Source organism: Acetobacterium tundrae, assembly GCF_008086615.1.
GTDB classification, from domain to species: Bacteria; Bacillota; Clostridia; order Eubacteriales; family Eubacteriaceae; genus Acetobacterium; species Acetobacterium tundrae.
On sequence record NZ_RXYB01000010.1, the window covers coordinates 57,672 to 113,301 of the forward strand.

The 55,630-nt window shown below is 37.6% G+C and carries 71 protein-coding genes (2 of these 71 only partly in view); 24 read left to right on the plus strand and 47 right to left on the minus strand.

Annotation, left to right across the window (positions count from 1 at the left end; translation table 11 throughout):
* The 28 genes from FZC40_RS17110 to FZC40_RS09650 form a co-directional block, all read right to left on the minus strand.
* Window positions 1-946, minus strand: partial view of a phage portal protein family protein gene (locus tag FZC40_RS17110; protein ID WP_186843821.1) — the 5' portion only. Its footprint begins 401 nt before the window's first position; 946 of the gene's 1,347 nt are visible here — the first part of the coding sequence; it begins with the start codon at window positions 944-946; the stop codon falls past the left edge of the window.
* A 39-nt stretch (window positions 947-985) separates the two neighbouring features.
* Entirely contained in the window at window positions 986-1,183 is a 198-nt protein-coding gene (locus tag FZC40_RS09525) for a hypothetical protein (RefSeq protein WP_148603694.1), read from the minus strand.
* 4 nt (window positions 1,184-1,187) lie between these two features.
* Window positions 1,188-2,609, minus strand: coding sequence for a phage terminase large subunit (terL, locus tag FZC40_RS09530; protein ID WP_148603697.1), 1,422 nt, complete (start codon window positions 2,607-2,609; stop codon window positions 1,188-1,190).
* A 2-nt stretch (window positions 2,610-2,611) separates the two neighbouring features.
* On the minus strand, window positions 2,612-3,475 hold the full coding sequence (locus FZC40_RS09535; protein ID WP_207706710.1) for a terminase small subunit: 864 nt from the start codon (window positions 3,473-3,475) through the stop codon (window positions 2,612-2,614).
* Between the two features lie 88 nt (window positions 3,476-3,563).
* Window positions 3,564-4,211, minus strand: coding sequence for a hypothetical protein (locus tag FZC40_RS09540; RefSeq protein ID WP_148603699.1), 648 nt, complete (start codon window positions 4,209-4,211; stop codon window positions 3,564-3,566).
* 93 nt (window positions 4,212-4,304) lie between these two features.
* The gene (locus FZC40_RS09545; protein ID WP_148603701.1) at window positions 4,305-4,487 is read right to left on the minus strand and encodes a hypothetical protein; all 183 of its coding nucleotides are present in this window, start codon (window positions 4,485-4,487) and stop codon (window positions 4,305-4,307) included.
* A gap of 126 nt (window positions 4,488-4,613) precedes the next feature.
* On the minus strand, window positions 4,614-4,796 hold the full coding sequence (locus FZC40_RS09550; protein WP_148603703.1) for a hypothetical protein: 183 nt from the start codon (window positions 4,794-4,796) through the stop codon (window positions 4,614-4,616).
* Window positions 4,797-4,842: 46 nt separating this feature from the next.
* On the minus strand, window positions 4,843-5,454 hold the full coding sequence (locus tag FZC40_RS09555; RefSeq protein WP_148603705.1) for a hypothetical protein: 612 nt from the start codon (window positions 5,452-5,454) through the stop codon (window positions 4,843-4,845).
* A gap of 210 nt (window positions 5,455-5,664) precedes the next feature.
* A complete protein-coding gene (locus FZC40_RS09560) occupies window positions 5,665-6,096 on the minus strand; it encodes a sigma factor-like helix-turn-helix DNA-binding protein (protein ID WP_186843870.1) in 432 nt (143 codons plus the stop codon).
* 269 nt (window positions 6,097-6,365) lie between these two features.
* Window positions 6,366-7,220: a radical SAM family protein gene (locus FZC40_RS09565; RefSeq protein ID WP_148603828.1), complete on the minus strand. Its 855-nt coding sequence runs from the start codon at window positions 7,218-7,220 to the stop codon at window positions 6,366-6,368.
* 76 nt (window positions 7,221-7,296) lie between these two features.
* The gene (locus FZC40_RS09570; RefSeq protein ID WP_148603710.1) at window positions 7,297-7,698 is read right to left on the minus strand and encodes a hypothetical protein; all 402 of its coding nucleotides are present in this window, start codon (window positions 7,696-7,698) and stop codon (window positions 7,297-7,299) included.
* A complete protein-coding gene (locus FZC40_RS09575) occupies window positions 7,695-8,087 on the minus strand; it encodes a RusA family crossover junction endodeoxyribonuclease (protein ID WP_148603712.1) in 393 nt (130 codons plus the stop codon). The genes FZC40_RS09570 and FZC40_RS09575 overlap by 4 nt, the downstream gene beginning before the upstream one ends.
* Window positions 8,080-8,307: a helix-turn-helix domain-containing protein gene (locus FZC40_RS09580; protein WP_148603714.1), complete on the minus strand. Its 228-nt coding sequence runs from the start codon at window positions 8,305-8,307 to the stop codon at window positions 8,080-8,082. Before FZC40_RS09580 ends, FZC40_RS09575 begins: the two co-directional genes overlap by 8 nt.
* The gene (locus FZC40_RS09585) at window positions 8,304-8,810 is read right to left on the minus strand and encodes a hypothetical protein (protein WP_148603716.1); all 507 of its coding nucleotides are present in this window, start codon (window positions 8,808-8,810) and stop codon (window positions 8,304-8,306) included. The genes FZC40_RS09580 and FZC40_RS09585 overlap by 4 nt, the downstream gene beginning before the upstream one ends.
* A complete protein-coding gene (locus FZC40_RS09590) occupies window positions 8,807-9,010 on the minus strand; it encodes a helix-turn-helix domain-containing protein (RefSeq protein WP_148603718.1) in 204 nt (67 codons plus the stop codon). Before FZC40_RS09590 ends, FZC40_RS09585 begins: the two co-directional genes overlap by 4 nt.
* Window positions 9,007-9,912, minus strand: coding sequence for a DUF4373 domain-containing protein (locus FZC40_RS09595; protein WP_148603720.1), 906 nt, complete (start codon window positions 9,910-9,912; stop codon window positions 9,007-9,009). The genes FZC40_RS09590 and FZC40_RS09595 overlap by 4 nt, the downstream gene beginning before the upstream one ends.
* A 114-nt stretch (window positions 9,913-10,026) precedes the next feature.
* Window positions 10,027-10,428: a single-stranded DNA-binding protein gene (locus FZC40_RS09600; protein WP_148603722.1), complete on the minus strand. Its 402-nt coding sequence runs from the start codon at window positions 10,426-10,428 to the stop codon at window positions 10,027-10,029.
* On the minus strand, window positions 10,421-10,645 hold the full coding sequence (locus FZC40_RS09605; protein ID WP_148603724.1) for a hypothetical protein: 225 nt from the start codon (window positions 10,643-10,645) through the stop codon (window positions 10,421-10,423). Before FZC40_RS09605 ends, FZC40_RS09600 begins: the two co-directional genes overlap by 8 nt.
* Window positions 10,638-11,384 (minus strand): hypothetical protein, encoded by a 747-nt coding sequence (locus FZC40_RS09610; protein ID WP_148603726.1) that lies wholly within the window; start codon window positions 11,382-11,384, stop codon window positions 10,638-10,640. The genes FZC40_RS09605 and FZC40_RS09610 overlap by 8 nt, the downstream gene beginning before the upstream one ends.
* A gap of 16 nt (window positions 11,385-11,400) precedes the next feature.
* Window positions 11,401-12,105 (minus strand): MBL fold metallo-hydrolase, encoded by a 705-nt coding sequence (locus tag FZC40_RS09615; RefSeq protein ID WP_148603729.1) that lies wholly within the window; start codon window positions 12,103-12,105, stop codon window positions 11,401-11,403.
* Window positions 12,106-12,108: 3 nt separating this feature from the next.
* Complete coding sequence (locus FZC40_RS09620) at window positions 12,109-12,906, minus strand: hypothetical protein (RefSeq protein ID WP_186843869.1); 798 nt, start codon at window positions 12,904-12,906, stop codon at window positions 12,109-12,111.
* Window positions 12,888-14,864, minus strand: a complete 1,977-nt coding sequence (locus tag FZC40_RS09625; RefSeq protein WP_148603731.1) for an AAA family ATPase — start codon at window positions 14,862-14,864, stop codon at window positions 12,888-12,890. The genes FZC40_RS09620 and FZC40_RS09625 overlap by 19 nt, the downstream gene beginning before the upstream one ends.
* Complete coding sequence (locus FZC40_RS09630; RefSeq protein WP_148603733.1) at window positions 14,861-15,115, minus strand: hypothetical protein; 255 nt, start codon at window positions 15,113-15,115, stop codon at window positions 14,861-14,863. Before FZC40_RS09630 ends, FZC40_RS09625 begins: the two co-directional genes overlap by 4 nt.
* A gap of 15 nt (window positions 15,116-15,130) precedes the next feature.
* Window positions 15,131-15,286: a hypothetical protein gene (locus FZC40_RS17115; protein ID WP_186843868.1), complete on the minus strand. Its 156-nt coding sequence runs from the start codon at window positions 15,284-15,286 to the stop codon at window positions 15,131-15,133.
* Window positions 15,287-15,288: 2 nt separating this feature from the next.
* Complete coding sequence (locus FZC40_RS09635) at window positions 15,289-15,519, minus strand: hypothetical protein (protein WP_148603735.1); 231 nt, start codon at window positions 15,517-15,519, stop codon at window positions 15,289-15,291.
* Between the two features lie 108 nt (window positions 15,520-15,627).
* Window positions 15,628-15,813, minus strand: a complete 186-nt coding sequence (locus tag FZC40_RS09640) for a hypothetical protein (RefSeq protein WP_148603737.1) — start codon at window positions 15,811-15,813, stop codon at window positions 15,628-15,630.
* A complete protein-coding gene (locus tag FZC40_RS09645) occupies window positions 15,785-16,384 on the minus strand; it encodes a helix-turn-helix domain-containing protein (RefSeq protein WP_148603740.1) in 600 nt (199 codons plus the stop codon). The genes FZC40_RS09640 and FZC40_RS09645 overlap by 29 nt, the downstream gene beginning before the upstream one ends.
* Before the next feature lie 140 nt (window positions 16,385-16,524).
* A complete protein-coding gene (locus tag FZC40_RS09650) occupies window positions 16,525-16,737 on the minus strand; it encodes a helix-turn-helix transcriptional regulator (protein ID WP_148603742.1) in 213 nt (70 codons plus the stop codon).
* 137 nt (window positions 16,738-16,874) lie between these two features.
* Here FZC40_RS09650 and FZC40_RS09655 point away from each other — a divergent pair, with 137 nt between their 5' ends.
* Entirely contained in the window at window positions 16,875-17,117 is a 243-nt protein-coding gene (locus FZC40_RS09655) for a helix-turn-helix domain-containing protein (protein WP_148603745.1), read from the plus strand.
* An 11-nt stretch (window positions 17,118-17,128) separates the two neighbouring features.
* Window positions 17,129-17,917, plus strand: a complete 789-nt coding sequence (locus FZC40_RS09660) for a DUF4393 domain-containing protein (RefSeq protein ID WP_148603747.1) — start codon at window positions 17,129-17,131, stop codon at window positions 17,915-17,917.
* A 188-nt stretch (window positions 17,918-18,105) separates the two neighbouring features.
* On the opposite strand, the gene FZC40_RS09665 is transcribed toward FZC40_RS09660, so the two are convergent.
* From FZC40_RS09665 to FZC40_RS09670, 3 genes are all read right to left on the minus strand, one after another.
* Entirely contained in the window at window positions 18,106-18,858 is a 753-nt protein-coding gene (locus FZC40_RS09665) for a phage regulatory protein/antirepressor Ant (RefSeq protein WP_148603749.1), read from the minus strand.
* A 16-nt stretch (window positions 18,859-18,874) separates the two neighbouring features.
* Window positions 18,875-19,033: a hypothetical protein gene (locus FZC40_RS17120; protein ID WP_186843867.1), complete on the minus strand. Its 159-nt coding sequence runs from the start codon at window positions 19,031-19,033 to the stop codon at window positions 18,875-18,877.
* A gap of 209 nt (window positions 19,034-19,242) precedes the next feature.
* Entirely contained in the window at window positions 19,243-19,470 is a 228-nt protein-coding gene (locus tag FZC40_RS09670) for a helix-turn-helix domain-containing protein (RefSeq protein ID WP_186843866.1), read from the minus strand.
* A gap of 155 nt (window positions 19,471-19,625) precedes the next feature.
* Here FZC40_RS09670 and FZC40_RS09675 point away from each other — a divergent pair, with 155 nt between their 5' ends.
* The 7 genes from FZC40_RS09675 (at window position 19,626) to FZC40_RS09705 (ending at window position 25,599) form a co-directional block, all read left to right on the plus strand.
* Window positions 19,626-20,171 carry a helix-turn-helix domain-containing protein gene (locus FZC40_RS09675; protein ID WP_148603752.1) on the plus strand — a complete coding sequence of 182 codons (546 nt, stop codon included), beginning with the start codon at window positions 19,626-19,628 and terminating at the stop codon, window positions 20,169-20,171.
* Between the two features lie 86 nt (window positions 20,172-20,257).
* Window positions 20,258-20,767, plus strand: a complete 510-nt coding sequence (locus tag FZC40_RS09680) for a hypothetical protein (protein WP_148603754.1) — start codon at window positions 20,258-20,260, stop codon at window positions 20,765-20,767.
* Window positions 20,768-20,836: 69 nt separating this feature from the next.
* Window positions 20,837-21,280 carry a DUF6978 family protein gene (locus tag FZC40_RS09685; protein WP_148603756.1) on the plus strand — a complete coding sequence of 148 codons (444 nt, stop codon included), beginning with the start codon at window positions 20,837-20,839 and terminating at the stop codon, window positions 21,278-21,280.
* Between the two features lies 1 nt (window position 21,281).
* Window positions 21,282-22,061, plus strand: coding sequence for a DUF1829 domain-containing protein (locus FZC40_RS09690; RefSeq protein WP_148603758.1), 780 nt, complete (start codon window positions 21,282-21,284; stop codon window positions 22,059-22,061).
* A gap of 342 nt (window positions 22,062-22,403) precedes the next feature.
* Window positions 22,404-23,072, plus strand: coding sequence for a hypothetical protein (locus FZC40_RS09695; protein WP_148603760.1), 669 nt, complete (start codon window positions 22,404-22,406; stop codon window positions 23,070-23,072).
* A gap of 148 nt (window positions 23,073-23,220) precedes the next feature.
* The gene (locus FZC40_RS09700) at window positions 23,221-23,667 is read left to right on the plus strand and encodes an ImmA/IrrE family metallo-endopeptidase (protein WP_148603762.1); all 447 of its coding nucleotides are present in this window, start codon (window positions 23,221-23,223) and stop codon (window positions 23,665-23,667) included.
* Between the two features lie 15 nt (window positions 23,668-23,682).
* Window positions 23,683-25,599 (plus strand): recombinase family protein, encoded by a 1,917-nt coding sequence (locus tag FZC40_RS09705; protein ID WP_148603764.1) that lies wholly within the window; start codon window positions 23,683-23,685, stop codon window positions 25,597-25,599.
* Window positions 25,600-25,930: 331 nt separating this feature from the next.
* Here FZC40_RS09705 and FZC40_RS09710 read toward each other — a convergent pair whose 3' ends face one another.
* The 3 genes from FZC40_RS09710 to FZC40_RS09720 all read right to left on the minus strand — a co-directional run bounded on the left by FZC40_RS09710 (window position 25,931) and on the right by FZC40_RS09720 (window position 28,238).
* Complete coding sequence (locus FZC40_RS09710) at window positions 25,931-26,332, minus strand: hypothetical protein (protein WP_148568459.1); 402 nt, start codon at window positions 26,330-26,332, stop codon at window positions 25,931-25,933.
* A gap of 198 nt (window positions 26,333-26,530) precedes the next feature.
* Entirely contained in the window at window positions 26,531-26,893 is a 363-nt protein-coding gene (locus FZC40_RS09715) for a NifB/NifX family molybdenum-iron cluster-binding protein (protein WP_148603766.1), read from the minus strand.
* 178 nt (window positions 26,894-27,071) lie between these two features.
* Window positions 27,072-28,238, minus strand: a complete 1,167-nt coding sequence (locus FZC40_RS09720; protein ID WP_148603769.1) for a DUF6710 family protein — start codon at window positions 28,236-28,238, stop codon at window positions 27,072-27,074.
* 473 nt (window positions 28,239-28,711) lie between these two features.
* Between FZC40_RS09720 and FZC40_RS09725 the strand changes: the two genes are divergently transcribed.
* The 3 genes from FZC40_RS09725 to FZC40_RS09735 are packed head-to-tail and all read left to right on the plus strand — an operon-like array spanning window position 28,712 to window position 31,287.
* Window positions 28,712-29,281: a TetR/AcrR family transcriptional regulator gene (locus FZC40_RS09725; RefSeq protein ID WP_148603771.1), complete on the plus strand. Its 570-nt coding sequence runs from the start codon at window positions 28,712-28,714 to the stop codon at window positions 29,279-29,281.
* Window positions 29,282-29,300: 19 nt separating this feature from the next.
* Window positions 29,301-29,894, plus strand: a complete 594-nt coding sequence (locus FZC40_RS09730; protein WP_148603773.1) for an MBL fold metallo-hydrolase — start codon at window positions 29,301-29,303, stop codon at window positions 29,892-29,894.
* A gap of 55 nt (window positions 29,895-29,949) precedes the next feature.
* Window positions 29,950-31,287: an MATE family efflux transporter gene (locus FZC40_RS09735; RefSeq protein ID WP_148603775.1), complete on the plus strand. Its 1,338-nt coding sequence runs from the start codon at window positions 29,950-29,952 to the stop codon at window positions 31,285-31,287.
* 6 nt (window positions 31,288-31,293) lie between these two features.
* Here FZC40_RS09735 and FZC40_RS09740 read toward each other — a convergent pair whose 3' ends face one another.
* Window positions 31,294-32,103 carry a hypothetical protein gene (locus tag FZC40_RS09740; protein ID WP_148603778.1) on the minus strand — a complete coding sequence of 270 codons (810 nt, stop codon included), beginning with the start codon at window positions 32,101-32,103 and terminating at the stop codon, window positions 31,294-31,296.
* Window positions 32,104-32,322: 219 nt separating this feature from the next.
* Window positions 32,323-32,484: a hypothetical protein gene (locus FZC40_RS17125; RefSeq protein WP_170254030.1), complete on the minus strand. Its 162-nt coding sequence runs from the start codon at window positions 32,482-32,484 to the stop codon at window positions 32,323-32,325.
* Between the two features lie 266 nt (window positions 32,485-32,750).
* Between FZC40_RS17125 and FZC40_RS09745 the strand changes: the two genes are divergently transcribed.
* On the plus strand, window positions 32,751-33,986 hold the full coding sequence (locus FZC40_RS09745) for an LL-diaminopimelate aminotransferase (protein ID WP_148603780.1): 1,236 nt from the start codon (window positions 32,751-32,753) through the stop codon (window positions 33,984-33,986).
* Between the two features lie 125 nt (window positions 33,987-34,111).
* On the opposite strand, the gene FZC40_RS09750 is transcribed toward FZC40_RS09745, so the two are convergent.
* The 5 genes from FZC40_RS09750 to FZC40_RS09770 form a co-directional block, all read right to left on the minus strand.
* The gene (locus tag FZC40_RS09750) at window positions 34,112-35,605 is read right to left on the minus strand and encodes an NAD(P)H-hydrate dehydratase (protein WP_148603783.1); all 1,494 of its coding nucleotides are present in this window, start codon (window positions 35,603-35,605) and stop codon (window positions 34,112-34,114) included.
* 178 nt (window positions 35,606-35,783) lie between these two features.
* Entirely contained in the window at window positions 35,784-36,461 is a 678-nt protein-coding gene (locus FZC40_RS09755) for a peptidoglycan-binding domain-containing protein (RefSeq protein ID WP_186843877.1), read from the minus strand.
* Entirely contained in the window at window positions 36,454-37,191 is a 738-nt protein-coding gene (locus FZC40_RS09760; protein WP_148603787.1) for a YebC/PmpR family DNA-binding transcriptional regulator, read from the minus strand. Before FZC40_RS09760 ends, FZC40_RS09755 begins: the two co-directional genes overlap by 8 nt.
* Window positions 37,192-37,279: 88 nt before the next feature.
* Window positions 37,280-38,083, minus strand: coding sequence for a GTP pyrophosphokinase (locus FZC40_RS09765; protein ID WP_148603789.1), 804 nt, complete (start codon window positions 38,081-38,083; stop codon window positions 37,280-37,282).
* 228 nt (window positions 38,084-38,311) lie between these two features.
* Window positions 38,312-38,722: a hypothetical protein gene (locus tag FZC40_RS09770; protein WP_148603791.1), complete on the minus strand. Its 411-nt coding sequence runs from the start codon at window positions 38,720-38,722 to the stop codon at window positions 38,312-38,314.
* A 140-nt stretch (window positions 38,723-38,862) separates the two neighbouring features.
* Between FZC40_RS09770 and FZC40_RS09775 the strand changes: the two genes are divergently transcribed.
* The 3 genes from FZC40_RS09775 (at window position 38,863) to FZC40_RS09785 (ending at window position 41,845) form a co-directional block, all read left to right on the plus strand.
* Entirely contained in the window at window positions 38,863-39,645 is a 783-nt protein-coding gene (locus FZC40_RS09775) for a PP2C family protein-serine/threonine phosphatase (RefSeq protein WP_148603793.1), read from the plus strand.
* Between the two features lie 99 nt (window positions 39,646-39,744).
* Window positions 39,745-40,881, plus strand: a complete 1,137-nt coding sequence (locus FZC40_RS09780) for an MGDG synthase family glycosyltransferase (RefSeq protein ID WP_148603795.1) — start codon at window positions 39,745-39,747, stop codon at window positions 40,879-40,881.
* Between the two features lie 115 nt (window positions 40,882-40,996).
* Window positions 40,997-41,845, plus strand: coding sequence for a DegV family protein (locus tag FZC40_RS09785; RefSeq protein ID WP_148603797.1), 849 nt, complete (start codon window positions 40,997-40,999; stop codon window positions 41,843-41,845).
* 163 nt (window positions 41,846-42,008) lie between these two features.
* On the opposite strand, the gene FZC40_RS09790 is transcribed toward FZC40_RS09785, so the two are convergent.
* Entirely contained in the window at window positions 42,009-42,206 is a 198-nt protein-coding gene (locus FZC40_RS09790) for a cold-shock protein (protein ID WP_148568443.1), read from the minus strand.
* 358 nt (window positions 42,207-42,564) lie between these two features.
* Here FZC40_RS09790 and FZC40_RS09795 point away from each other — a divergent pair, with 358 nt between their 5' ends.
* Together FZC40_RS09795 and FZC40_RS17770 are read left to right on the plus strand one after the other, a co-directional pair.
* Entirely contained in the window at window positions 42,565-42,792 is a 228-nt protein-coding gene (locus tag FZC40_RS09795; protein WP_148603799.1) for a hypothetical protein, read from the plus strand.
* Window positions 42,793-42,838: 46 nt separating this feature from the next.
* A complete protein-coding gene (locus tag FZC40_RS17770) occupies window positions 42,839-42,958 on the plus strand; it encodes a zinc-ribbon domain-containing protein (RefSeq protein WP_148603801.1) in 120 nt (39 codons plus the stop codon).
* 84 nt (window positions 42,959-43,042) lie between these two features.
* On the opposite strand, the gene lepA is transcribed toward FZC40_RS17770, so the two are convergent.
* Entirely contained in the window at window positions 43,043-44,848 is a 1,806-nt protein-coding gene (gene lepA / locus FZC40_RS09805; RefSeq protein WP_148603803.1) for a translation elongation factor 4, read from the minus strand.
* A 200-nt stretch (window positions 44,849-45,048) separates the two neighbouring features.
* Between lepA and rpsT the strand changes: the two genes are divergently transcribed.
* A complete protein-coding gene (gene rpsT / locus FZC40_RS09810; protein WP_148568439.1) occupies window positions 45,049-45,315 on the plus strand; it encodes a 30S ribosomal protein S20 in 267 nt (88 codons plus the stop codon).
* 104 nt (window positions 45,316-45,419) lie between these two features.
* Here the strand turns inward: rpsT and holA are convergent, their stop codons facing one another.
* The 3 genes from holA to FZC40_RS09825 are packed head-to-tail and all read right to left on the minus strand — an operon-like array spanning window position 45,420 to window position 49,562.
* Window positions 45,420-46,436: a DNA polymerase III subunit delta gene (gene holA, locus FZC40_RS09815; protein WP_148603805.1), complete on the minus strand. Its 1,017-nt coding sequence runs from the start codon at window positions 46,434-46,436 to the stop codon at window positions 45,420-45,422.
* A 12-nt stretch (window positions 46,437-46,448) separates the two neighbouring features.
* Complete coding sequence (locus tag FZC40_RS09820; protein ID WP_148603807.1) at window positions 46,449-48,821, minus strand: DNA internalization-related competence protein ComEC/Rec2; 2,373 nt, start codon at window positions 48,819-48,821, stop codon at window positions 46,449-46,451.
* Between the two features lie 12 nt (window positions 48,822-48,833).
* Complete coding sequence (locus FZC40_RS09825; RefSeq protein ID WP_148603810.1) at window positions 48,834-49,562, minus strand: MBL fold metallo-hydrolase; 729 nt, start codon at window positions 49,560-49,562, stop codon at window positions 48,834-48,836.
* 248 nt (window positions 49,563-49,810) lie between these two features.
* Between FZC40_RS09825 and FZC40_RS09830 the strand changes: the two genes are divergently transcribed.
* The 4 genes from FZC40_RS09830 (at window position 49,811) to FZC40_RS09845 (ending at window position 53,843) form a co-directional block, all read left to right on the plus strand.
* A complete protein-coding gene (locus tag FZC40_RS09830) occupies window positions 49,811-50,734 on the plus strand; it encodes an alpha/beta fold hydrolase (protein WP_148603830.1) in 924 nt (307 codons plus the stop codon).
* Between the two features lie 78 nt (window positions 50,735-50,812).
* Complete coding sequence (locus FZC40_RS09835; RefSeq protein WP_148603812.1) at window positions 50,813-52,435, plus strand: putative manganese-dependent inorganic diphosphatase; 1,623 nt, start codon at window positions 50,813-50,815, stop codon at window positions 52,433-52,435.
* A gap of 62 nt (window positions 52,436-52,497) precedes the next feature.
* Window positions 52,498-53,331 (plus strand): hypothetical protein, encoded by an 834-nt coding sequence (locus FZC40_RS09840; RefSeq protein WP_148603814.1) that lies wholly within the window; start codon window positions 52,498-52,500, stop codon window positions 53,329-53,331.
* A gap of 131 nt (window positions 53,332-53,462) precedes the next feature.
* Entirely contained in the window at window positions 53,463-53,843 is a 381-nt protein-coding gene (locus FZC40_RS09845) for a helix-turn-helix domain-containing protein (protein ID WP_148603816.1), read from the plus strand.
* 388 nt (window positions 53,844-54,231) lie between these two features.
* Here FZC40_RS09845 and FZC40_RS09850 read toward each other — a convergent pair whose 3' ends face one another.
* Window positions 54,232-54,876 carry a redox-sensing transcriptional repressor Rex gene (locus FZC40_RS09850; protein ID WP_148603818.1) on the minus strand — a complete coding sequence of 215 codons (645 nt, stop codon included), beginning with the start codon at window positions 54,874-54,876 and terminating at the stop codon, window positions 54,232-54,234.
* Between the two features lie 148 nt (window positions 54,877-55,024).
* Here FZC40_RS09850 and FZC40_RS09855 point away from each other — a divergent pair, with 148 nt between their 5' ends.
* Window positions 55,025-55,630, plus strand: the beginning of a protein-coding gene (locus tag FZC40_RS09855) for an ABC-F family ATP-binding cassette domain-containing protein (RefSeq protein ID WP_148603820.1). Its footprint extends 1,323 nt past the window's final position; 606 of the gene's 1,929 nt are visible here — the first part of the coding sequence; it begins with the start codon at window positions 55,025-55,027; its stop codon lies beyond the right edge, outside the window.

The following is a 55,630-nucleotide window of genomic DNA, read 5'->3' on the forward strand; positions in this document are numbered from 1 at the left end:
CATTTTGATGACCTAACAAAATAAAATCAGCTAGACACGTCATAGCAATACGTGAATCGTATCGTTCAATGATTTGTGTCGTGTCAAAGTTCCTTCGACCTCCAGTGGAAAGCAATTGCAAATCCCAACCAAATGGCAATACAATCCCTTCCTGGCTATCTCTGCGAATATTGCATACAATGCTTTTAGCTTCTGCAATTCCTGCATTGTAATTCTTTTCTCCCAAAATCATTTTGTCGAAGTTCTCAGGTAATTTCATAACCGGCAAACCGGCAAGATCCCGTTCAATACCAACACCCTCAATTTCTTCAATGCGTTTCTTGTAATACCATGAGCGATAGCAATTTCGAAGAATACTTTTTCCTTCAGGATTATCTTTTCTGGATTCTGTTCTAAATAATAAAAGCCGCTCCTTGGGGATAGTGATAACCCCATAATCTGGCGGCGGCATTTGTGATAGTCCAATAACGTTGTCGGTATGTTCCTCATATTCCCACTGATAAAGCGTTTCCTGGGCTCTTATTGGTATCTTTTCCCAACCAATTAACCCATCATTGTATTTACTTTTCTTCTTGGGGTCTTTACTTCGCCCTAATCGGCGTTTATAAACAAGCTCATGGGCGCTCCATCCGTAAACAAGAAATGATAAGATCTCGCTGATTGTGTCTGTCCATGTGCTTCCATTCATATCATCCATGCATTCCGTAATGAAATCGGCAGCTTCTTTATCTTTTTGCGAATTACCGCTTGGCTTAATAACCCAATCAACTTGGCGAATCAGCATCTTAATTGTGAATATGATTGCTCCGATGACGGCATCATTTTCAGACATTTCTTTATAGACTTTAATGCCTTTTTTCCCCTGAAGCTCTTTTAGAAACTCTTCACTTATAAACCCTTGCCATCGTTCCTGACCAATCCGGCCATACTCATCAAATACACTCATTAAATCCTCCTTTCCTGAAAAAAACATAAGGTTGTCTGCTTAGTATTTTAATGGTTGATGCCTATTTGTTTTTGGCATATACGAATATGGAACAATTGTTTCATTTCCCATATCGTCTCTCTTGACCGCGAATGAATCCACAGTGGTTTCAAACTTTAAGACCCCATCAAATTCGAGTTCTTTTCCATCCGAAGTCGTTACATAAATTTTTCCGGGTTTAACTTCTACATTTTGCATTGTTTTATCCTCTCCAATAACTTTCTTTTGATAGATCACTTAAATCCGGCAGCATTGATACTTGAGATTCTCCGATCTCGTTAAAGCCATTAGCAGAAGCATCAACCATATCTTTTAATTTACCTTCCGGAAAGTTGTCCATCTGTTTAAGGTAGGCTTCTGTCCAATCAGCCATCAATATATCAACATTCCCGGCTTGCCATTGTGCTGCCAATCCTTCGGCTCGTGTTACCTTATCACCCGATTCACGCTTTGCCACAACGTCAAAACCAGACAAAAGCTTAATATACTGCTCTGCCTGGTCCTTTCCAGCTTGCCCTGGATCCTGTGATATTCTTGTTCGCACACGTTTATATTTATCTCTATCAAGTATGGCTGTATTTTTAACCGTATTTCTGACGTCTGATGCACTCATTGCTCGGTCGATCACATCACCAATAATAAAGCGTCCTGATCGTGTTTTACCAATCAAAACGCCTGCTGTATGGGCCGGGCCGGTATTATTCTTTTTGCTTTCGGCTTTGTCTTCAGTCGCTGCCATATCCCATGCTCTTATCCATCGTATAACATCAGAAGGCAGCACATCAATAAGGTTCGCTTTTCCAGAAGGAAAGATAAGCCCTGCTGCTGGTCGGATCTTCCAGTTTCCTTCCAGGAGCCGTTCACGTTCAACTAAAGACAGTGCTTTTAAGTTGGACATGTACCCTGGATCCGCTTTCATGAGAATCTGATTATCTGATAGTTTCGAAGCAATAAAAGTAACGGTTTTAACATCCTCTAAATCTATTTCATCATTAACCAGTTCTTCCGGGGAATCTCCCCAGATAATTTCACCTGCTAAACGCGCCATATATCGGATCTTCCCGCTTCTTTCTAGGATGGCATAACCAGTATCCTGGTCAATCCACCATGAAATAAAATCAGCAACCCACGAATCTACATCAGGATTTGTCGTTGCCCGTACATAAGGCCTCACGCCGCATACACTACGATTACGAGAGAGCATATAAAAAAACTGTGATTGGGAAAAATGTGTTAATTCATCAAAGGCGATCAGCGGAATCTGACTGCCCTGCCACGAGAGCACGTCTTTTTCCAGTTGCATATGTGAAAAAGATACTTTTGCGCCACTTGGAAAATTCCATGTTGCTGTCGGCGTTTGTTTACTGATTCCACCTATTAATGGATATATAGCCATGGATGTGTCCCATAACCCGCCTTCTGCCATGATCTGATTGGCGTTCTTACGGAAGACAACGGCTCCAAAGCCAGGGTTATTGATATGACGAATTGGTTCAAGAAGTAGGGCATATGATTTACCACCACCAGCTGCACCGCCATAGATGCAAATGTCAGCGCTCGTTGATAAAAGCGCCTCTTGTGGCCCCGGTTGTGGACCAATTCTGATTACTTCTTCTCCCTTCATTGCTATTTACCTGCGTCTCTTCCATTACTGGGAATATAAATCTGAATACTCTGCTCAGTTTTAGCTTCTCTATCATCTTTTATCACCGTTTCAGCTTTAAGTTTATCAATCCGGGCTTTCTGCTCAACCGTTGCAAGATCCATATGATCTGCCAGCCATTGGAGTGCCTTCATGCGATCAGCCAGTTTGATGCTTGCTCCATCCTTCCCCTGTTTTACTTCGGTTAGAATGGATCCATCAACTTCATCGGACTCTCTGAATTCCACGGCATTTACTTCTTTAGTGAGTTGTATTTCTTTGCCATCGTCATCTTTGACCTTCACTGGACCGAAAGCGCCCATTACTTGAACCTCCCTTCGGCCAAAAGAAAGAAAGTCTGTAATATCCGAAAATGCGATATCCCAATACTTCTGAAAGATGTCTTCCTCACTAATGAAGGACCGAACATAGCGTTTTTGCTTAAGGTTCATGATTTCATCCTTTACCTTATCATTTCTTAGCATCCTGCAACCATTTGCCATAGCCGATTCGTAGTCACATCCATATGCTTTCTGGTAGCTCCTTGTTGCGTTGAATGACTTGCTATAATACAAACAAAAAAGCCGCTGTTCATCAGTTAAATCAAGGTTTTCAATGACCGATTCGACCTCTGGAATAGAAGCTTTTTTTTTGAAACGTTCATTTGAATTTTTGTTTGCAACGTTGCGTTTTTCTGTTTGCAACGTTGCATCCCATTTATACCGCTTTTTCCAGCTACGAATAGTACCTTCCGGTATTTGGAGAGTAGCAGCAATCTCAACTAATTTCATGCCTTTTTCATATAGTTTTTTAGCTTGTTCTATCTTTTCATTCGGTGCTTTTGGCAACTCTCACCACCTCTCATTCGTCAGTTTTTGCATTAAAAAAGACACCCAGAGGTGCCGCTATTCTACATTTTATATTATGCTAATCACGTCATTTTTTCTTTTTCAATTCTTCAATTCTATTTTTTATTATAACTTTTTTTATTTCCAACAACTTATCATTAAACAACAATACATCTAAATATTCTTCCCTAATTTTGTCATCCTTTTTATCAGCAGCATAAACTGCTTTCATTAAAATTAACAATACAAATACTGTGATATCTGCAAACAAAGCAAAAAAGACTACAAAAGAAACTACTTTATACAAAATAACATTATCACTAATCATAGCTTGTTTAATAGGATCAAAAAAAGCATCGATAATACCATCGGTTAAATAAAACGAAATAAGAATTCCGACTAAAGACATTTTCCAATCTGCAAGTTTTTTATGTTGTTCATTTTCTTTAGTATATTCAGTAGAAATTTCCTTGTCAATAATTACATATTCAATATCTAGAGCATCTATTTCATCAATAGATTGATATTCATTTTCATAAACTCTATATGCATAAGAAAGAATTTCAAAGTCACCATATTCTAATTTTGCTTTTTTGAGTTTATCTATTTCCCATTTTTTCTTATCTAATCCTTTTCTATCTTTTTTACCTATGTATCTAAACACCACAATTATTGCTATAAGAACTAATACGGGTGAGAATACCAATAAACCACTAACTAATAAATCACTTACCATAATCAACCTCCATCTCATAAATTATATACTTATGTAAATATAATTTCAACAAAATGTTGTTCAATTCAGCAACTTCCACATTTTAAATTCAAATCATTCGTTCTGTTTTATTTCCATGTCCTCAACCACGTAATCCCAACCTTTGAAACCACAGATGAAACAGGATTCCATGATCTTTTGATTTGGATCGAATCGTTTGATCATTTGATGCTCGTCCTCCAGAATCACATCCGCGCACCGATTGCACAACGTCAATATCTCTTTATGGATCTTCATGATTACACCCTTGGCAGATCAAACACCCGGTAGCTTTATATGGGTCCTTTAGGGTTCGCTTATCGAGGCACTCGCCGTCCCGGTAGTGTTCACATTCTGTTTTTTCACATTTGTTGTCTATCATCTTTAACACCATTCTTTCTTCATTGTGATAAAATTATCGTATTCCCCATCAAAGTAGACTACACAGCCGCCTTTAAATATCCACTCAAGATCTTCTTTTGATAGTTCTATTTCCTCAAATGCTATACTTCTTGAAACAGACGTGCGACCATCAAAGGTATTTGGTATTCGATTTATATTTTCCATAGTTCCACTCCTTTTTTTGCATGAAAAAAGACACCCTGAGGTGCCACTATTGCTTAACAATTAGCTTTCTTATTTCCTCCAATTTTTCACGTCTACTAATTTCATCAAATAAACAATTAAGGATCAATAAATATTTCTTCTTCCAAAGTAGAACGCTCTTCTTCCTTAACGATAATTGTTCTAATAATCCGTCTATTTCTTTAAGGAAAAAAAGAAAAGCTAAGCCTAAAGAAATGCAAACTGTCACATATTTAGTAACAGCTGGATCCAAATTGGGAAAAGTTTTAAATTTTAATAATTTTTCAGGATATAAACTTACAAAAATTCCCATAATAGTTAAAAAGCAAGCAATCATTGTCCTAGAATTATTGAGAAATTCACTAATTTGAGGTTTATATTCATTATCTTTATCAATTTTTCTTTCAATTAGAAAAATTATCTTTTTTAGATGAAAAATATTATATTTCTCGTCTTTAAAGAATACTGAAAACTTTTCGAAAATCCTGTCATATTCAAAATATTCTGCACTTGCTTCTATTTCGAATTTCTTTTTAAACCAGCCGAACTTTTTAAAGAAAAATCCCTTGATTTTATGATTTTTAAAGAGCTTTTCCAACTCGGTATTATAATAAACCTTCTGATTCTCAATAATTGCCATTTTCCCTCCATACAATATTATTTTACCTTAATTAGTATGAAGTATTTTATACCATTTCTCTTAAGCTTTAATTGTTTTAATCGATATTGTTTCAATCGATATTGTTTCAAATCTTCGACTGATTTATTTTTTCCTATTCTAATAATAGCACACCTAAACCATGCATTGGAACACATCTTACCAGCAAAACACCCGCATTCCACCAGCATTTTACCCGCATGCTCTTTCGTGCGTGGAAATCATATCCAGTTGATCCAGCGTCACTTCTATTTTCTTCTGAACCGTTCTTTCATCAAGCTCCATTTTGTCTGCGATTTCCCGCCAGGTCATTTTTCTGAAATATCGGTCTTCAATAATGCTTTTAAGTTCCGGTGACATCATCGGCATTAATCGATCCACTACCTCAATATCTGCCTCAGCCAGCTTTCTTTTTTTCTCAAGCTGCACGATTTCTTTATCTTCAAGGTGACGTATGGCCGTTCTCTCTGTGCTGCTCCCGCCACCATGAACAACAGGGGTTAGTGACAATTGCTGTGTGTATGACGGGTCAATCTGTTCTCTAAGCAATTTAATCTCACGATCTATGAAAATAATCGCAATTTTATTATCCATATACTTTTCGAAAAAGTTTCTAACTTGCACGTATTCTCCCCCTTATGGTATAATGACTTAACCAGTATTCGAGAGAGAATACACCAGAATGTTTCCTATGGCAGTAGGAGCATTCTTTTTTTAATTCACTCGCTATCTTGCAACTTTTTCCCCTGGAACAAATGGCATCGATTTTCTCTGTGGGCCGTAGCCGAAGCTGAGCAATTATTCTTGAAAAATTTATGGTCATAATACAAACATTTTACACGCTTACAATGATCTTGTTTTTTAGTTTTCATTTTTTTCCTCCATATTCTCAATTATGTTCCAAAATTTCTAAAATCGGTCCCACTCTTCATATGTGCTTCAACCGCCGCTGGTCTTTGCCATGATCTGCAAAATGCGTTCCATTCCTTCGAATAAGTTGTCTTTGTTCCTGTAAAGTCCCGATAAAGCTGAGCAAACGGCATAGCACCAGCTGTCCATATTCTTCTTAACCGTTCTTCATTTTTACTCATATCATCACCTATCAATGCATAACATTTAATATGGTGCCGGGTGAATCCTGCATCAACCAACTTTTTACAAGCCTTTTCGAAAGTGGTTAAAGCTCCATCAGTATCACAAGCCAACCATAATTCTTTGATCCTGAGTCCGCGGACATTCTCGACAAAATGGTCGTCCAATAGATCAGGTTCCAAGCCACCTTTAAAGCATATTTGCTTTTGAGCTTTCAGCATTTCAAAAACCTTATCTTTATGTGATTTGGACGTTTGTAGAAAATTATTATCCTGTATAATATTTCCCGTAACGATTGGTAGTTCCACAAGCTTACCTTCAATTTTGGGAACGATGCACCATGGGCAGTTATTATTGCAACCTCTTGATGAAAAGATGATATTTTTTTTGATGTATAATCCTTGTTCAAATCCGACCGTTGGCGATTTAAAAGCTGGGCCACCTAATCTTACCGGTTTATCTGTGGCTCCTCTAAATTGATATGCCAGGTCCTCACAAAATGCTTTATCCCAAGTAAAAATGCAAGAGATGTGGACTTCATCGAATTCAGGAAATAAACTCAGCATCGGCACTTGCTTAATCCCATTAGCGCAATAAGCCAGCGGATCCGTCGGTGTGTAGCTAGTTTTCTTTGGAAAAACTCTTAAGATCCTCATTGCTTCCCCTTCCCGCAGAAAAACGCACAGATCAGGATATTCCCGCTGTAGTTCGGGCAGCTCTCGCATTTTATTTTCATGCTTTCACCTCAAAATTTTCACATCTGCAGTAATGTGTCATTTCGTCGCAAGTGTTATATTCGCAAGTGCCGGTTACATTTTTTCGAAGACATTTATTTTCACAAACCCCATCAGGTTCGCACAATTGGTATTTATATTTGCAAATATCACATTTATAATCAATCCACCATTCTTGTATCCAATCTTCTGTGTATCCTTCACCTCGCTCATAATATTCAGAATTGCAAAACTCTTCAAGAACCGGTTGACATTTTTCGCATTCCTTTGTGTAACCTATATCCCCTAACTCATTACCGGCCTTATCGTGATATTTCTCACCTTTCTGGATAATCGCTCCACATAATTCGCATTTATGCTCTTTTCGAGCGGTTCGCACTGTATCTCTATAAAAACTCACGTTTCCACCTCCACGATCTCTACCAACACGCCGGGTTTATCCTTGTTAACCTCGAAATGGTCCTCAAAACCGGTGATATTCTTCCATCCGTCATTTTCCAGAACACCGATCTTGACCAGCGCGTCTTGAATGAATTTCTTTGCAAATGCGATATTGTCGAGATCACGCTTTTTATCATGCTCAACCCAAGTGTATTTGATATGGACCGGGTTGCTGATCTGAATGCCTCTGAGCTTATTCATCGCACAATATGCGACATATTGATCTGTTTCATCTTTAAGCTTTGCGCCCTTCTGCCGGTGGGTTCTATTGGCACGGGTGTATTCATTTAAACCCGGCAGTTTCCCCGGAATGAAGAAAGAGTAAATACCGTCGCTGAAGCTACTCATTGTTCTCACCCAGATATTCTCTTAGCTGGCTTTCGGTAACAAAATAATCTCGCCCATGCATTCGGTATGGGTATGATTTTATTTTTCCCGCTCTCAAATACCTTTGAACCGTCGCAACGCTAACTCCTAAAATCTTTGATAAATGCTTTATTGTGAAAGCTTTTTCTCCCATCATTGTGGTGCTGATGCATTCCGCATTTTCTAAATCTTGTTTGGTCATGATTTTACTTCCCGTCGATATGCAAGCCAATATTCGCCATAGTGATAATCTTGTGGATTTGAAGCGATATGTTTTGCTAAAATCGCCCAGCGATTGCCAATGCCCTGCAAGTTTACATGCCAGTAAGGCTTCCCGCTCATCTCTTTTAATTCATCAATGGTCAAAGGCTTATTTTCCAAATCCTCTAAGGTTATTCCGGCATCCTCATACCTTTTGAGTCGTCCTCTCAGTTCAGCGGCCTGCACCGCTACTGTATATAAAATAGCCAGCTCACAATCACATTCCACGCAGCTATCACCTTCCAAAATGTCTTCTGGTGTTGGCGAACAGCCTTTTTCCTTTGCTTGTTCTGCGGTATACTCACAAAGATCAATATTTTCTTGCCCATTCCCATATCTCAAATAGGCCCTTCTATCTTTACAATATGCATAATTCAGCATCGTTTCAGTGTTGTTTTTCGGTTCATCTGTTGTTAACCGCGTAATTTCCATTGGATCTTTCATTTCTCATCCTCCACTCTCACAAATTGAATCTTAATTCCCATAACTCCCAGTACCCTGCCAAATGTGATCATTTGCGGATCCCTCTGACCGTTCTCGTAATAACTGATGGTTCTTCCAGTAATGCCGGCTTTAAGGGCTAATTCCTCCTGCGTCATTCCGCATCGTGTACGTTCTTTCTTGATTAACTCGCCGATTGTCATTTTGCCTCATCCTCCGTGTTCTCCAACTCCGGCCACAGGTCCTCCGTGAATTGGACCTCCATGTCTTTATAGGCTTGCACTCTCGAATCTGTCATTTCCGGCATCGCCTCTTTACTTTTTTTATTAGGATATTTGCTGATCTTCGGGAAGAATCCCTTCCACCTATTTAAAATCGAATCCTCTATAGTTTGCTTCTGTTGCTCATTGGTTAGATCTGAAAGTTTATTGGTTAAGATCTCAACCTCTCGATCTGAGTTACTACATCCTAAGTCTTTGCGGATATCTAAATATTCAAGGAACAAAATATTGATAGAAGGATCTTTTAAAAACGCCCCAGGTTCTTCTTTTTCTTTACTTTTATTTCCTTTATTTTCCTTTTCTTTTCTTTGTGCATTATTTCCGGTATTTATTGTCTTTTTTCTGGGATTAATGTCCTTTTTTCTGGGATTTATATCATCATGGACGAATTTAATATGATTAAGGGTTTTATCTTCTGGCAAAACCCATAATTCTTGATAAATTTCAACATCTCTTTTCAACAGTTTCGTTGACATTTGATATTGTTCCTGTATGCCTTCAGCAGTTATGATAGTGTCCGAAGTGAAAAGTGTGCTGGATTTATCAACTTGAATCTGTACCAGTAGTGACCGTTCATATAAGAATTTCAGTATCTGCCTTATTTTTTCATCACTCATATTCAGATCATCTGACATGAGGTATATTAAGTCTTCGTCCAATTCGATAAAATATCCTTTACCCCCGTATATTTCACACAGGAGATAAAGATAAAGCGTGATCCCATCCGTTCCGTAACGACTTTTTAAGATCTTTACTTTGCGATTGCTGAAAAAAGTAACATCAAGCGGGAACCATTTAAGGCTATCTTCCTTACTCCTGCTCACGGGTTGCCTCCGTTCAGTTTATTTTTATATCTAAAACGCTTTTAACTTAAAATAGAATACTGGAATACTTTATTTAATCGTGCTAAAAGCGGTTTAAAATTGAATCAATATTGGCTAGAATGGGATATCATCGTCATCTGCCATCAAGTGAAAGTCTTCATCTAATCCCATTGGCGGCCCTTCGGCAACCTGCCTTTGATTGCCACTATCTTTCTTCCCTCCAATGAAATTCACTTCCTCTGCGATAACCTCTGTCACATATCGCCGTTTGCCATCGTTGTCGTCGTAACTTCTTACCTGTAATCGTCCTGATATGCCAACCTGACTGCCTTTTGATAGATACTGCTGTACTATCCCCCATACCACGATTGGCACGAAATCAGCTTCTTTTTGGCCATCCTTGTTTTTGAAACGACGATCGACAGCTAGGGTGAAGGTTGCAACCGTTTTTCCGGATGTGGTGTTTTTTACGTCTGGGTCACGGGTGAGTCTACCGATCAAGATCACCTTATTCATTGATTGCCTCCCAAATGTCATGTAGGAAAAATGAATTAGTCATAATCTCACCTAATTCGTCAAACCCGACTGCTTCGAGTTGATCGGAAATTCCTTTTTTCTCTCTTGTTTTAGATACGCCAGGTTTCACTTGATACCACGTTTCTGAATATTCGTTGCCGTTTATTTCAACCGTTATTTTCATTTCATCTGAAAATTCTGCTGTTATTTTATTCATACGTTGCCTCTGGTTCTTCTTCAGGGCTCACTTCATCTTCCAGATATTCCGAATCAATTTCTATCTTTGCACCGCTCTGCTTAAGCTTCAGCAAATAAATCTTCAAATCATCGAGATATCGCAACGATTCAATTGAACTGTCAATTGCCACAGACAAAGACCATGGGTACTCCATAAATTTTGAAATACTGATAAAGAAGTTAAGGTTTTCATCCTCTTCACATTCAAAAATAACCTTTGCGTCCTGAAAATTCGAGCTTGACCATGACGGCTTTTCCTCGTATTCTACTGTCATTTTGACGTTAACCATTTCATACGAAGGGTCGCCGTCGCAGCAATCAGCTTCTAATCCGCTTGTATCAACATTTTTCGCAACAAACTTCATAAATTCTTCGAAGATATCAGACAAATTAACGACTTTGGGAAAATCAGTTTCGGACATCAACTCTTTGAAATTACCAAGAATCTTTTTATTGTCAAAAGAAGTTTCTTTAAGAATCTCAGTCAATACGCAATCTAATTTAACCAAGTATTCTGAAAAATCGTAACCTTCCAGCTGTTTCACCATAACGTCCTTGATCTTTCCCTCGATGATATTTGTGACGCCGCCATAACTGCCCAACAAGTTTTCCAATGATTTGTTTATACCTTTTTCAAGGTTTTCAGCCACCAGCCGTTCAATCACCCCTGATTCCAAACTTTCCGATATAACGTCCTTTATTGCGTTTTCAATACTCATTTCTTTCCTTCTTTCTTTAACAAACCTCAACCTCCACCCCTGTGATCTCCTGCACCCGCCGTTTGAACTCATCCTCATTCGAATTCCCATCTGACATATGAAGTAGATAAATCTTTTTTAACTGACTGGTATCATTCGCTTTAATAAATTCTAGCAATGTTTCAATACTCATATGCGACCGCATAACCCGATTTTTATGAGCTTCGGGAATACTTCCATTATTTACGTTTTCTTTGATAATTTCCGTCGAATAATTGCATTCACCCATAATGATTGATAAACGATCAAAGGTATATTTTAGATAATAAGTGTCGGTAAAAAATAACAGTCGTTCACCGGTTACTGCGCTTGAGATTAAGAACCCTAATGGCTCCGTTGCGTCGTGCTGCACATCAAACGGCAATATCCTAAATGTGCCGATGTTTGAAGCTCTTTGTGCAAATAAGCGATGTGTTCGATGGTTTGACACGATATCAAGCGCTTTTAATGTTCCTAGACTTGTGTAAACATCCACGCCTTTTTTAACCAGATCCTTAGCCGCCTTGGCGTGATCCATGTGCTCGTGGGTGATCAAGCAACCGCTGATCTCACTCAGCTTGAAATTTAATGCTTCCTGAATTCTTTTAACCGGTACCCCACATTCCAAAAGCAAGGAGGTTTGCCCATCACTGATACGATAGGCATTCCCTCTACTGCTGCTTGCTATAACTAATATCTCCATGGCTTATTTCATAAAATCCGGAAGATCATCTTCAACTTCGGCTATCTCTGCTTCCTCAATTGCTTTTATTTCTTCTGGTGTTACTGTTTCTTTCACTTCTTTGTTTTCTTCTTGTATTGGCTTTTTATTATCTTCCGCACCGTCAAAATCAAGGGTTTGAGTATTTGCATTACTTTCGATTTCTTGTTTTACCGCTTCTTCAGGGTCAAGGACTTGATATTCAACGACCCCATCAAGCAATTCTTCCGTGGAGTAAATTCCCATGATCATATCCGGGCAATTTATTCTGCCAAAGAAAGAAGCTGCTCTGTACCGGATCATAACCTCTGGCATGTTTGGCCACTTAGATCCGTTCTTTCCATACCATCCTTCTTTTTTCGCCATATCAATCGATATCGTTGGCCCGATAACTTGATGCTCGTTATAATCTTCTGCGTATGCATAGCAACTCAAATCAGCTCCTTCTCCTTCGAAATGATATTGAAGTTCTGTTTTATATTTTTTACTGCTATTGATCATCGCAATGATGTATTGGGAAGACCATGACGGCATTCCATTAACAATATATAAATTTTGCATAACCATGAGTGGTCCAACGCCTAATCTACTCGACATTTCAAGAGCAATTAGGCAGTTGCCAGTATTTTGCTGATAATGTTTTGGTACAATCGTGCTGCTTGCTAACGCCTTTGCCATGCGTTGCCCTAACTCAAATTGTTCTAATCCAGAAAATATGTCTAGTTTTGAATTTATTGGAGCCACCTGTCTTTGCCCTGCTTGTACTACGCTGTTTTCTGCCATTCTTCCATACCTCCATTTATTTGTAATTCTTTGTATTTTTCATCCACTATCAATTTGATTACCTGCAAATCTGTATCTAGTAGCTGGGTGACACTCTCTGCATTATCCACGATCAGCGGCATTTCCACGCCCCAATGCTTTGATAGTGCATCGATAATCTCGATCCCGGCGTTGATCTTTCCGGCGTTGTTTGCGGTTCCAAATGGGATCAGTCCTTCTTTGCAAGGTACCAGAACCTCACAGCACTCTTTCAGTCCACCGTTGATCTGATCGTCGAATAGTTTGAACCGTACGTTTTTAAAACGATTATTGATGCTCTCGGTTAACATGGATACCTTTGTCTTAATAAACTGTTCACACAGGTAAACATTGGCTTCCAGCTTTTCATATTCGGCGGATAAGCTTTCTTCTTGTAGTTTCAGCTCTGCGATCCGTAATTCCTGCTTTTCTGCGATTCTGTAATCAGATAGCTTGTCTTTCAGGGTAGTTACATTGACTTTAATGCCATTGATTTCAACGTTTAATTTGCTAATCTGTGGAGCAATGTCTTTATCCGGTTCATTGATCTGCTTGGCTATTTCATCTAATTCAGACCGCAATTGCTTACCTCTGGTTGTCTCTGAGAAAGGAACTGAATCTTTTACTAAGCTAAGGGCTAATTGATGCGTCTGTTGCAATTCTTTGAGTTCTTCGCTGGCTTTAGTGAGAATCGTTTCATTCAATTTAAGGTCAACCGCTAACTTTTCCAGTATCGCTTTGCTACAATTATCAGAGCCGTCTTTATTAATTCCCTCGAGCATTTTTGATTTACTGAGATTAAAAGCGGCTTTCGCGTCTTCAATCTTTTCTGGTGGTAATTCCTGTCCGCATGTCGGGCATACTATCTCGCCTTCCCATTGTTGCGATGCGGCCGTGCGATATTTTTCCGATAATTTAATTTGCTGTTCTCGCTTAATTTCGATGGCAGCTTCAATTTCGAGTACTTTTTTTCTTTGATTAGTGAAAGCAACTTCAGCATCCCTAACCAAACTTGCGCTTTTAATCAATGCATCCGCTTGTTGTACGTTTTCCTTGTTCTGTAAATTGGCATACTCGGTTGATTCTTGAATGATTCGGTTATTGATTTCTTTTTTCTTTTCAATCAGCGATTCATTAACTTTGCCATTTTCCAGATTCAGCTTCTGCTTTTGCAATTCGGCGATATCCGCTTCATGCTCGGCGATCTCTCGCTCAAACACCTTCGGATAGATATCTTCTATTTCTGGCTTTGCCTTTTCGGCTTCATCGATTCGGGACGGGATACTCTTAATTGTTTCGTTGATTTTACCCATTTGTGATTTCGCTATTTTCATATAATCATCTATGGTATATTTTGTACCGTTTTCGCCATTTATGATGGCTCCCAGCGGTGAGAGTTCCTTACTTGACGCAATGACTTGTTCGTCTGTAATATCTCCGCAAACCGAAAGCAGTAGCCCCCGGCGATCGGTCCATTTTAATTCAACCGGGAAGTAAAATGGGCTGGTCAGGATTTTGGCTCGTTCCGGGTTGCAAATCTGTTCAATACGTTTTGCAAATTCGCCCGCCTTGACCGGGATAGTATTGATATAATAATCAGTCGTGTGCCCAGTGAAGGTTTCTTTTGCCGTCCCCCGTTTTTTTGTCCAGATCTCTTTAAGTTCTTTTCTAATATTAAGGTCACCATTGTTGTCTCTGAAAACTGCTTCTACTGCATGAGTGAGATTATGGGCCTCGGATCCATCGCTTTTTAAAGTCTTCGGAGAAAAGTTCTTCTCTCCGCCCAGTGGCTTATCGTATAGTAGCCAGGTAATGGCATTGCCGATTGTGGTTTTCCCTGTAGCGTTATCGCCTCTGACTTCAATATCGGTGCCATCCGACGTAATTTTCAGCGATTTGATACCTTGAAAGTTCTCGAGCTTTAAATATGTTAGTTTCATTTACTTACCGCCATTCTAATCGCCTGATGCACATTGTAGCAGCGTCCCTTATTTGTATAAAATACGTGGTTGCCGCCGAATACCTCCCTGAATGCGATCTCGCTTGCGCCGGGTCGGCTGTAGTGATAAATATACTTGCTTTTCTCTGCAAGTGTGAAGCAGTTTTTTTCCAGAATCTCGATTACCAACTGTGTCGAGCACAGCGGGGTTGACATTGTGTTGATTTGTTTAGGAGTAAATTGTAATTCCATTGTTCCACTTCCTTTCTAGTTGTTAAAAGTCAGAAGGACCTGACCTTCACAACTTCCTTCGATATCGACTTGATCCACTGGGAATTCTTCATAGGAGCAATCGTCCCAGAGCATGACGTCCGTATCAGGATCACATCGTCTCAGCTGGTTCATTAATTCAGATGCTTTCATGCCTACCTCACCATCCGCTGGTTATCGATATGGACCACTTTGCGGTGCTCTGGTTTTGCCGGTGCTTTGATACCGCTAACTTCTTCCAGTTCCTCGATGACTTCGTCGATAATTTCCAGTGCCAATCCAATGCTGGCCTTTTGTGAAAAATTAAAGAACCCTGTTTTTGCTTCCATCGTCTTATATGCTTCCTTCTTTCCAGTCAGCTTTGATAATAAATTCTGAACATCCATGATTTCTACCTCCTTGATTTTTAACGTATTTCGTGTTACAATTTATTTAAATATTTTGTATATCCAGATTTTGAGAGTACCTGTTGCCACGGGTACTTTTCTTTTTGCCTAAGCACTTTCGGTCTCCTTGTCCATTGCCCAAGGCAAGGGTGCAATAAAGGGCCAAATATTAATTTTATGGTTGCTACAATACTCATCAAGTTCCATTTCGGTCGTAATCCCGAGTTGCTCCTTCAGTGCTACCTTTTGTTTTTCGATGTTGATATCATCGGACTGCGAATAAGCTTTGCTCATAATCTGTTGATCTCCCTTCATTCAAGATTGTTTCCTTCGCTAAATGTATTTCCTTTGTTTTCTGAATTTTCTTTTTCGTCGTTTTTTCGATAGCTGAGAATGCAAGACTCATACTCGCCATTGCGCTTTCCATTAGTTCTTTTAAAAACGCACTAGCCAAATCCGATTCATTTTCATCAATTCTATTATCTATAATGACTTTTCTCATACCGCATTCTAACTGTCTCACGTCCTCATACTCAACTTGATGTCGTAGAAAGGCCGTTGGGAGGTCTAATAATTCAACATTTGAAAATATATGCTTAAAGATATAGTTTGTTTCGCATAGATACAGAATCCCCATATAAGTCTTTTTAGCTTTCATCCGAATTGGGTCTTCATCAAAGCAATATAGATCCATCATCGCTAAAACGATTTCTTCTGGAGGCATGTTCCTCCGTGAATCAGCCGAGTACGATTCATAATTGTACAAGGTGTGAGGTGATACATTTAATTCCATCGCAGCTTCTTCCTGCTTTAAACCGGCACGATCTCTGTAAGTTTTCAAGACACCGTTACATCTTTCATTCATGTCATTTTTTTCCCTTTCGTTGTATAATTTTTGTAAAGAAATGTTACCGCAGACTTTCTTTTATTCTCGCGTATCCTCGCCCCCTCTCCGTGTTCCCCGCACAATTCTTTCCCTTTCTCTGCCGGTTCTGGTCCCCCCTCCTAACTGGCTTTTAAATCTTCTATCGAATCCAACAAGTGTTTCAAATCTACATCCAATGCACTAGCCAGCTCTAAGCAGGTAGTGATCTTGGGAATGTATCTGTTATTTTCAACATCGCTGATGCTTGTTTGTGGGATCCCCGTTAATTTGCTTAAATCTGCCTGAGACATGTTTCTTTCTATTCTTAGTTTCTTTAATTCAGTTCCTAACATTTTCGCTCCCTTCGTAACGTTTTATCGTTAACTAATTATATATCGTTAATCTTGCAAAGTCAACTATAATTCGTTAACTTTTTCTAAAATAATATGTTATTCTATGAATAACGATGTTTCGGTAAGGCGGTTATTTTATGACAATTTGTGAAGCAGTTACTAAAAGAATAATTCTTCTCTGTGATGAGCAGAATATTACGGTCAACAAGCTTTCTACAAAAGCCGGTGTAACTCAATCGACGGTTGACAGTATCCTTAAGGGAAAAAGTAAAAACCCTGGGGTCTGTACAATAAAAAAGCTTTGTGATGCTTCAAATATTTCAATCATTGACTTTTTTAACCACCCTTTATTCGAAAATTTAGACATCGATTTGAATTAAAGGGAGATTTGATGGAAGGTAAAAAAAATCTAACAGAGCAAGTTACTAATGCCGTATCAGATATCACAAAGCCAATTTATGATGATCTGGCTCATCCAGCAGCCGAAGAGTCTGGAAAATTTTTAGGGCGCATACCTCGCCTTCTGAATGCACTCTGTATTAACTTTGATATATGGGCTACTAGAAAAGAACACAATTTAAAAATGGTTGAGCGCGAACTTGATTACCTGTTACATGAAGCGCCAGTTGAAAAAATTGTCGGTCCTGATCCATACATCGCAGTTCCAGTTCTACAAGCTCTTTCGTACTCCTATGATGACAACGAGCTAAGAAGTATGTATTCTCACTTATTGTCTAAAGCGATGCATGCAGATTATAAATTTGATGTTCACCCATCTTTTGTTGAAATAATCAAGCAGTTATCTCCCGTTGATTGCCTCGTATTTAAAGAAATAATGAGCATTCATGAAAATCCGATTATTCACGCTATCCTTTATAACAGTGATAATTATGAAGATGGAACGGATTGTGAAATTATTCATACGAACATTAATGCACTTTCTTCTTGTGAATATGATCAATCTAAAATTTCAATTGATAACTTAATTAGGCTAAATTTAATTAATGTTCCATCCGACTATTCATATACGGAAAAAGAAATTTACCTGTCAGTTACCAATTCAGCATTTTGCAAAGAATTGGAATCAAAATACGGCCGGCGCTTGACTTACTCATATCGATGCGTTATAAAAACGAATTTTTCAGAACTTTTTTATCGAATCTGTGTAATGGGCATCTAATACGCTAATTATTTTTTGGAAGCTACTTTCAGGATCATGTCCCATGTATCTCTAAAAGTAGTTTCTACTGATTCAATATATTTCACTAAATCAACCTTCAAACACCCAACAATCACTAGGGTTACTAGCATTGATACAAATACTGAAATCGCAATAAGAAAAAAATCATGCAATATTTTATCTCCTTCCTACTCGCTAGCGGCCAATGCTAACGCAGGTTTTAATTTATTAACAAAATAGATTTGGCCTTTGCCGGTAATCTTAGGTGTAATACTCAAACTTACAAATCCGCTAGAATGAGCCACCGCCGTTTCTTTTATTACAAACAACCCAAGTTCCATGCTTCGCTGAGTTGGCTTGTTATAATCTGCTCCTTTCCGCTTGATCAGATATCCGTTATCCCTCAGCCATGCATAGAATCGCTTTTCCCCTGTGTCTACTCCATTTTGCTTGAGAATCTTTGCCATTTCCCCGACTAGGATCGTTCCGAAGCTCGCTGATACCGAATCGGCGAATATCCCCTTTGGTGTCAGCTCTTTGATTACCAGTTCCTGGTCCTCAATTATTTTGTTGGATTCCAGTACAGCTAGGGCGAGAAGATATTTGCCCTCGGGGACGGATCCACTTTTTATGGTTTCTTCCATTTTGTTAAAAGCTTCCAGATACTTTAATTTCCATTCCAATGCTTTGACACCGGTGAAGCCCATAGCGAGAAGCGAAAACCCATCCCGGATTAAGAGATATTCTTTGTAAAGTTTTCCAGTCCCTGCTTTATAACTAGTTTCGATGAAATAGTCAGCATCCAGATTTGGATTTTGATTAATGAGTACTTCTATATCTCTTATTACGTGAGCATGTTGCTTTTCAAATATCCCCGCAACCTCCCGGCTGCTGGCAGTCAATCGGCCATTGTCGTTATTGATATTAATTAAATCATTCATACTTGCTCCTTTCTGGTTACTCAATTTTAAAAGTGATTTCGCATCCCGGGTTTTCTTTAATCAGTAACTTCTTGCAATCGCCAACTGTCATATTATTGTCGAGTGCTGCCTGAACCACTTCAACCAATTTCTTGCCGTCAAGATAGGCCCAGATTTTTTTCTTTTTCCATTTCATTGGTTTGCTCCTTTCTAATATTGCAACTTCCCGTTGTTCGCTGGAAGCTTTGCACATTTTCCTAGTTCATCTGGTAGCCGCTGATATTTGTCTTTGTAAATGCATTTATCAGATAGTTCACATTTACAGCATTCACATTTTTGGTCTTTGTTTTCGTATTTCATGGTTCTCCTTTCTATCCTGATTTTGTTTTTCATTATGTTAACTATTTAAACAGCTGTTTTGCATACTGAGAAATTATTGGGCAAAAAAAATTCCTTCTTTTCCTTCTCGTTGATTTCAAAATATTTCATTAGCTTATCCACAATTTCATTCGGCACATTCCGTTTTCCAGTCTCGTAATAAAAATAAGTAACTGTGTCAACATCTAAGATAGATGCCACTTCCCTTAATGTTACTTTTTTTTCCTCTCTTCTTATTCTTAACTTTGACTTCAAATTTATCACCTCCGTTACTCAATATTTAACTTTACGTTAATATTATACTTATATTAACGTAAAGTCAACCTTTTTTAACATTTTGCAAACTTTATTTTCATTTAGAATAATTTAATATATAATATTAACAAATAGTTAATTAGGAGGATAACCATATGATTGGCGAAAGATTGAAATCATTGCGTTTAATGAAAAAACTGTCGCAAATTGATTTAGGAAAAATCATTGGGATCAGTAATGTTACCCTTTCCCAATATGAAAGTAACGACAGACAGCCAGATAACAAAACGCTAAAGGCTATTGCTGATTTTTTTAATGTCTCCACAGATTACCTCCTCGGATTGACTGACGAGCCAGAGCCTGCCAAAAATTTAAAAGAAAAGCTGTCTTGGCTCTTAAATGAAGAGCACAAGGGTTCTATCACTCTTTTTCCGAAAAAAGACCACAACCGTCCCTACACCATCGACGACTGGCCCGCCTTCATGAAGCAGCTCCCCGAAGATCAAGCCATGCATCATGAAAACATGAAGTATCCAGATGACCAAAAGCTGGTCATCATGGAGCTGGCGAGAAAAGCCAAGCAAAAGAAGCAAGCAAAAGTTAATAAGCTACTCGACTACTCTGACGAAGTAATTGATGATGCACTTATCTATGCAGCGTTTGATGATGAAAAAAGAAAGAAAATGAACGAAGAAGATTAACAGGCTTTATTTGAGTCTGTTTTTTTATTTTGTCTGCTTTTGTTGAAAGCTTGGCAAATGTTAATAAATAAACTTTGGAGGAGAAAATGAAAGAATTAGTTTTGCTGGATGCCTATATTGAAAAGTGTGATGATGAGAAACAAAACAAAAAAAAATTAACCTTCGAAATTATCGATAAATATGACGGGAAGATTTTTGGTATTGCGAAATATTCAACCGAAAATTTAAATTCAATTCACTCAAACATTCCTATTGATTACGACAAAGACGTTCGTTATCTCAAGTCATCTTTAAGTGAATTTAAGGATGAGTTGCAGAGAAAAGCGCAAAAGCAAAATACAGAGTTATGCACAACATTGGAATGCTTCATAAATAAATTATCAGCTCCCTCAATAAACACATTTTCACCAGCTCAAAAAGACGATTTAATATATGAAATTATATTTGTATATCATTCTAGGATAGATTACTTGGAAAATGGGTTATCAAATTTCTTAACTTCATATTTTGGTGATCAACCATACAATTATGAACAAGATATTCCATATTTGTGCAAAAAACTGATAGAAGAACGTAATAGTTACCTCCGAAATTAGTAATACAAGCGGGTCCACTACATATTATGTAATTTTACCCATTTTAAATTATTAATTTAGGAGGCACTTATGACGAACGAAACATTTGAACATTTATTAAGCCTAGCTAAACAATTTGATGATGCTACAATTAAGTTGCCAACCGTTGGCGAAACGAAAATCCTTCACGCTACTAGTTGTTACAGTACTGAGAAGTTCATTGTCGATACTGACCGTCGGGGAAAGATAGAACTTAAAAAAATCAAACTCCAAAACAGACATTCTACGAAAGAACTTTTGTTAAGGGTTGAGATTGACTGCCCTCCGCACACGAACCCGGATTATAGTGAAACATCAAGAAACCACATTCACATTTATAAAGAAGGTTATGATCTCAGGTGGGCATATGATCTGGAAACATTCCATGATGTTTATTTTAAAAATATTTATACATTTGATACTGTTTTTATTGATTTTTGTAAGCTTTGTAATATACAATTAGAAGAAACAATAGAAATGCAGAGTGTGCTATAAAATGAAGTCTCAATTACAGAATGATTACAAACAAATTTATATCGACTGGTTGACCAAGAAGATAAACCAGGTTGAAATATCAGAAAATATACAACGGATAACTATGCCGTTTTTAGACCGAAACAATGATCACATTGAGCTTTACATCATCAGCGAAGGGAACGATCACTACACGATCACTGACGACAGTTCGACTATTAATGAATTGGAACTATCAGGGATTGACGTTTGTGGGAGCCAGCGACGAAAAAGTATTTTGACGAGTTTGACAAATTCGCACGGCGTCGAATTGTCAGAAACCAACGAATTGATGGTAAAATGCAATATTGATAACTTACCGCAAAAAAAGCATATGCTAACCCAGTGTATTATCAAAATTAGTGATATGTTCTATCTTTCAAAAACCTCTGTCCAGTCATTGTTTGTGGAAGATGTTCGAAACTTTCTGCTTGATCACGAAATCCAATTTACCCCTGATGTTTCCTTTATTGGTAAAAGCAGGCTAACTACGCATTATGATTTTTCTATAGGCCAAACAAGGAAAAAGCCTACACGAATCATAACTGCTGTCAACAATTTAGATAACAACTTAGCCCGTAATATCATTTTTAATTGGAACGACACCAAAGAATCAAGAAAGTATGATATGGAGCTCTATACTTTTATTCAAGATACTGATAAAAAATTAAAAAAAGATCCATTAACTGCACTAAACGAATATGATATAAAAACAGTGCCGTGGTCGAAAAGAGATGATTTTCTCCCCAAATTGATTATGTAGATTTAATTGAAGTAATTTGATGTCTATTGACAAAAATGGATTAATATACCATAACTGCTTGGCTGATACTTAAATGGGCAACTCAGAAAGCCCCAGTTACATTTTATAGGTAACTGGGGTTTTTAGTTTTTTGAAGCATAAATGAAAGTATGCTGATAGGTCAGTGAAACTCCTTTGCTTCTTTGCAAAAAGGTATTTTTAATTTATTTATTGGCATATGTCAAACTTCTGTTAAACTTTAACAAATCATGATACTTAGTCGGAAAGTTTGCACACATTATTGATTTACATTCCACTTATGATAGGTATATACTTTAGCTAAACTATATTTAGGAGGAAGAAATGGACGAAAACACAAAAGAACCTTGGTGGCAAAAAACATGGGTAATTGTTTTGGCGTGTGTGTTTGTTCCACCGGTAGGCATTGTCTTACTGTGGGTTGGAAAAAAACTAAACGATAATGGTCGGATTTTTTTGACCATTGCTTTGGCAATATATACCATGCTCTGGTTTAGTAGTTTGGGCGGTACAAACTCGTCATCCAAAGCAAAAAGCCAAGTCCCGGCGCAAACAACTACTTCCACAGCCGCAAAAAATACAACAGCGACTAAAACGGCAACGGTTCAAAGTACTGTTGCTACAACAATAGAAGGTGCGCTATCATCGGCAGGCCGCACCAAAGGATCAACAATTTCACAAGGATCAGGCAAAGATGGCGTTCCCGAATTAGTAATTGATTCAAAAATAAGCGATTTCTCAGAAAAACCAAGTGCTTATGCTGTATGCTACGATGCATGCGAGGCGTTGAAAAATATTCCAGATCTTCAGAACTATGGCGATGTCATGTTTAATTTTAACGGAGATTATGTTGCAAATGATGGTACAACACAAACAATGCCAGTAATCCGGCTAAGATATACAACCAGTCAAATAAACAATTTCGATTTTTCCAGCAGAGACTATGTGTCTTACCAAAATATTGCCGATGTTGTAAAAATGGATGTTAAATAGAAATTTTCTGTCATTTACCGGGGGGGAGCATCTCACTTCCCTTTTCTTCTAAAATTCTTCACAATAATTTACTCTAACTTATTCCCACATAGTCGTTCTTTTCTGTTATCATTATTACGGAACATATGTTCTGCGATGAGGAGAAAAGATGTACGAACTTGAACTTAAAAAATCTGAAATGATTCTAAAACGTTATAAAATATCTTCATTTCCTATTCAATTATGGGAGCTTGAGCAATTCATTATTGACCGTGGATACGATATAATTATTTCTAAAGAAATCAACACATCAAGCACATTAGGGCACACGGTTTACATCCCTGTAGCTCGTGACCCCTATTCCCGTGTATTTTTATCGCATGAGCTTGGACATATTTTATGCCATTGCTTTAATACTTATAAAAAATGCGATCTCAATATATCGAAGTGTGAACGTCAGGCCAACGCGTTCGCAGATTTTCTGTTAATGCCATTTGGTGTGTTCGAAAAAGATCTTCGATATTTAGATGAATGGAGACTGTCAGAAAAATACGGAGTGCCTGTCGAGCAGATCCAAACGCGATACTGCTTATGCAGGGAATATCAATATCATTAAAAAGAAGGTGAAAAAATGCAAGATAAAAAAGCGGCGCTCTATGTCCGCGTATCCACATCGATGCAGGTTGACCGGGATAGTCTCCCCTTCCAACGGGATGAGCTTGTAAACTATTCAAAATACGCATTGAATATTGATGATTATGAAATATTTGAGGATGCCGGGTTTTCTGCGAAGAATACCGATCGTCCAAAATATCAAGAAATGATGACTAGAGTTCGGAAATGCGAATTTAGTCACATAATCGTCTGGAAAATTGACAGGATCAGCCGAAACCTTATTGACTTTTGCGAGATGTATGAGGAAATTAAAAAGTATGATACTGCTTTTATATCGAAAAATGAACAGTTCGACACGTCCAGTGCCATGGGCGAAGCTATGCTTAAGATTATCCTAGTGTTTGCGGAACTGGAAAGAAAACTGACTGGCGAAAGAGTTCTATCTGTTATGATTGACCGTGCTTCAAGAGGGATGTGGAACGGTGCCTGTCCTCCTTTAGGGTATAATATGGTTGACGGTGTCGGATTCCCTCAAATTGACGAAAAAGAAGCTGCAATTGTCCGGTATATCTTTGAATTGTACGAAGAAACAAATTCATCTGGAGAAGTGACGAAAAGGCTTACCAACGAAGGCATTAAGACTAAGCGCGGCGGAATTTGGGGAACAAAAGGTGTCATTGATATTTTGCGGAATCCATTTTATGTCGGTACTTATCGCTATAACTATCGTGCATCAGCGCGTGGCAAAAAGAAAAATCAGGACGAATGGGTTCAAATCGAAGACAACCATCCAAGGATCATCGCAAAAGAACAATTTGAACGCGTTGGTCACATAATCGATGATAATTACAAGGGAAATAACAAAGTACCAAGAGTGAATAAGTTCGTTCATTTATTCGCTCGCAAGCTCAAATGCGACGATTGCGGAAAGTCTATGATGTCTGGGCTAGATCAACCGAGATCAGGTGGCATTCGGCCATCTCGGTATATCTGTGCAAACTTCACATCAGGAACGCCTTGCAAAAACTATATCAGTGATATTACGTTAGTCCCGTTTATGATCGCTTACCTATCCAACTTTATCAAATTGCAGGAGGTTATTAACCCAAATACGACTGATAATAAAGTTAATAAAATACTTTTATCAGGAGACCAGTTCAGAAACATTAAATCGTTGGATTCTGAAAGTTTGTTCCTTATTAAGCGATATTTGCTATCCGCAAAGGGATACAAACAATATGAAGCTCCGGGCTCAGTAAAAAATTCACTCAGTTTTTCGGCAAAGAAACAAGAGCTCATATTGAATAACATAAAAAAATATGAAACGGCTATTGAACGACTCGAAGAATTATATCTATTTTCCAATGAAGCTATGTCTCAAAAGGATTTCATTTTGAAGAAAACCCAACTGGTTACAAGTATCGAATCAGAGCGAGAAAAACTGGAAATAGAAAATGCAGAAAATAAGAGTACTTCATATGCTGAAGGTAATTTTATATCAAAGGCGAGTTATGCGTTACTGAGCAACTTGTTGTCACAGGATAATTATTCATTAGATTATTTGCAGATTCGAGAAATTATTGGAATTGATCAATTGCAAAAGATCTTAAATGAGATTATCTGCAAGATCGTTATCAAAGATGGCGAAGTAGCGTGCGTTGTTTTCAACAATGGTTTAGTTCATCAATTTATTATTATGGAGGAAAAACTTCCGGATCTAAAATATTATGAAGTTGTCTTTCGAAAAAACAAACGAAGGATTATTAACCACTTGAAAGAAAATGAAAATATCAGCGCAACGGATCTGCAAAAGTTTTTAAAGATCAGTAAAAGAACAACATATGATGTGATCCACCACATGTTATCTGAAGAAATTATTGTGAGCAACGGGTCTAAGTATCGGCCAATCTACCGATTGAATAAAAATGTGTAAAAACAACCCCTGTTTTCACATTTTTTGAAAACAGGGGTAAAGACTAATACAGTGAGGTTTGCTCGCTATTTATCCGCGCCATTAAACGATTCACTTTTGCGCATCCGAAAGTTTTTATAGAGTAGCTTTTGATATTCTTTATCGGTTTATGGTTTGTAATATTTTTTTTGCTCATTTATATTTATTTCTCCTAATAACTGATCATAAAATTCATCTTTCTTTCTATTATACACTAAAAGATTTCAAAAAAGAATGATATTACAAATACGAATATTCAAATTAAGAAAAACCGTCGATTATGACGGTTTCTTATTGCTTCACCTTATTTATTTTAAACAATATTCGGATTCTTATATGTAAATTCATCCACCTTAGTAAATTGTGCTTTGCCTAGGTGAGAAAGGGCTTCTAAAGTCAGAGTATTACCATTGATGCTGTAAATTACCGGCAACTGGTCGTCTGTTTTTGTACTTACACCATTTGCTGTATAGGTGCCATTTGTTCTTAACAGTCGACCTTCTTTTAATTCATAGGTGTATTCCCAGCGTACCCAGGTTCCATCATCGTTACATTGATCAAGAATGACCTTGTTGTCGGACGTAAATTCGTAATTTATAATATTATCCGGATCTCCCATTTCCCATTTACCGACGATCTGATTCTTTACTCCGCATCCACACAATCCCATTATTAAAACCGCACTTAGTACGACTATCAACACTTTTCTTTTCATTTTTTCTTCTCCTGTATCTTTTATCTCTACATGATATAAGAGATTTAAAGAAATTTCAATAGTAATTGAACCGTTAAAACCAAAGTGATAAGGAAAATTCTCTAATAACAGCGAAAAAGTATGCTTTCAAATATCAAATAGTCTCCCGAACGATAAAAGACTGTCAATATTTTTGACAGTCTTTCAATAATTTGTAAATTAATTATGGCATTCACTCTCGTGTTCATGACATAATTCTCCAGAGTCAACCACAGCACCGGCAAGCCAGTTAAGCATTACTTCTTTAACATCCCCTGAACATCCCCGTAATACTTCAATGCCCGATCGATTTAAAACATTTACTGCCCCTTCACCCATATTGCCGGCAAGCATAACTTTTACACCCATTTCTGAAAGTGTTGATGCAATATTGGATTTACAGCCACAGCCAGCCGGGGATGCGAATATTTCCTGATTAAGGATCTCTTTACTACTGTCATCAATTGTAAAAATAGTATAATACTCACAGTGGCCAAAATGGCTATCAATTGAATTCTGACAAGTTGGTAATGCGATTTTCATAATAATACCTCCGATAAAATTTATTAATAGTTATATAAATGACATATGTCATTTATATAACTATTATAATACATAAATAGCATATGTCAATAACTAAAATAATCATTCAAAAAGATGCAACGCAAGGTATTATTTAAAATAGCTTATGTTTTTAAAATATTCCACGTTTCAAGGCTATCTACCAATCAAAGTTGCTTATCAAAACCTCTTCAATTTTTCTTTTATCCTTCCCACATCGCTCAATGAAATATTTGATCCGAGCAAGTGCATATAAAATTGCCACTCTGAAATCTAAAACATCGGCAATAATTTTATCATTATGAACATTAATCCATTCACTTCCGTTTGTCCGTACGTGGGCAAACATCCGGGTGGTATTATAGATGTATCTTGACTGAATGACATCGGTTTTCTGAATATCTCCAGTTGTATCGAATTTTTTTGAATTCCTTATCTGGAACACATCAAGATATTGATAATATGCCACTTGACAGCCGGCATCGTCTTTTGAATAATATGGCGAGGCCTGTGTATAAAACACGCTATCACTGGTGTTCAAATGAATATTTAGATCATTTTTAGTGTTCGTTTTAGTGGTGCGAAACAGTCCATTTTCATCTCTGAAGCGATGCGGAATGAACGCCATTCTGCCAGTGTCATTCCTGTCCAAATTCACTGTATAGAGATCGTATTTGAGATCATCTTTAATTAAATTCACAACCGTCTCAATATTAGTACTCGCATTTTTAGCCATGTCTTTTTTGTGCGCCGGCTCGACACATAAAAAACAGTTAACTTGGAACATCACATAATCGAATTCACGCATCTTTTCTTTTCTGCTCATGGGACTCGATTCAAGATCAGGTAGATAATCCTCTTGGTCAATTTTATTTGATTTCTGGATGATTGGTTTCTTTTTAGACGATGTACGCAGATGTTTTTTGCTTAGACTCTTCGTCAACATTTGCATTAAGGGATAATAAACGCGGTTTTGCAAATAGGATTTGTCATACAACAAGTCACGCAATTCAACATAGGCCGTTACATAATCTTTTTTTTGAAGACTGCAATTGATATTCAAAAGATTGTCGATGTACGCATAATGATGCCCACAAGCATCATAAACGGGATCACTTTGACATTTGCGGTAATCGTTATAAAATTCAACGAGTTTTGACACTGCTTCCTTTTTGTACCGAACCGACATTTCTCTTCTATGTCGGTTGCAAACATTGAACACATTATCTCGAATGTCATGAATCTTTGCTGTACGTTTGTTTCCACACCCTTTGCAGTCGCAATATTTCAATATGCCTTTTAATTTGCGTGCTTTAGATACTTTCACTGCTTTTTTTCTCCCCATTTTCTAAACTATATTTTCAATTATAGACGATTTACAAACTTTATTGAAAATATATAAAAAGCTCGTGCTTTTCGATTTTTTTGAAAACACGAGTTCTTGTCGGTGCTATGCAGTTTATTTGCTGTTTTCCTATCTTATTATGGTGTTTACGTCTGCAGATCAAAACGTCTTAATGCAACAGTTCTTTTTATGACTCATATAAGTTTATTTCGCAATAATTAACTGATCGGAAATCTTATTTATTCTATTATATACTAAACGTCGAAAAAAAGAACATTATTAAGAAAATATGTATTTAACCGCTGATTATCTTTCTCAATTCATAAACTTTGTCTATTTCAATATCTTACGATATAATTGCAGAATTTGTAATACGTATCAAAGTATTTGACAAAACAAAAACATTAGTTTAGACTAAAACTAATACTATTAGTTTTAGTAAAGGAGATCATTCATTGGCAAAAAAAGGTTTGGATTCGAAAATAATCATCTCAACTGCTGCTCAACTGGTTGAAGAAAAGGGATATGACCATTTTTCTTTGAATGAGCTGGCCTTAAAACTTGGGGTGAAAACCGCCTCACTTTATAATCATATTGAAGGCCTTCAGGAAGTCAATTCAAAAGTATCCCACCTTGCAGTCAGCCGGCTGCATCTAATCCTAGAAGCATCAATTGCCCGAAAAGAACGGGATGAAGCGCTCATGTCCTTGACCTTGGCTTACCGGGACTTTGCAAAAAAAAATCCAGAATTATACAAAGCAGTGATTAAATTACCCACCTCGGAAGATGATCAATTAAAAGAATCGGGAGCCCAGGTGGTGGAGCCGATCATCGCGATTTTAAGGAAATATGCTCTGAATGAAGTGGACAGGATTCATTTTTCAAGAGCCTTAAGAAGCGCCATACATGGATTTGTGGAAATGGAAGAAGCTGGTTTTTTTCGCAGACACGATGCAAATATTGACATAAGCTATGAGAAAATGATTGAAGGGTATATTGTGATTCTAAATAGCTATAATAACTAAGAAAGATTGGAGAACGACTATGGGAAAATTATTATATCAGGGCCATGGAAGCTACCGGATTGTTACAGACAATGGAATTGTTATTTATGTGGATCCATTCGCAGGAGAAGGTTACGATTTACCTGCAGACCTTGTGCTGGTCAGCCACGAACATCCCGACCATAACAAATTGTCGCTGTTAAATCAAAAAAAAGGCTGTACTATCCTGCGACCGGAAACCATCCTAATCGGCGGCGTTTATGGCAGCCGCAAGATTGATGACATTTCCATTCAGGCAGTACCGGCTTATAATGCTAAGCACGATAAAAACCATTGTGTCGGTTATCTCATCGAACTGGATGGTATTAAAATCTATGCTTCCGGAGATACTTCCTTTACCGATTATATGAGCGATGTTCTTTCCAAAGAAAAAATCGCTTATGCCTTGCTGCCCATCGACGGGATTTTTAATATGAACCCGGAAGAGGCCTCAAAATGTGCTGAAGTCATTGGCGCTATCCACACCATTCCCATTCATATGAAACCGGGTGCATTGTTTGATCGACAAATAGCGCAAAGCTTTGTATCAAAAGGAAGACTCATCTTAGCACCCAAAGAGGAAATTATTCTATAAAATAGTTGGAGGTAGACCAATCAATCAATTAATAAAAGAAAAATCATTTTATAAAATGGTGGCCGCTATTGCCATTCCAATCACATTACAAAGCTTAATCACCATCGGTGTGAATATGACCGACACGTTGATGGTGGGATCTCTCGGGGAAATGCAGTTGTCGGCGGCGTCCCTGGCGAATCAGTTCATTATGATTTTTCAGATCTGCTGCATGGGAATTGGCATGGGAGCCTCGGTTCTGACATCGCGTTTCTGGGGAATGCGGGATTTAAATTCTTTAAGAAAGACGGTTACCGTCATGCTTCGGATCTGTCTTATGTTGAGTCTTGTTTTTTCCCTAGCGACCTTTTTCGCACCAGAGATGATTATGGGTATTTACACCACGGATTCGACAATTATTCAATATGGAGCCCGATATTTCAAATGGTCGGTTCCCTGTTATGCGCTGCTGGGGCTATCTCTTACATCCACCATTGTTCTGCGGAGCGTAGGTCAGGTAAGACTTCCTTTATTTTCATCCATTGGTGCTTTTTTAATCAATATTTTCTTTAACTATCTGTTTATTTTCGGAAATTTCGGGGCTCCCCAAATGGGTATTGAAGGTTCTGCCCTCTCCACACTCATTGCCAGAATCTTCGAATTTTCTTTTATCTGCGGCTATTTGTTTTTTATCGATAAAAGAATCCGGTATCGACTCGGACATTTATTTCTGCGATGCCGAGATATTTCCAAGGAATATTTTCAGGTTGCCATTCCGGTATTGGTGAGTGACGCCTTGCTGGCATTTGGCAATAGCGCCGTAACCATGGTCATCGGAAGGCTTGGAGTCAGCTTCGTTTCGGCCAATGCCATCACGATGGTAACACAGCAGCTCAGCACTGTTTTTATTCAGGGGATTTCTAATGCCAGTGCCATTATGACCGGACACACTCTGGGCCGCGGGGATCAGGAAAAGGCCCAGCAACAAGGGGTGACATTTTTGTATTTAGGGCTTGCCGTTGGCGTTTTTGGAGCTCTGCTGATATGGCTGATCAGCAAACCCATGATCAGTTGCTACAACATTACGGAAGAAACCCAACAACTTACGTCGCAATTGATGTTTGCGGTCGGTTTTATTGTTATCTTTCAGTCAACTAACAGCATTTTAACCAAAGGGGTGCTCCGAGGTGGCGGAGATACTCAGTTTCTAATGGTGGCCGACATTATCTTCTTGTGGGTTGCTTCCATTCCCTTAGGCGCATTGGCAGGTTTGGTCTGGCACTTGCCAGCATTTTGGATATACACCCTTCTGAAAATTGACCAGATTATTAAATCTGTCTGGTGTATCTATCGATTACGTAGTAAAAAGTGGATTAAAAAAATTGAATCCTATCCATTGAGTGAAAATCAATAAATCTGTTTATCTCGGTACAACCAATCTCAGTATTAAACTGATTAAAAAAGCAACCGCAGAAAATATGACACTGATCATCAGAATGCCTGTTGCGATAATATTGTACTGAACCAAATTTAATGGAAGTATAGCAAACTGTTGTAAATTTAAAACATTGAGTAAAAGCAATATCAAAAATATGAACAGCAAACCATCGAAACTTCCTTTTATATCTGCAAAGCTCAATGACATATGGGCTGATATGCATATGGCTAAAAACAAGAATATATAAAAACCGATGCTCTGAAAATTTCCTAATGAAAATATCGTTTTTATCAAACTCCAATAGCTGTTTACAATTTCTGCCAGATTAATATCTCCGATTGTCTGAGTATTCAAGCTCCTCGCAAGTATGTTTGTATAGGCTGTAAAAGCTTGGGGAATCAGCAAATACATCAATCCTACAATAACCAGTATTCCACCTAAAATTGGAGCCACCCCGATAAAGAAATTTCCAATTCTCTGATACAGGTTTCTTTTGTTAAAGGAGTGATTAACATAGCCCATTACCCCATCCTGATCCGGTCGCTGAAATAATTTTATGGCTATAATTTTATGCCCGAACAGCAATGCGAACAAAGCGTGACTCAGTTCGTGAATCGGCGTGCCAATAATACCTGTTATCAGTACCGTATTTCTTCCCAAGCTTCCTTGAAAATTTCGCATGGTATATTTTTGTATGACCTCAAGGAACAACCCAACTAATATGATCGCTCCGGTAAGCCATAATGTTTCAATAACGGTTTGAATCAATAATGTTACAATATATGTGCTCATAAAAATCTATATCCTTCTCTTTTTATTTAAACCTAATTATTTTATGCATAAGTAATTTCACCAGTAAACACAAATAACGAAATCCATTGATTATCATTATATTCGGATTTCCTTAACTTTGTAATATTATGTTGATCAGATCATGTTGATTTTTCTTCGTATATTAAACTTTTACGGTATTATTTATTTTATCATATAAAAAAAACACCCTTGAGTGTTTTAGTCGTTGTTCATTTCATCCGTTCGTACATTCTTGTTTGTGAAAAAGATACAACCTGTTTGTCTCCATGGATTTCTTAATACATCCATATCCGGACACCGGCCATTTTCATTAAAACTACATGCTAACTGCGAACATTTTTTTTCATTGTTTGAATCCATTGACTCTCCTCGTTAATATGAGGCACCCTTCTTGATGTCTCATTAGTATATTTCAATTTTCATTTTATGAATTATACCACTGAATAATATTAAATGCAATTAATTTCATCTTTATCAGCTTATACGTTATAACTTTTTTTATTAAATAATTATTGACAAGAAATCAAATCAAGTGTAGAGTATTACTAATTAGGAATACTATTAAGTAACGGCTGATTTCAAGTAGCTAAAATAGCCTATTATTATCGATTGAAAGGAAGAATCTTATGGCAATGATTAACGAAAATTATATTAAATTACCAGGCAGTTATCTTTTTTCTGAAATAGCAAAGCGGGTGGATGCATATAAAGCTGAGAATCCCGATGCAACTATCATCAAACTAGGAATTGGAGACGTCACCAGACCGTTACCTCCTGCGGTTATCAGCAGCATGCACAAAGCTGTTGACGAAATGGCAGATGAAAAAACTTTTAGAGGATATGGACCTGAACAGGGTTACAATTTCCTCATTGAAAAAATTATTGAATTTGATTATGCCCCTCGGGGAATCAGCCTTAATATTGACGAGGTTTTTGTAAGTGATGGTTCCAAAAGTGATACTGCGAATTTTCAGGAAATATTTGGTCTTGAAAATAAAATTGCTGTTACCGATCCTGTTTATCCCGTTTATGTAGACAGTAATGTTATGGCTGGAAGAAGTGGCAGTCTCGGTGCCGATGGCAAATGGACAGACCTCACTTATATGCCATGTACTGCTGAAAACGCATTTACCCCACAACTGCCAAACGAGAAGGTTGATCTTATCTACTTATGTTTCCCAAACAACCCCACCGGGACAACAATATCAAAAACCGAACTGAAAAAATGGGTGGATTATGCAAAAGACAACAAGTCCATCATTTTATATGATGCCGCCTATGAAGCCTATATACAGGAGGATGATGTTCCGCACAGTATTTATGAAATTGAAGGCGCCAAAGAAGTGGCTGTCGAGTTCCGAAGCTTTTCAAAAAATGCCGGTTTTACTGGAACAAGATGTTCATATACTATTGTCCCCAAGGAAGTTCTCGGGTACACCGCCGCTGGTGAAGCAATTGAGCTCAACAAGTTATGGAACAGAAGACAGACCACCAAATTCAATGGGGTTCCATATATTATACAAAAAGGCGCTGAAGCCGTTTATACCCTGGAAGGACAGCAACAAATCAAATCGCTTGTTGACTATTATATGACCAATGCCAAAATAATCCGAGAAGGTATTCAGAGTACTGGCATTGAAGTTTTCGGAGGAGTAAATGCTCCATATATCTGGCTAAAGACACCAAAGGGACAGGATTCCTGGTCTTTCTTTGACAAACTGCTGCATGATGTCAGTATCGTTGGTACCCCAGGAGCCGGCTTTGGTCCAAGTGGAGAAGGCTACTTTAGGCTTACTGCTTTTGCCAGCAAGGAGAGCACCGAAGAGGCTATTGAAAGAATCAAGACCAGACTGAAGCTTTAATAGCCCCCTTTATTACAAGGTTATTATTGGAAACTATTTTAGTCTTTCTGATTATAACGGAAATAAAAATCGGAGAAACAGGATCAACATGACCCTATTTCTCCGATTTTATTAATTTGTTTTAATTATTTCAATACGTATTTCAAGGAATCAATAATATTGTGGGCGGTAAGTGTGCTTTGTCCGAAATGAGAAGCATAATAATCACCTGATTTTCCATGATAGTATACACCGGCTTTTGCCGCTTCAAACAAATCGACATTTTGTCCGGCAATGCCAGCGATCATACCTGCCAGCACATCGCCACTCCCTCCGGTTGCCATGCCGGGGTTTCCCGTAGAATTAAACCAGATTTCTCCGTTAGTTCCAAAAATCATCGTACGAAATCCTTTTAAAACCACCACTACTTGATACTCGATCGCAAATTTCTGACCATATCCAATCGGATCGTTGATAATTTCTTCACAAGGCACATCAATCAGTTTTGAAAGCTCTCCAAAATGTGGTGTAATAACCACCGGTGTTTTAGATTCTTTTAGATAATCAATCACTTTGGCAAGATGAAAAAGGCCGTCAGCATCAATAACTACCGGTAAAGACCCTTCGAGAAGATGCTCCAGAATGAGACTATAATTCTTTCCTCTTCCTATGCCAGGGCCAATGAGAACAACCTTTTTTTTATCGCTTTTGATATCATCTTCAGTGATGTTGCAATCATAAGTCTTGATCAGCACTTCCACTGGCGCACGGGAAACCACGGGAATGTAGATTTCTTGGGGAACGTAACAGGTAACCAACCCACTGCCGCTTTTTAATGCACCATTAAGCGATAAAATGCCAGCCCCACTCATTCCTTTTGATCCGGCTATAACTACAACGGAACCATAGTCATATTTATGGGAGTTCTTTTTTCTTTTTTGGGGAAATTTCAAATTCTTTTCCTGAATATAGTATTTTTCATTGGAAATGCTGTTCTCATCGATTCCGATATCGACAACAACGGTATCACCGGTATGATCAGGACCATCGTTCAACAAACAGCCAGTTTTATAGTTTTGGATAACAATCGTTTTGTCCGCTAAAATAGCATTCTCAAGACTGAGACCGATATCTCCCCGCAATCCAGAAGGAATATCAATGGCTATCTTTTCACCTTCAAAATCGTTGACCATATCAAAAAGGCGAAGATACTTTTCCGGAAGACTTTTGTCTTCTAATCCGGTTCCAAAAATGGCATCGATGATGTGGGTTCCTTTGGACAGCATCTGTTTCAAATCTTCAAAATCTGATGCTTCTAGTAAATAGCGTACCGGAATATTATTTTCTTTCAGTTTTTTTAAATTAATCTTGCTGTCATCAGATAATTTTTCTTCTTTTTCGGTCATAAAAAGATGTACCATATAACCTTCTTTTGCCAAATGCCGGCCAATGACCTGACCATCTCCGCCATTGTTTCCCGACCCGCAAAGAATAATAATCAAGGAATTTTGATCAATATCTTTCTTGATGAATTCCGCACAAGCCTGTCCAGCTCTTTCCATAAGCTCAATACTAGGTGTGCCTGCGACAATAGCGTTACGATCCATAACGGACATTTCACTTGGTGTAACAACTTTCATTTTATCCTCTTTTCATCTACCATCAAAAGAATCTTACTGACCTAATAATCACAACATTATATCATTTTTTTGTAAACAATTGTTTCAAATGCCAAATGTCCAAATTTCAAGGCCAATCATTTTATCCATTGCAAACCCACAATGAAAAATAATTGACCTTAAATACCCGCTCATTAATTTATTTTTTTAATGCATCTAATGCTTTCATTGTGTTTGCATCAATCTTTCCCGTTTCGGTAAGACTGTTGGCTTTTTGGAAGGCCTTTACTGCGGTTTCAGTGGCATCATCAAATGTTCCCGTCGCCTTATCCGCCGCCAAGTATTGTTTGTCAACCAGAATTTGCTGATAGGTCTGTACCATTTTGCCGCTGTTGCCTTTTTCAAATTTGATGTCTTCGGCCACCAAAGAAATAATGGTAGAGCGATCAAGTTTTCCGTTTTGATCCAGACCTTTCATTGCCTGATAGGTTTTAATAGCTGTTTGAACGTCATCCGTGATCTGATTTGTTGGCTGGCTTGCTAAAAAGCCAAGTGCATATAAAACTTGAGTATAATCCTTAATCTCGTCATTCGTATCTCCAAGGGCATATTCGGTAATTACAACGGTAGTCCCATCAGAGGTTTGAATTTCAGATGTTTTATTGTCTCCATCTTTACTGGTTGTTGAACCATTCGTTTGTGCTCCAATGGCAATGGAATATACCGTTGCTATGCCTTGTGGTTTCATAGAAAGCTGATCCGCCGCAGAATACACATTCTCAATTACAAATGAGGACATCAAAAAGATCAAAAGCATTGAAAAAACGACATAAAGAACCACATCTTTAAATCTCTTAAAAAGAGTATCCTTACTCATCGTCTTCACCCGGCCAGTTATGCCATACTTCCTGGACATCTTCATTATCATCAAACATGTCGATCATTTTAAGCATTTTCTTAATGTCATCGGGATCATCCAATTCAACTTCTGTTGATGGGATCATAGCAATTTCAGCGGAAGTAAGTTCATAACCTGCTCCCTTCAGCGCGTCACACACCTGTCCAAAATCTTCCGGTTCGGTGCTGATTTCATAACCTTCTTCAGAAGTTTCAATGTCGTCAGCTCCTGCCTCCAGGGCGATCATCATTAGATCCTCTTCATCAAACTTATCAGATTTTTCAATCATAATCTGGCCTTTTTTGGTAAATAAAAAGCCGACGCAGCCACTGGTTCCCAGATTTCCTCCGTTTTTATCAAACGCGTGTCGCACATCCCCCGCAGTTCTGTTTTTATTATCGGTGAGGGTTTCAACAATGACTGCAACGCCTCCTGGACCATAACCTTCATAATTGATTTCTTCGTAAATACTTCCGTGTAGTTCTCCTGCACCTTTTTTTATTGCTCGGTCGATGTTGTCATTCGGCATATTTGCTGCCTTAGCTTTGGCAACCGCTTCCTTTAATCTTGCATTCATATCGGGATCGGGTCCACCCTCCCGGGATGCAACAGCAATATATTTCGCTAATTTGGTAAATATCTGACCACGCTTAGCATCTATTTTTCCTTTTTTGTTTTTAATAGTCGACCATTTTGAATGTCCTGACATCGACAACCTCCTAAATTCTTTTTTTAATGTTTTTACAATGTTTTATTATAACATACTGCCCTTTTTTCACAAACCTATTTTTTATTTCTTATGCTTCAGACTCTATTGTATTCACTTCTGTCTCTAATTCTTTTCTAAGCAGAATGAGTTGAATAATATCTTCCTGTTCAAACAAATCATCAAATATTTTCTCATACCGGGATGCTTTTTCTCCCTGATTGAGCTTGTATAAATATCCAATATTGTCGAGAATGCTGGTTACCGAGCTTGATTTCAGGCCAAAAAGACGTTGTGCATTTTGAATTTCCTCTCGGATAGAAGACATTTCATGATCCACATCATTTACCGCATTGGCTGCATTGACAAGCCGTAGCCTAACCTCATCCGGAATGTTTTCCTTATATTTATAATTTAAGGAATGCTCAATAATAGACCAGAAGTTCATGGCCAAAGTTCGAATCTGTATTTCAACAAATAAATGTTGAATACCGGCGACACTAAAAACAGGATAGCGAATGATGAGATGGTAACTTTTATATCCGCTGGGCTTTGCTTCACTTATATAATCTTTCACCTTAACGATTTCCATATCACAGGCAGATCTCTTTTTAATAAGTTCAACAACCTCATAAATATCTTCTTCAAATTGACACATAATTCGAACACCGGCGATATCTTGAATGTTATCCTCTAATGATTCGATATCAACCCCATAATTGTGTATTTTCTCTAAAATACTGGATACGCTTTTTACCCGACCATAAACGGATTCGATCGGTGAGTACTCTCCGATTTTTTCATATTGCTCTTTAAGACTGTTAAATTTTAATACAATCTCATCTACTGCCTGATGATAAGGGATGAGAAATTCTTGCCAATATTTAGTACCCAAAATATTTACCTCTTATTATTCATATCAGGAAAGCATCTTCCCTGACATGAATTTTTCTGCTTCATTCGAGCTTCAAGCTCGTCTATTATTTTTTACCATAATGTTCTTTTAGCCAAACAGATTATACGGTATAAGTGTCATTTATTGTTGTAATCATTATTTTCCTTGAAAAGATTAAAGAGACGAATCCGTTTGTTTAATCTAAGCAGATTCGTCTAGTCTCATCTTTTATATTAAATTGGTAACACATTCAGGCATTTCTTCTTCTGCACAGCTTATGCTAAGTACAAACTTGATTTCATGAGTTTCATTAACTTTTTGAATTTTTTCAACCATACCACAAACATCAGCAGGTTTTTCAGCATTGATGAGACGCAATAGATTATCAATAAATACCATTTTAATATCGTAATTCTCTGCGACTAAACCGTTTAGAAATCCAAAAAGTTGATCAACTCCGGATATTCCAAACTCTTCCATGTTTATAAATCTGATCTTAGTATCTACTTTTACTCGATATTTGTCTCTGTCGTTAAGAAAAATGACATCCCCTTCACAGGTCTCAAGTGCAGTGTTTGCCATGTCAATCATTTTCTTTGTCTTTCCGCTTCCTTTTGAACCGTATACAAACTCAATCATTTTAGACACCTCATTTCATTTTGATAATTTCATTATAATGGTTAGTTTCAATAATTTCAATCATTTTTATAGAAATCCCTCTAACAAGTTAAAATTTAATATGGTATACTTGGTTTTAATAAGAATGAGGAGGTCTCAATTTGAATAATTCCGACCATTACAAAGCACTTGTTGCTCTTTTTGATAAACAATTGGAATTTGCGCAAAACCTCCAGCGCAAGATTATTCCTTCCCCTGGATCTTTTATTTCCGATGATTACCATTTCTATAGTTATCTCAGGCCTTTTCGAATAGTTGGGGGAGATTTTTATGACTTTCATTTTTTGGAAAACGGAAAAATCAGCCTTCTGATTGCAGATGCAACGGGGCATGGTATCGATGCGGCAATGATTACCAGTATGATTAAATTAAGTTATTCTTATGCCATGAAGGACGACTATATCAACCAATCCCCCAGCTTAGTCCTTAAACAAATCGGATCAGATATCTGTCAACAAATGGATAACACTTTTTTTACTGCGATTGCCCTGGTTTTAGATCCCAAAGAAAAAATGCTCTGTTTTGCCAATGCTGGCCATCCATCTGCCATTCTTCTGAAAGGCAACCACCATGTTGATTTACTGAAACCCAGTCTTCCCATGTTGGGACTTCAGCAGTATATGCCTGAAATGAATTATTTCGACATGTTTCTTGATTTTTCCAAAGGAGATAAGTTACTTCTTTTTACTGATGGACTCGTTGATGCTCAAAACCCCGAAAGTGAAGAATTTTCTATGGAACGCTTAATTTTCATTGCTAAAAACAGTTCGCACCTCCCAATTAATCAAATTGGTAAAAACATCATTACTGCCTGTATGGAATTTAACCGCCATCAACCACCTTCAGATGATATCTGTATATTAGGTATTGAGTTCGATGAATAAAACTTTTTTCTAATCAAAATCTAATTATTCTTCTCTAAACTTAAGATGAAAGTTATATAGAGATTTTTTGTAATAGAATCTCAAGAGAGGACGATTACCATGTTAGAACCTAAACGTATTCTAATTTTAACTTGTTCCCACGGATCTGGCCATAAAATGGTAGCCAATACCCTTAAGGAAGGTTTTGAATTACAGGGGCATCGTGTCTCGGTACGAGATTTATTTAATGAAACCAACCCAACGCTCAATCGATTTATAGAGAAATCCTATTTACTTTCCTACTCAATCGGAAGTAACTTTTATAAACGCATTTACTATGATTGCGAGGATAATGCGCACAAAAAATTCATCTATAATCTTTGGCATTTTACTGATAGAACCTTATTAAAAATGATCAATGAATTTAAACCCGACTGTATCATAAATACTTACCCTTATACAATTTCGTCCATTATGAAAAAGGAATTTTACCCTGATATCAAGGTCTTTACAGTCGTGACGGATTTTTGCATTCCCATGGCCTGGATACATCAAGACACAGATCGCTACTATATCGCCTGTGAAAATGTAGAAGATACGCTTCTATATGAAGGAATTCCTCAAAGTAAAATATTAAAAACGGGTATTCCTCTTCGCAGCGCTTTTTATACCCACGAAAATCGTCGCAAGCTTATCAAAAAGTATAATTTAGACTCCAATAAAATGACTTTAATTGTTTTTGCTGGAACCTATGGTGTACTAAAAAATATTAAAGAAATCTGTCGGCGAGCCGATCGCATCGAGAATCTGCAAACCCTTGTAATTTGCGGGAATAATCATAGTTTGGAACAGGAATTATCCCTTGAGGCTTTCAAAAATACAAGAGTTTTTGGTTTCGCATCAAATATTAATGAGTTTTATACCGTTGGTGATCTAATGATAACAAAGCCAGGAGGAATCACATTAAGTGAAGTGGTCGCAAAAAATATACCTGTTATATTATACAATCCTACTCCAGGACAAGAAGGCGAAAATGCTCAGTGGTTCAAGCGTCAAGGAGCAGCTGTTGTGGCCAATAACATCTCTGAATTGTTTCTTGCCATTGAAGCACTGAAAGACAATGAGCTTAAACGTTTTTCCATGAAAAGTGCAACAAACAAAATATTTTATGGCCATGCGACCTCTTTAATTACTGAAGATGTTCTGACACAATTGAATTCAGATGAATCAATTTCTTATCGAACGGAGTCTCTGTGATTACTCTTCCAAAAGGTTCTTTAAAAATTTTAGTTTAGTTTGAAGTTTTGAAAAGGTACATTAGGCAAAATAATTATCACTTATTTATAGATTAAGATGAAATGAGGAAAATGAAGTGAAACCAAGAATTATCAGCGACAGCTCCTGCGATTTACCTTTAAATTTTTTAGCAAAAGAAGATATCGATTTTTCAGTCGTACCTTTGAAAATTATTGTTGGCGATCATGAATTTATAGATGATGAAACCATTAATACAAAGGAACTCATTGCAGCTATGAAAGAATATAAAGAAGCGTCATCAACAGCCTGCCCTTCCCCAGAAGAATTTGCAGCAGAACTTAGAAAAAGTGAAGAAAACTATGTAATCACCATTACTTCTGGTCTCAGTGGAACCTTTAACAGTGCCCGTGTTGCTGCGAATATGGTTCTTGAAGAAAATGGCGACCGAAAAATTGGATTATTTGATTCTCTGGCAACTTCTCCCTCTATGATTTTAATGATCATGAAGCTTCGTGAGTGGATTAAAGCCGGAATGTATGATTTTGAAACCATTTGTGAAAAGCTTTCCGAGTATCAGAAAACACTGACTCTCCTTTTTTTACTACAGGATCTTTCAAATCTTGTTAAAAGCGGACGAATGAGCCGTATTGCAGGGGCTGTAGCTTCTGCCCTTTCGATTATGCCGATATGCCGTGCGACAACGGAAAAAGGCGAAATTGAAGTCGTCGAAAAAATAAGAGGTGTAAAAAAAGCACTATCCAGCATGGTCAATATGGTGGAAGCGAAAGTAAAAACGCATGAACAGTTTCCAGTGGTGATTACGCATTGCAATAATTTAAGCCAGGCGGAAACATTGAAAGATCTCCTGGAAAAACGGTTTAATCTCAAAGAAGTATATATATTCCCGATGCATGGCTTGACATCCTACTATTCCAATGATAAAGGTCTGATAATGTCCTTTTAAATAACAAATTACACCACTATAAGCAGCCTAGGACTATGACCCCAGGCTGCTTTTGTTAATTATGCTTTCTTCTTGTCTAATACTACCAACACCATTTGACACAGAACCACTTAAAAACTAAAAAAAACTTATGCCTTTCAGCATAAGTTTAAAATATTTGAAATTAGATAACTCGAATATTTTCGGCTTGTGGTCCTTTTTGACCTTGAGTTACATCAAAAGTAACTTCTTGACCTTCTTCTAAAGATTTATATCCATCTGACTGAATTTGTGAAAAATGTGCAAATACATCTTTACCATCTTCCCCTGTTATAAAACCAAAACCTTTTTCCGAATTAAACCATTTTACTGTACCACTCATATGTGTGTACCTCCTAATTTTATTCCCTAAATCCTTGTAATATGAATAACAACTACATTTCTAAATTAGGATGATACGTTTAAACATAAGTACCAATTAAAAAATATTACTGTTAAATTTATTTACTATTAATTTAAGCTATAATTTATAATAACACATATCCCAGATATTTGCAAATTTTTTATGAAATATTTTCATTGTTCTTAATAAATTTAATAAATTCTGAAATCATCGTACTTAGATGCCGGGTTCTAATTCCATATTGAAAATATATTTAAAAAAATGCTTTTAGCCCATAGAAAGTGGGTAAAATTATTGACAAGAGCTGTAATAGAAAATTTTTAGGAGGCAAATAAAGATGTTGAATGAATTAGATGTAAAAATCATCCGATACGCAGACCATTTTGAGGTATTTCAGGATGGATTAATGGTATCCAGGAAAGAGTCCATTAGAAAGATTTTAGATCATGGGGAATGTGAGGAATTTTACGACAACTGCGTTTATAATTCAGATGAAAAAGCAAACGAAAAGCTCGGTAAAATTATAATTGGATTATTTACCGGGGATTATGCAAAAGTGGAGTAGCAACAATGACGAACATAATACCAGAATTTGAAAGGAGTAATTAATTATGTCAAATGATTTACTTGGCGGTCTTTTAAACGGAAATGTTTCTTTGATATGTTCGAATTGCGGCACAAAAAATAGAAGCACGGCTAAGTTCTGTGGTGAATGTGGTACCCCATTATAAAAACGAAAAGTGTCCGATTTGAATTCATCAATTATTTCTCAATGAAAATTGCAATATCGGACACTTGATTATATATTTTCTTTCTTAAGAATCTAGTTTTAACACAGCCATAAAAGCTTCTTGAGGAACTTCTACATTGCCGACTTGACGCATTCTTTTCTTTCCTGCTTTTTGTTTTTCCAAAAGCTTATGTTTTCGACTGATATCTCCACCATAGCATTTTGCCAAAACATCTTTTCGCATAGCACTTATGGTTTCTCTGGCAATAATTTTTGTTCCAATGGCGGCCTGTATTGGAATCTCAAACATCTGTCGAGGAATTTCTTCCTTAAGTTTTTTGACGATACCACGACCTCGAGCAACCGCTTTTTCATCATGTACAATAAAAGATAAGGCATCCACCGGTTCTCCATTTAAAAGAATATCCAATTTAACCAGATTTGATGGTCGATATTCTTTAATATCATAGTCAAGAGATGCATACCCCCGAGTACGGGATTTTAGGGCATCAAAGAAATCATAAATAATTTCATTAAGCGGTAATTCATACTCAAGAATGACACGGCTCTCTTCAACATAATTCATGTTTAAGTAAACACCTCGACGTTCTTGGCAAAGCTCCATGACCGTTCCTAAATATTCTGAAGGAAGCATAATATTTGCGTTAACAATCGGTTCTTCCATCGTTTTTATTTCAACCGGATTTGGAAGATTCGTAGGATTATCTACCCATAGCTCAGAGCCATCTGTTTTAATAACCTTATAAATGACACTGGGTGCGGTAGTGACCAGATCCAGATTGAATTCACGTTCCAAACGTTCCTGAATGATTTCCATATGCAGGAGACCTAAGAAGCCGCATCTAAAACCAAAACCCAAAGCAACAGATGTATCTGCCTCATAAAGAAGCGAAGCATCATTTAATTGTAGTTTGGCCAAAGCCTCTTTGAGATCTTCGAAACGAGAACCATCTGCCGGATAAATTCCGCAGAAAACCATAGATGTCACCTTTTTGTATCCCGGCAAAGCTTCTTTTGCCGGATTATCGGTTTCGGTTATTGTATCTCCAACTCGGGTTTCTCGAACATTTTTGATGCCGGCATTAACATAGCCAACATCTCCGGCACAAAGTTCATCAACAGGAAGTAAACCCTTGGCAAAAACACCAACCTCGTCGACTTCAAAAGATTTTCCCACTGCCATCATATCGATTTTCATTCCTTTTCTGATCTTACCTTGAACAACTCGAATGGAAGCAATAACCCCCCGATACTGATCATAGTAGGAATCAAATATCAAGGCTTGTAACGGTGCCTCCACATCTCCGGTTGGAGAAGGCACTTTTTTAACAATCGCCTCTAGTACCTCATGAATATTGATGCCTGCTTTGGCTGAAATAAGCGGTGCATCATGAGCATCAATGCCAATTATATTTTCAATTTCATCCTTAACTCTATCCGGATCAGCACTCAAAAGGTCAATTTTATTAATAACCGGTATGATTTCAAGATTGTTATCCAATGCCAGATATACATTGGCAATCGTCTGAGCTTCAATACCCTGGGAAGCATCAACAATCAATATGGCACCTTCACAGGCGGCCAGACTTCTCGACACTTCATAGGTGAAGTCAACATGACCAGGGGTATCAATGAGATTTAATATGTACTCTTCACCATCATCTGCAGTATACAAAAGGCGGACGGCCTGAAGCTTAATGGTAATTCCCCGTTCTCTTTCAATATCCATATTATCTAAAAACTGTTCTTCCATATCTCGTTTACTCAAGAGTCCGGTATCTTCAATTAGGCGGTCTGCCAGGGTTGACTTCCCATGATCAATATGTGCAATAATTGAAAAATTTCGTGTATGTAGTTGTTTGTTTGTCAATTTTTATAATCCTCTACTTTCGAATCTATCTAAATTTCAATCTAAATTATTTTAGTCTGTCCTAATGGTATTATTGAAGCCGTTTGTTCATTAGAAGAGTATTCTATCAATAAATATTTTTTTTGTCACGTTTTTTCTTGATATTTCTTCTCAAACGTGTTAGAATTGCTATGTTATAAATAAATGAGGGGGGTGAACCCATGGCTAACATTAAATCAGCTATGAAACGGGCTAAAACAAACGAAAAAAGTCGTCTTCGAAACAAAGCAGTAAAGACAAATCTTAAAACTTCTGTTAAGAAATTTGATCTTGCAGTTGAAGAAGGCAACGTAGAAGCAGCACAAGAAGCTTTTCGTTTAGCAACAAAGAAAATTGATATGGCTGCTACAAAAGGTATTTTACATAAAAATACTGCAGCACGTAAAAAAAGTACTTTGGCTAGAATTATCAACGAAATGACTGCTTAACAACCTCATTTATATCCCCCAACCCGTGTCTCAAGGGTCTATACAAAGATGTACTGCTCAGGTACATCTTTTTTCTTTGTTCGAAAACGGTATCTTAATGCCGTTTATTCAATCTTCATTAAAAATAACTCCAGTGCCAAATTCTGATCAATTTCGCCCAATTTCATCTGAGCATCCAGGTCTGCACCAATAATCATCAGATCCCACAGATTATCAATGGGATAATTCTTACCGTTTTTTAATATTTTATTGACTATAAAAGGGGCTACTTTCATTTCACTTGCCACTGATTTTGGCGGAAGCCCTTTTTTTGTATATATTTTCACCATCAGAAGCATCCGGATCTGTCGTAAAAGCAAACTGAAAACGCCAAATGGCGACTCTCCCTCCTGATAAAGCTGGTTGAGCATCAACAGCGCCTGTCCTTTGTCCCCAGTCATTGCGTAATCAATCATTTTAAAAATGCCGTCTTCAATGGATTGAGGCAAGATCAGCAGAATATCTTCCTTTGTAATTTCCTCCCGATCCCCGATGTAATCAATCAGACTATTTAGTTCATGATCCACCATTTCCATGGTCTTTTTCTCATTAACCAGATACATGGACCGCTGAACAAACAGTCCCATTACGGAACGCGATATTTTTTTGCCGGCATTATTGATGCGCTTTGTGAGCCATGCCTGGATTTCTCCTGCATCAAGCTTTTCAAAAACGACCACAGTGCAGTTTTTGGCAATGGTTTTATAGATTTTCTTACGTTTATCCGGTTGTTCCCAGTAAATAATCAAAAGTGTGGACGGGCAGGGATTTTCGAAATAGAAGGTCAGGCGTTCAAGATCATGTTTTCCCGTGATTTTATCAAACTGGGCTTCTTTTCTAATAACAATCATTCTTTTTTTACTCATCATCGGCAGTGTTTCACAGGTAGCAAGAAGTTCGGAAACATCCAAATTTTTATCACTGTAAATGGTCAGATTAAGAGCCTCTAATCCTCTGGAAATTTCCATATCAATGAGTGTTTTTTCCATCATGTGTCCAATATATTGTTCCGGACCTGTAAATAAGTAAACCGGATTGACCGCGTTGTTTTTTATATTATTATTAAATTCTTTATAATTCACTATTTATCTCCATTAGTCTGCATAGGTTTTATAATGTATCCATTCCCCGTTACTGGTGATTTCCACTGCTCCATTTTTATCTGTTCTCAGGGTATTTATATCCTGTTCATCCAAACGTCTGAGCACCTCATCGCTGGGATGCCCGAACGAATTATGCGCGCCTACGGATATCACCGCCATTTCAGGATCTACTGCCGTTAGAAATTCCTGTGTGGATGAAGATTTACTTCCGTGATGAGGAATTTTTATAACTTGAAAATCTTTCTCAGCGCTTTCTGCTTTCATATCATTAAGTATAAGTCTCTCTGTTTCAGCTTCGATATCCCCGCAAAGCAGCATATTAGTACCTTTATAACTGAGGCACATGACAAGGGATGCATTGTTTTGTTCGTCATCTTCCTTGGGCCTTATTTCCCCAGAGGGGCTGTATACTTCAATTCTGACCCCATCCTTCCCCTGTATGACGGAACCTTTTTCCAAAAGTGTGACCGGAACCGTGGATTGATTCAGAAGTGTTTCACTATTTGTGTTGATACTCATAAAAAGATTTTGAACCGGAAATTTGTCAAAGACAAGCTCTTCAATTCCCTGACAGTGATCCACATGATTATGGGTGAGGAACACCCCATCCAGTTTTCTGATATTCTTTGAGTACAATACAGGGTAAAGAACACTCTCGGATATTTCACTGGCTTTTGGAAAGAGGTAGCCCCCGCCATCAATCAGATAGTTCAGGCCACTCGGTGTTTCAATGAGAATGCTGTCCCCCTGCCCAACATCCAGAATCGTCACCACTAAGTTCTTTGGATAAAGCGGCAAAAGTATCAGTAACAGCCCCAGTACAAACCCGATTGCAAGCACCGTATTTTTGACCCGGCGGGATTTCAAAAAAAAGTATCCTGAAATCAAGAATGAAAACAATAAAAATATACAACTTTCTACAATTGTTAACCCGCCCCGATTGATCAACAGAAAATCCAGTGTCTTCCCCAGATCATTAATGCCATCCAGCATGACCAGAATAGATTTTCCTAAAAAAGCAAGGGGCATCGAAAACAGAATTGCCAAAAACGGGAAAAGACCTGCAATCACTAGGAAAATCATGCCAGCCAGTAAAAACAGGCCAATCAGCGGTACCACCAATAAATTCGAGAGAAAGCTTAAAAGGGTAAATGTTTTGAAATGATACAGCAGTATTGGAAGGGTGCCCAGTGTTGCACAAAAAGTCAAAATCAGACCTTCTATAATGGGGCCCATATTTTTCTTGATTCGAGGTGATTTTTTATTTCGCTGCTTCTTGCATAGAAAAAGCAACGGTTCATAAAATAATATGATGCCCAGCATAGCCCCCATGGATAATTGAAATCCAGCCTGAAAAAGCTGACTCGGCCATAGGCAAAGAATAATCAGTCCAGCCAGACAAAGCTGATTAAGGGGATCTTTTTCCCGATGAATCCCCTGACCGAAAGTAAGGCAAACAATCATAATTGCTGCGCGAACAACCGGTGGAACAAACCCCGTGAGGGCAACATAAAATAATAAAGCTGGTAATAAAAACAGCATCCAGAATTTTTTATTTATTTTAAGTGTTATCAGTATGAAAGAGATCGCTAAAAACACATATCCCACATGAAGCCCGGAAACAGACAAAACATGAGTAACCCCTGCATTTTGAAAGCTTTGCGTAAGATCTTCGCCGATATCTTTTTCTCCGAAAATAACGCCTTTGAGGAGATCTGACACATCTTCAGAAAAATAAGTGTCGCATTGCGTTTCAAAATGTCTTTTTATACTCAGGATAGTAAAATACAACGACGACTCTCGGCTTATCCGGTCAATCCCTTCCGGTGGAGCGACTAACAATCCGTCAATGGCTTGTGATTTGAGATAAAGACCATAGTCAAAACCCCCGGGATTTCTTTTCCCCGACGGTTTTGATAAAGTACCTTTGATGGTAAGGATATCCCCGGGATTAAAGACCTGCTGATCTTTTATTGTTTCTAAATATATTGTAACCTTTAATCCCATTGCTTTTTTGAGTGCTTCATTTTTTGTTGTGGCAATTTGTTTGGTTTTTATGTTTAAAACCATTCGGTCATCTTTTATAATCGGATAGTCAGTGACAACACCTGTTACCAAAACCTCCTTATCATAAAATGATGCCATGGGATCTGTTAAAGGAAATGCGCCATATCCGAGAATGATTCCACCACAGAAAATTCCCAATACAAATAAAAGCTGTGTTTTCTTGATTCTTTTTACAACCAGCGGCAGGAACACGAGGAGGCCGGAACACAACAGGATGGCCCAGACGGGAATCCTGTAATAAGCAAAAGCAATGGACAGTCCCAGGACAATGATCCCCCACAGTAAAGGTCGCTTCATAATCAAGCGAGCTTACAAATCTGTTAGCGCTTTTAATTCATAGGTTTTTCCAATCTCTGTGACCAAGAGTGAACCATTAAAATGTTTTTTCCCTTTTTCCAAATATTTGTCTGGATCTTCAAAGGGTGCCAGGTGCGTAAGAATCAGGGTTTTCACCCCTGCTTCATTTGCAATCTCGCAAGCTTCCTTGACGCATAAATGCTTATCTGAAACACAGTCTTCCAAAAATGCCGCGTCACAGAGCATCACATCAACCCCTTTAGCAAATTCAACCAGTGCCGGTGTATAGCAAGTGTCTCCGGTATAAAGAAACGTCGTTTCTCCATCGGTAATTTTGGTGCCAAAATCCAGAAAGGGATGCTTAAGTTTCTTAAACGTAAAAGTTAAATTTTCCTTTTCTATTTGCAATTCTTCGGTAATTTTCTTAATCAGAAAAACTTTTTTGTAATAAAGTGATGCCACCTCCAGGGCTGGCTCTGACGGTGCATAGATAGGCAGTTCAACACTTTTTTCCTGAAGTGCATAACGAAGCACGAAAAGATCGGCAATGTGGTCTGAATGCAAATGGGAGCAGATAATAAAATCAAGTTTTGAAAAGCTCATTGATTTCTGCAAATTTGCCAAAACACCGCTGCCGAAATCCAAAGCAATGTGGGTATTCTCTGATTCAAATAAATACCCGGAGGACGCTCCGCCCGGACCAGGATAAGGACCGGTATTTCCAAGTACCGTTAATTTCATTGTAGGACCTCTTTTCTCATTTTTTTATTTATTCTAATAAATAATTTCTTTTTCAATGTCTTTTCTATTATACACTGATTATCATAATTTTTGTATGAAGAAAGGTGTTTTTTTAATATGCTTTTGGTATAATGAATAGAAAATTATATATACACCCATTTATGGTTACAATAAAGTATGAATGCAAACATTTGTCACTAAAATATATTTCGCGACAAATCAGACTATTAGAAAGAAAGGTTGAAGAAATGATCAATTTCATTAAAAATACATTTTATGCTTCAGATGAATTGAAGCTTACCTATTATCAAACACCTCGTCCTCTTAAACCTCAGGGCGTTGTTCTGATTGTCCATGGTATGGCTGAATCTGCAACACGTTATCAAGAATTTTCAGATTTTCTCTACACAAACAATTACATTGCCGTTGCTTACGATCAACGCGGTCATGGACAAACGGGCATCGACTCAGGCGATATGGGCTTTTTTTCAAGTGGCAATGGTTGGGAACGCATCATTTCAGATGTAAAAGAAATCTCCTGTTCTCTAAAAGAATCTTATCCGGATCTTCCCCTTTTTCTCATTGGCCATAGTATGGGATCCGTGGTTGCACGAAATGCTGTCATTTCATTTCCTGAGCTCTATAACAGCGCCATTATCATTGGAACTACCATCGGGATTAACGGTTTAATGCGAAAAATAGCCAGCTTGATTGCCAAACATGAAATTCGAAAGACTGGCGAGAAGACACCTTCGGAATTGCTTTCAGATCTCTCCTTCGGCGGCTATAACAAGAAATTCAAACCAAACCGCACTGACTATGATTGGCTGTCTTTGAATAAAAAAAATGTCGATACCTATCTGGACGATCCTCTTTGCGGATTTACCTGCAGCTCCGGTTTCTATCGTGATCTTTTTTATGGCATTCAGTTTACCAGCGCCTACTCTAACCTAAAAAAAATTCCCTGCGATTTTCCCCTATTATTTCTATCCGGCCGAGATGACCCCGTTGGCGGTATGGGAAAAGAAGTGAAACGAATTGTCCAGCTTACAAAAAAAACAGGAGTTAAAAATGTTGATCTTATCCTTTACCCACTTCTGCGACATGAAATTCTCAATGAAGATCGTCGGGAATTGGTTTACAATGACGTTCTTCGGTTTATTGAGAAGTAGCAAACTATTGAAAATTACGCTAATCATTCGCAAAATTGGTTAGCGTATGATATTATGACCTAAAAGGAGGCTGCCACAATGACTCAAAACATTTATGTCTTCGGGCACCAGAATCCGGATACAGATTCTCTCTGTTCGGCTATCGCCTATGCAAATTTAAAAAAAGAGCTTGGATATACCCATGTTTTTCCTGCTCGTCTCGGATCAATTAACAAGGAGACTCAGTTTGTTTTAGATACATTCCATGTTAATCTGCCAGTACTTATTAAAAATGTGAAGCCTCAGGTATCTGATCTTGTTCTTACCGATTTTTCAATGGCTAACGAAAAGGATTCCATTTCAAAAACCATGGACCAGATCATCAATCATCCTGGTCGATCCCTTCCTGTTATCAGTGATGAAGGCAAACTTATAGGCATGGTTTCAGTATCTGATATTATCCCATCTTATACAGATGCTTTTTCAAAATCAATTCTAAGGGACAATGAAACCCCCTTTGACAATATCATCGAGCTCCTGGATGCTCAGATATATGGATCTCTTGAAACAAGTACAGTATTAGGAGATGTTTATACCATTACCGAAATTGTAGCGGATCAAAAGCTCAGTTCTGATGATATTCTGGTAACTGTTCAGCAATCAGTTTATTTAAGCCGTGCCTTTAAAACAGGAGCCGGGACCATTATCGTGTCCAATACATCTCCAGATATCCCTTTCCATATTCCCGATGATTATAAGGGTGCCATTTTAACAGTAACTTCAGGGCCATTCGAAGTCATTCGTCTTTTATGCCAGGGAATCCCCATAAAGAATTATTTTAAAAAAAGCAATCTGGAATATTTCATGACTTATGAAACCATTGATGATGTAAAAAAGAACATGCTTACTTCCGACTATGAACGATTCCCTGTAGTTAACGTGGATGGTCAAGTTATTTCAACTATTTCAAGAAGCAATTTAATTGATTTCAGCCGAAAGAAAGTTATTCTCGTGGATCATAATGAACGTAGCCAATCCATCATCGGTGTGGAAGAAGCAGAAATCATTGAAGTCATCGATCATCATCGGGTGGCTGAAATTCAAACATCAACCCCTTTATATCTACGTATTGAACCTTTGGGGTGTACATCTACGATAGTCGCAAAAATGTATCATGAAAACAAAGTACCGATTTCCAAACCCATGGCAGGACTGATGCTAAGTGCTATTATTTCGGATACCCTTCTTTTTAATTCTCCAACCTGTACCACCGAAGACGAAATAATTGCCAAAGAGCTTGGGAACATTCTTGATCTTGATATAAATAGTTATGGTGAAAAAATGCTGGTCGCTGGGAGTAATCTAAAGGAAATGCCGCCGTTAGAGATAATTACTACGGATATGAAAATGTTCACCATGGGCTCCTCTAAAATCGCCGTATCCCAAATCAACACCGGAGATTTTAGAGGAATTTTTGACAAGCTCGATAATGTGTTATGGGAAATGAACAATTTATGCCAGCAGGAAAATCTCAACCTCTCGATTCTGATGGTCACTGATATCATTTTAGGTGGAACTGAGTTAATTGTTGCCGGCGAAAACAAAAAACTCGTAGATCTGGCCTTTGGACTTCACCCTGGGGAATTCAGCAAATTTCTGCCCGGTGTTTTCTCCCGAAAAAAACAAATCGTTCCTCCGCTGATGAATGCTTCCGCCTACTAATCAAACTTGACCATAATAACAATGAAGGAGAGCACTTTTAATTTATTAAAAAGGTGATCGATATGAAAAGCAAAAATAAATCTCATCAGCTGAAATTTCTTTCCACTATTTCTGTACTTCTTCTTATTCTATCACTGACCTTTCTAGGAACAGGGTGTGTGAAAAAAGAATTGGTAAATGATCCGTCTACGGGTGAAATTTTACCGGTAGGGAATTTGAAATCTCTTTCTGATGGCCAGTTTACAGCAACCACACATTTTTATGATACCCGGGGATACGCCCAACAGATCGATATCATCATAAAAAGTAATATTATTACTCAAGTCAATTTTAAAGAGATCTCTAGAAATGGCATAGATCGTCTAACTCTTGAAGGTCCAGAGAAATACTGGGGTAATCTTGCCCTGCTAAATCTCAACTCACTTTATTTCCGATTATATAATGACTTGATTCTTTCCCAAAATCCAGATGAAATTGAAACCATTTCTGGGGCGACCCAAACATCTGAGCGTTTCATTCAATTATCAAATGCCGCTATCGGGCAGGCAAAGAAAGGTGATCATGAACCCATAAAAATTGATACATTCGATACCTATACTGTAGTCGGCTCGATCGATCAAGATGGGTTTCAGGGAAATCTGGTGGCAACATTTAACGGCACAAGGCTTACAGCACTGACTTACGATGAAATACGAGCTGAAGACGGAAAATCAAAGCGCAAATTCACTGATTCCACTAACAACATAAATTATTCTGTTTTGTTTGATACTTTCATTCGTGATACATTGGCTAGCCAAACCTTGGAATCCACATCAACAGAGGGAGAACCATCACCTGAAAAAGCAAAATTTTCAGAATGTATTCGCTTGTTAAAAGAATTAAGAACTTCCTTTTAACTCATCTTAATAGTTTCTTGATTTAACTCACCATTGACAAAGAATATTGACAAATAGTAATTATATGTTATACTGAATTATCTGGTTATGCTTTCAATCCAACAATTTTAAATTTAAAGAAGGTGAAAAAAATGGAAAACAATACTTTTGGTAGTCGATTAAAAGCGCTGCGAATTTCTAAACGGTTAACCCAAGAAAATTTTGCAAATCTTTTTTACCTTAACAAGAGTTCAATCTCTAAATATGAAAAAGATAAGAATTTACCAGAGAACCAATTACTCATAAAAATCGCTGATTTTTTCGAGGTTTCTGTGGACTATTTACTATGCAGAACAGATCAACCCAAGCTTTTGCCAAGTAATCCAAAGCCAATGACTTGTGAAGAATTTTTAGAATCCTATGTCTTTTCGAACGAAGAGGTAAACTCCTTTTCTTCTTATTTCTCTTTCCCAGAGAGTTTTAAGCAGGAAGTGTTAGATTTTATTAATTTCAAAAGTTCCAACGGCAAGTAATTCAAAAAATGATGAAGAGGACCTTGTTTAAATAACTTGTTATATTATAAAGAGCTTGTTTTATCAAGCTCTTTTTTTTTTCACTTATTCAGCTGCTCTTCTTAATTTTCCCTATCTTCTCCTTACAAAAGGGTGTTAGATATTGATCAATCTCCCACTGCGTAACCTGACTGCCATAGGCATTCCATTCTGCAAGTTTGCAGCAACCACCAAATAAGGATTGATCGATGGATCAGGATTTCTCATGTTAGTCAGCGTGGACGAACCCTTAAACATAATTTTATTGTTTAAGGGTTTTTCATGATACCGATGAGATCTGTAAATTATAAACGAACAAAAGCAACATTTTCTTTTTTGACTTAACTAAAAATAAAACCATTCATCTTCTTTATTCCGGATCTGTCACTTCTTTTAATAAATAAGTTAGGGTAAACAAACTATCTGTGATATTAACATTTTCCACCACGACATCGTCGGGTAGATCAAGATCTAATGGACTGAAATTTAGAATACCTTTTATCCCCAGATTCGTCACAGTTGTGGCGACTTGTTGCCCAACCCCTCTAGGTACACACAAGATACAAATATCTATTTCATTATTTTTAACGAAATCTTCGAGCTCATCCATATGTTTGACGACCACGTTGCCTACAACGGTACCAACTCTTAATGGATCAACATCAAAAGCACCGATGAGCATCACACCTTCACGTTTAAATCGTTCATAATTTGCAATAGCATGTCCCATATTACCACTACCGATAATAATACAAGTATAATCACTGTCAAGGCCAAGAATTTCCTTGATAGCTTCTCTTAATTCTAATACATTATAGCCATACCCCTGCTGACCATAACCCCCAAAAGAATTCAAATCCTGACGAATCTGAGAAGCTGTTAAACCCATAAGACTTGCTAATTCTCTTGACGATATTTTTTCTATGTCATTTAAAAGTAAATCAGTTAAATATTGGTAATACTTTGGCAACCGTTTTACAACGGTCATTGATACTTTTTTTGAGAAACGATGCATAATAACTTCTCCTTTCTGAGAAATACTTCGTTAATTATATCAATAGGTATACCTAACGTCAAATTATTCATTTTAATTTTATTGTTTTTTTGATAGAATAGTATAAGTTATTCTAAAAACATGAACAAAAACGAAAACAGGTGAAGAAATGTTAATTAATATAGAAAACCTACACTTTAGTTACGGCATCCATGAAATTTTTAAGGATCTGAACTTATCTATCAATGAAAAAAAACAAATCGGCCTTGTCGGAAGAAACGGCACCGGTAAGTCAACCTTATTGAAACTGATTACCGGAGAACTGGTTCCTGAAAGAGGCCATATCCGAACAAAAAATGGTCTCTCCCTTGGCTACCTGGCTCAGGAGCCTGCCATAGCTGAAAGCATGACCCTGGAAGAAATGCTCACCTCTGTCTTTCAATCCTTGATTGATATGGAAAAGCGGATTAAATACATCGGTGATCAAATTGCCAAAAGCTCTGGCAATGCACAGGAAAAGCTCATGACTGAATTCGGGGAGCTTCAAGAAATTTTTTCAGAAAAACGCGGCTTTGAGTACCCCAGCCGCATTCGGGGAGTCATTAACGGGCTAGGTTTTAAGCCGGAAGACCTTGATAAACCATTCTCCGTTCTTAGTGGCGGTGAAAAAACGCGGGCTACTCTTGGTCAAATTCTTTTAAAGGAACCTGATCTGCTGCTGCTGGATGAACCCACCAACTATCTGGATATCGATGCTCTCCAATGGTTGGAACAA

What these genes read in the sequence shown, in the direction of transcription:
- FZC40_RS09790 (WP_148568443.1), bottom strand. Translation starts at nt 42,206, where the DNA reads ATGAGTGGTACAGTAAAATGGTTTAATTCGGAAAAAGGTTTTGGTTTT.
- FZC40_RS17770 (WP_148603801.1), top strand. Translation starts at nt 42,839, where the DNA reads ATGTCAAATGATTTACTTGGCGGTCTTTTAAACGGAAATGTTTCTTTG.
- FZC40_RS09575 (WP_148603712.1), bottom strand. Translation starts at nt 8,087, where the DNA reads ATGAGTAGCTTCAGCGACGGTATTTACTCTTTCTTCATTCCGGGGAAA.
- FZC40_RS09610 (WP_148603726.1), bottom strand. Translation starts at nt 11,384, where the DNA reads ATGAGTATTGAAAACGCAATAAAGGACGTTATATCGGAAAGTTTGGAA.
- FZC40_RS09850 (WP_148603818.1), bottom strand. Translation starts at nt 54,876, where the DNA reads ATGCATCGTTTCTCAAAAAAAGTATCAATGACCGTTGTAAAACGGTTG.
- FZC40_RS09545 (WP_148603701.1), bottom strand. Translation starts at nt 4,487, where the DNA reads ATGAAGATCCATAAAGAGATATTGACGTTGTGCAATCGGTGCGCGGAT.
- rpsT (WP_148568439.1), top strand. Translation starts at nt 45,049, where the DNA reads ATGGCTAACATTAAATCAGCTATGAAACGGGCTAAAACAAACGAAAAA.
- FZC40_RS09825 (WP_148603810.1), bottom strand. Translation starts at nt 49,562, where the DNA reads ATGAAATTAACGGTACTTGGAAATACCGGTCCTTATCCTGGTCCGGGC.
- FZC40_RS09625 (WP_148603731.1), bottom strand. Translation starts at nt 14,864, where the DNA reads ATGAAACTAACATATTTAAAGCTCGAGAACTTTCAAGGTATCAAATCG.
- FZC40_RS09550 (WP_148603703.1), bottom strand. Translation starts at nt 4,796, where the DNA reads ATGGAAAATATAAATCGAATACCAAATACCTTTGATGGTCGCACGTCT.
- FZC40_RS09730 (WP_148603773.1), top strand. Translation starts at nt 29,301, where the DNA reads ATGGGAAAATTATTATATCAGGGCCATGGAAGCTACCGGATTGTTACA.
- FZC40_RS09780 (WP_148603795.1), top strand. Translation starts at nt 39,745, where the DNA reads ATGTTAGAACCTAAACGTATTCTAATTTTAACTTGTTCCCACGGATCT.
- FZC40_RS09650 (WP_148603742.1), bottom strand. Translation starts at nt 16,737, where the DNA reads ATGTTAGGAACTGAATTAAAGAAACTAAGAATAGAAAGAAACATGTCT.
- FZC40_RS17125 (WP_170254030.1), bottom strand. Translation starts at nt 32,484, where the DNA reads ATGGATTCAAACAATGAAAAAAAATGTTCGCAGTTAGCATGTAGTTTT.
- FZC40_RS09620 (WP_186843869.1), bottom strand. Translation starts at nt 12,906, where the DNA reads ATGGCAGAAAACAGCGTAGTACAAGCAGGGCAAAGACAGGTGGCTCCA.
- FZC40_RS09750 (WP_148603783.1), bottom strand. Translation starts at nt 35,605, where the DNA reads ATGAAAGTTGTTACACCAAGTGAAATGTCCGTTATGGATCGTAACGCT.
- FZC40_RS09760 (WP_148603787.1), bottom strand. Translation starts at nt 37,191, where the DNA reads ATGTCAGGACATTCAAAATGGTCGACTATTAAAAACAAAAAAGGAAAA.
- FZC40_RS09660 (WP_148603747.1), top strand. Translation starts at nt 17,129, where the DNA reads ATGGAAGGTAAAAAAAATCTAACAGAGCAAGTTACTAATGCCGTATCA.
- FZC40_RS09565 (WP_148603828.1), bottom strand. Translation starts at nt 7,220, where the DNA reads ATGAGGATCTTAAGAGTTTTTCCAAAGAAAACTAGCTACACACCGACG.
- FZC40_RS09735 (WP_148603775.1), top strand. Translation starts at nt 29,950, where the DNA reads ATGGTGGCCGCTATTGCCATTCCAATCACATTACAAAGCTTAATCACC.
- FZC40_RS09605 (WP_148603724.1), bottom strand. Translation starts at nt 10,645, where the DNA reads ATGAATAAAATAACAGCAGAATTTTCAGATGAAATGAAAATAACGGTT.
- FZC40_RS09615 (WP_148603729.1), bottom strand. Translation starts at nt 12,105, where the DNA reads ATGGAGATATTAGTTATAGCAAGCAGCAGTAGAGGGAATGCCTATCGT.
- FZC40_RS09700 (WP_148603762.1), top strand. Translation starts at nt 23,221, where the DNA reads ATGTACGAACTTGAACTTAAAAAATCTGAAATGATTCTAAAACGTTAT.
- FZC40_RS09740 (WP_148603778.1), bottom strand. Translation starts at nt 32,103, where the DNA reads ATGAGCACATATATTGTAACATTATTGATTCAAACCGTTATTGAAACA.
- FZC40_RS09845 (WP_148603816.1), top strand. Translation starts at nt 53,463, where the DNA reads ATGGAAAACAATACTTTTGGTAGTCGATTAAAAGCGCTGCGAATTTCT.
- FZC40_RS09555 (WP_148603705.1), bottom strand. Translation starts at nt 5,454, where the DNA reads ATGGCAATTATTGAGAATCAGAAGGTTTATTATAATACCGAGTTGGAA.
- FZC40_RS09710 (WP_148568459.1), bottom strand. Translation starts at nt 26,332, where the DNA reads ATGAAAAGAAAAGTGTTGATAGTCGTACTAAGTGCGGTTTTAATAATG.
- FZC40_RS09745 (WP_148603780.1), top strand. Translation starts at nt 32,751, where the DNA reads ATGGCAATGATTAACGAAAATTATATTAAATTACCAGGCAGTTATCTT.
- FZC40_RS09665 (WP_148603749.1), bottom strand. Translation starts at nt 18,858, where the DNA reads ATGAATGATTTAATTAATATCAATAACGACAATGGCCGATTGACTGCC.
- FZC40_RS09820 (WP_148603807.1), bottom strand. Translation starts at nt 48,821, where the DNA reads ATGAAGCGACCTTTACTGTGGGGGATCATTGTCCTGGGACTGTCCATT.
- FZC40_RS09830 (WP_148603830.1), top strand. Translation starts at nt 49,811, where the DNA reads ATGATCAATTTCATTAAAAATACATTTTATGCTTCAGATGAATTGAAG.
- FZC40_RS09590 (WP_148603718.1), bottom strand. Translation starts at nt 9,010, where the DNA reads ATGACAATCGGCGAGTTAATCAAGAAAGAACGTACACGATGCGGAATG.
- FZC40_RS09770 (WP_148603791.1), bottom strand. Translation starts at nt 38,722, where the DNA reads ATGATTGAGTTTGTATACGGTTCAAAAGGAAGCGGAAAGACAAAGAAA.
- FZC40_RS17120 (WP_186843867.1), bottom strand. Translation starts at nt 19,033, where the DNA reads ATGAAATGGAAAAAGAAAAAAATCTGGGCCTATCTTGACGGCAAGAAA.
- FZC40_RS09525 (WP_148603694.1), bottom strand. Translation starts at nt 1,183, where the DNA reads ATGCAAAATGTAGAAGTTAAACCCGGAAAAATTTATGTAACGACTTCG.
- FZC40_RS09630 (WP_148603733.1), bottom strand. Translation starts at nt 15,115, where the DNA reads ATGGAATTACAATTTACTCCTAAACAAATCAACACAATGTCAACCCCG.
- FZC40_RS09585 (WP_148603716.1), bottom strand. Translation starts at nt 8,810, where the DNA reads ATGAAAGATCCAATGGAAATTACGCGGTTAACAACAGATGAACCGAAA.
- FZC40_RS09755 (WP_186843877.1), bottom strand. Translation starts at nt 36,461, where the DNA reads ATGAGTAAGGATACTCTTTTTAAGAGATTTAAAGATGTGGTTCTTTAT.
- FZC40_RS09645 (WP_148603740.1), bottom strand. Translation starts at nt 16,384, where the DNA reads ATGAATGAAAGATGTAACGGTGTCTTGAAAACTTACAGAGATCGTGCC.
- FZC40_RS09600 (WP_148603722.1), bottom strand. Translation starts at nt 10,428, where the DNA reads ATGAATAAGGTGATCTTGATCGGTAGACTCACCCGTGACCCAGACGTA.
- terL (WP_148603697.1), bottom strand. Translation starts at nt 2,609, where the DNA reads ATGAAGGGAGAAGAAGTAATCAGAATTGGTCCACAACCGGGGCCACAA.
- FZC40_RS17115 (WP_186843868.1), bottom strand. Translation starts at nt 15,286, where the DNA reads ATGAAAGCATCTGAATTAATGAACCAGCTGAGACGATGTGATCCTGAT.
- FZC40_RS09540 (WP_148603699.1), bottom strand. Translation starts at nt 4,211, where the DNA reads ATGGTAAGTGATTTATTAGTTAGTGGTTTATTGGTATTCTCACCCGTA.
- FZC40_RS09675 (WP_148603752.1), top strand. Translation starts at nt 19,626, where the DNA reads ATGATTGGCGAAAGATTGAAATCATTGCGTTTAATGAAAAAACTGTCG.
- FZC40_RS09705 (WP_148603764.1), top strand. Translation starts at nt 23,683, where the DNA reads ATGCAAGATAAAAAAGCGGCGCTCTATGTCCGCGTATCCACATCGATG.
- FZC40_RS09795 (WP_148603799.1), top strand. Translation starts at nt 42,565, where the DNA reads ATGTTGAATGAATTAGATGTAAAAATCATCCGATACGCAGACCATTTT.
- FZC40_RS09635 (WP_148603735.1), bottom strand. Translation starts at nt 15,519, where the DNA reads ATGGATGTTCAGAATTTATTATCAAAGCTGACTGGAAAGAAGGAAGCA.
- FZC40_RS09640 (WP_148603737.1), bottom strand. Translation starts at nt 15,813, where the DNA reads ATGAGCAAAGCTTATTCGCAGTCCGATGATATCAACATCGAAAAACAA.
- FZC40_RS09580 (WP_148603714.1), bottom strand. Translation starts at nt 8,307, where the DNA reads ATGACCAAACAAGATTTAGAAAATGCGGAATGCATCAGCACCACAATG.
- FZC40_RS09690 (WP_148603758.1), top strand. Translation starts at nt 21,282, where the DNA reads ATGAAGTCTCAATTACAGAATGATTACAAACAAATTTATATCGACTGG.
- FZC40_RS09715 (WP_148603766.1), bottom strand. Translation starts at nt 26,893, where the DNA reads ATGAAAATCGCATTACCAACTTGTCAGAATTCAATTGATAGCCATTTT.
- FZC40_RS09835 (WP_148603812.1), top strand. Translation starts at nt 50,813, where the DNA reads ATGACTCAAAACATTTATGTCTTCGGGCACCAGAATCCGGATACAGAT.
- FZC40_RS09655 (WP_148603745.1), top strand. Translation starts at nt 16,875, where the DNA reads ATGACAATTTGTGAAGCAGTTACTAAAAGAATAATTCTTCTCTGTGAT.
- FZC40_RS09680 (WP_148603754.1), top strand. Translation starts at nt 20,258, where the DNA reads ATGAAAGAATTAGTTTTGCTGGATGCCTATATTGAAAAGTGTGATGAT.
- FZC40_RS09840 (WP_148603814.1), top strand. Translation starts at nt 52,498, where the DNA reads ATGAAAAGCAAAAATAAATCTCATCAGCTGAAATTTCTTTCCACTATT.
- FZC40_RS09685 (WP_148603756.1), top strand. Translation starts at nt 20,837, where the DNA reads ATGACGAACGAAACATTTGAACATTTATTAAGCCTAGCTAAACAATTT.
- FZC40_RS09695 (WP_148603760.1), top strand. Translation starts at nt 22,404, where the DNA reads ATGGACGAAAACACAAAAGAACCTTGGTGGCAAAAAACATGGGTAATT.